The organism is Pseudomonas sp. TE6288, from assembly GCF_054062095.1.
Genome location: NZ_JBSSEW010000020.1, coordinates 1 through 56,170, shown reverse-complemented (window position 1 = coordinate 56,170; position 56,170 = coordinate 1). Strand labels below are relative to the sequence as shown.

Sequence of the window (56,170 nt, the reverse complement as noted above, 5' to 3'; positions counted from 1 at the left end):
AGGGCTAATCAAGCGCACGCGGGACAAACCTAGCAGCTCTGATCTAGTTCGCGCCGTGCTGGAGCTGAAGGCCAGCGGCATGTCGAAAACAGAGGTGAGTCGAGCGCTTGATTTACCGGAAGCGACTGTCAGTTGTTATAGGCTCAAGAACTGCCTGGCTAGAAAGGGATTTGTGGTCTTAGGCTCTGTATGAAAAGCCTTGATACTCGGTGATGCTGCGTTGGAAACAGCCTCGGAATGCTCATTTACAACCCGTAAAGTCGGGCGCGACTCCGACCGTTCCTCGGCTGTTTTCGCCTTGCCTGACCTTCGTCTCAAGACTTTTCATACAGACCCTAGCGGTTCATTTCCAGCACACTTCACAAGAAGCGATGGTGCTGGCTGACAACATTCGCCAGTGGATCGAAGTGGGAGTTCCACCGCGGGAAATCGCAGTATTGATGCCTCGTCAGGTAGACGACTATGGCTCGGCCCTGATGGCGGAGCTTGTCAGGCGGGGCATTACTTCAAGGAATGACAGCGAGCTGCAGGACTTGCCAAAAGAGCCTGCAGGCCGGCTGATGATCGACTACCTCACCTGCCTGTATGGCAAAGGCCAATCGGATGCCTGGGCGCGTCTGATGGACTTGTTCACCCCCTATGAGGAGGCCAGCGCATCCGCAGCAGGCGCAAGGCGCCCACCGAGAGACCGAGCTTAACGAAAAACGCTTGGCCGCGACACGCCGCTCAACGGCGGGTGATCAGGCCCTGGCGGGCGATGCGGGTGAGCTGGCCGATGACCTCGTCGGCATCCTGCGCCGCGGGGGCCTGGATCACGGCCAGGTCGAAGCGGTCGTTGCCATACTGATCGAGCTGGTCACAGCTGTCGGAGAACTGGATGAGGAAGGCACAGGCCTGGCCCTTGCGCCGGGAGAAGCCATCGAGATTGCGCAAAAGCGTGGGTTGATGCTGGCCGCCGAGCAGGATGCGCGGGGTACGGGAAGCCTGGTTCTTGGCCAGGGGGGTCAAACAGACACTGGTACGTGGGCAACTCATGGAGTCTCTCTCCGCCTCGCTGATCCCGCTGGGCAGCGGTGGGAGGCGTCACCGAACCAGCGCTTTAGCGGTATTTCGGATGACCCACCGGGGCCTCTCCTGCGCCCCGCAAGTAGCTGTTTAAATCGGCGCAATCGGTATGCTAGAGGGACACGCCGCAAGTTACAAGCTGCAAGTTGATCGCTTTGACCACTTGCAGCTTGAGGCTTGAAGCTTGCAGCTTTATTTCAGCGTGCGATCACATGGTCCAGCGACAGGCGGCCCGCGCCTTCGATCAGCACCGCCACGGTGCCGGCCAGCAGCGCCAGGGCGAACTCATAACCGTTGTTGGACATGAACAACCCGTTGCCGATATGCACCGAGAAGATCGCCACCACCAGGGTCACGCTGAGTGCCAGCGCAGCCGGGCGGGCCAAAAGGCCGACCACCAGCGCCAGGCCGCCAAAGAACTCGGCGCTACCGGACAGCAGCGCCATGAGGTAGCCCGGAGCCAGGCCGATGCTTTCCATCCACTGGCCGGTGCCTTCCAGGCCGTAGCCACCGAACAGGCCGAAGAGTTTCTGCGCGCCGTGGGCCATGAAGATGACACCGACCAGGATGCGCACGACGCTCAGGCCGTAGCCGGCGCGGGTGTTGAAAAGGGCTTTCAGGGAGTTGTTCATGAGGCGCTTCCTTGTTTGAGCGGGTGTGTGTTGGATGGGCGCCATCATAATCAAGTCATCGAATAATAAAATCGCAAAAAACGCGCAATTAATATCGAATAATTTGATTTGATCAGCGCTTGGCCACCCGCTCCAGGGAGGCACGCTCGCGGTTGAACGCGAGGTAGTACTTGTTGACGCTGTTGACGAAACTCACCGGCCCCATGCCCACCTGCTCCATGGCGATACGCTCGGTCTGGAAGAACCACTGGTTGCCATTGAGTCCCCGTCGCCGGGCTTCGGCGCGCATGGCCTGGACCCGCTCCGGCCCGAGGTTGTAGGCGGCCAGGATGAACGCCATGCGCTCGCGCTCGTTGAGCTGGGGGCTGGCGAAGAACTTGCGGCGGATCAGCGCCAGGTAGCGGGCACTGGCCTGGACATTGCCATCCACCGTGGCGGTGTTGCTCACGCCTACCCGCTGGGCCGCCGACGGCGTGATCTGCATCAGCCCGTGGGCACCGCCGGTGCCACGCGCCTTGGGATCGAGGGTGGACTCCTTGAACGCCAGGGCGGCCAGGTTGAGCCAGTCGAACTGCTGGTCGCCGCCATGTTTCTGCAGCACCGGGCGCAACGCGGCCAAGCGTTGGCGGTCCTGGCGAGCCAAGGGGTTATGCACCCGGTACTGGCGCCGGTAGATGCGCTCGAACGCCGCGTCCTGGTTGTCGGGCGCACGGTAGGTGGCCAGGAAGCGGTCCACCGCCGCACGCAACATCGGCGCATCCTTGCGCAGATACCAGCGCATGGCCTGGGGCGGAGCCAGCTGCAGCTTGCTGTCGACCCGCAGGCGCGGCATCACCCGCGCCCAGCGCTGGGCGATGGGACGCTCCACCACGGTCAGCGGGTAGATGCCCGCCTGGACCATCTCCAGCACATCCTCCACCGCCAGCGTCGGGTCGACCCACTCCACCTTGATCGGTGCCCGCTTGCGCAGCGCCAACTGCTGGTTGATCGCCTCGATCGCCGGCCCTGCGGCACTGGCGGTGGTCAGGGCGATGGTGCGCCCGGACAGCTGTTCGGCACGGTTGTAGCCGCGCTCGCCCTTGCGCCCGACCAGTTGCAAGGGAACCTGGTCGAGCACTGGCGCGCTGGCATCGACGCCGCGCACCACGCCAGGGTCGAGCAGTTCACCGGGCGCGGCAAGATCGCCCTCGCCGCGCTGCAGCGCACCAAGCAACTGTTCCTTGGCGCGGGGGATGATCTTCAGGGTGATTTCCTGGCCGTCGGCGACCCGGGCATTGAGGGCGTGCTCCAGGGCACGCAGGCGGTAGTACTCGATCCCGACCGGTTCACCCTTTACCTCGCCGGAGCTGTTGCGGCTCTGGTTGACCAACACCCGCAGCACCTTGCTCGAGCGGATCTGCGTCAGGTCACGGGCCTGGCTGGCAGGCACATGCTGCTGCGGCCCCGCCTCGCCGGCAGCGACCGGCCCGGCGGCCAGCAACCCGGACAGCAACAGGCTGGTGAAAAAGGTTCGCACCATGGCGGTAAGGGTCCGAGGGCGGTTGGCAGGCACCATGCGCTGTGATCGATCCGTGATAAATGACCGCAACAGACCACGGCAAACGTTTGAAGTTCTTGGCTTTTTCGCGATATCTGGGTTTTTGCTATGCTGGCCGCCCCGCGGCAAGAGGTAGCACCATGCAACTGATCGATATCGGCGTCAACCTGACCAACAGCAGTTTCCGCGACCAGCAGGCCGCTATCGTCGAGCGTGCCGTGGAAGCCGGCGTGGCACAGATGGTCCTCACCGGCACCAGCCTGGATGTCAGCGCCGAGGCGCTTGAACTGTGCCAGCGCCTGGACGAGCCCGGCCAGCGTCTGTTCGGTACTGCCGGCGTGCACCCCCACGATGCCAGCCACTGGAGCGCCGACAGCGAACGCCAACTGCGCGAACTGCTCGCTCAGCCACGGGTCGTGGCCGTGGGCGAATGCGGCCTGGACTTCAACCGCGACTTCTCCCCACGCCCCGCCCAGGAAAAGGCCCTGGAGGCGCAGCTGGCGCTGGCGGTCGAGCTGCGCCTGCCGGTGTTCCTCCACGAGCGCGAGGCAAGCGAACGCCTGCTGGCGATCCTCAAAGGCTACCGCGACCACCTGAGCGCGGCGGTGGTGCACTGCTTCACCGGTGAACGCCAGGCACTGTTCGCCTACCTCGACATGGACCTGCATATCGGCATCACCGGCTGGATCTGCGACGAGCGTCGTGGCACCCACCTGCACCCACTGGTCGGCAGCATCCCGCAAGGCCGCCTGATGCTGGAAAGCGACGCGCCCTACCTGCTGCCCCGAAGCCTCAGGCCCAAGCCGAAGAACGGTCGCAACGAGCCTGCGTTCCTTCCCGAAGTGCTGCGCGAGGTGGCACAGCACCGCGGCGAAGCGATGGAGCACACCGCCGCCCATACCAGCACCTGCGCCCGCGCGTTCTTCGGCCTGCCTGAGGTTTCTTGACGCATATCAACGAGGCTTCTGGCCTTGGCGGGCACAATGATGGCACCTTGCCAATAATGTTTCCGCCAACTCAGAGAAGACCTACCATGGGTGCCTGGCTTAGCAACGTTTCCCTCAAATACAAGTTCTGGGCCGTCAACGCAGTGGCCTTCGTCACCACGCTGATGCTGGTGCTCTACGCGGTGCACCTGGAGCAACAAGCCCGCGCCAGCGGCGCCCGGGCGCAAGCGCAGGCCCAGGCCGAACTGCTGGCAGCCTGGCCCGCCGGACAGGCACTGCCCACGCAGGCCAACCTGATCACCTGGCGCAACGGCCAGACGCCGCAATTTGCCGGCGAACCACTCGAGGCCCTGCGCGATGCCCAAGGCTGGGTCGATCTGCCCGGGGCCTGGATCCTCGGCGACAACCCGCTGCGCGGCGCCCAGGTATTGCGCCGGGGCGAGCAGCACATCGCCGTGCTTGCCCAGTCCCCCAGCCTGCGTCAGGTCTATTTCGACCGCTTCAGCAACTATGCCGTGTGCGTGCTGATCCTGATGCTGGCGATGCTGTGCGCCTCGCAGTTGCTGATCCGCTTCCTGCTCAGCCAGCTCAACACCCTCAAGGATGTGATGCTGCATGTGGAAAAGACTGGCGACCTCTCGGCCCGGGTGCCGCTGGCCTGCGGCGACGAGGTCGGGCAGATGGCCGGTGCCTTCAACGCCATGCAGACCACTTACCACCGCGTGGTCAGCACCGTCGCGCGCACCGCCGCGCAGCTGGATTCGGGGGCCGCGCGCCTGGCCGGCAGCATGGACGAGGTGCGCCACGGCATGATCGGCCAGCAGAGCGAGACCGACCAGGCGGCCACCGCAATCAACGAGATGACCGCCACGGTACACCATATCGCCCAGCACGCCGGCGCCACCCGCGACCTGTCGCAGACCGCCGACACCCTGGCCGGCAGCGGCCAGGCCGTGGTCAGCCGCGTGCAGGATTCGATTGCCGGGCTGTCCAGTGGTGTGCAGCAGACCGCCGAAATGATCCGCCAGTTGGCCGACGACAGCCAGAAGATCAATGGCGTGGTGGGGGTCATCCACAGCATCGCCGAACAGACCAACCTGCTTGCCCTCAACGCCGCCATCGAGGCCGCCCGGGCCGGCGACCTGGGCCGGGGCTTCGCCGTGGTCGCCGACGAGGTGCGCAACCTGGCCAAGCGCGTGCAGACCTCCACCGACGAGATCACCAGCATGGTCGCCGACCTGCAGGCCGGCACCCGCGACGCGGTGGATTTCATGCAGGAAAGCTCGTATAAGGCCGACGATTGCGTCAAGCAGGCGCGCGAAGCCGGCGAGGCCCTGGCCGAGATCACCAGCGCGGTGGCACAGATGCGCGAAAGCAACACCCAGATCGCCGTGGCCGCCGAGCAGCAGAGCCAAGTGGCCGAGGAAATGAACCGCGCCGTCGTCAGCATCCGCGACGTGACCGAAGAGACCGTGCAGCAGACCGTGGGCTCGGCCACCACCAGCAGCGAACTGGCGACCCTCGCCGGCGAACTGAACAAGGCCATCGGCCAGCTCAAGCTTTGACCAGCACTGGCTATGGTCACCATAGCCAGCCTCGATTGGCCCCCCTGCGGGGGCCGCACTAAGCTTTGGACAGACCCCTGAGGATCCGTCCATGAGCAAACGACTGCCCAACCTGCCCGCCTGGCAATGGCGCGGCTACCACCACAATCACCGCCACCCCACCAACCTGGTGCTGCATCTGATCGCAGTGCCGCTGTTCATCCTGGGCGCGCTGCTGGTGCTGTCGGGGCTGTTCGCGCTGGACCTGTCGCAGATCGCCGTGGGCGTCATTGCGTTGGCCGCCGGGTTGGGCCTGCAACGCCATGGGCACCGCCTGGAAGCCGAGCAGCCCGAGCCTTTCGCCAATCGCCAGGATGCCCTGCAGCGGCTGCTCACCGAGCAATTCATCACCTTCCCGCGCTTCGTGCTCAGCGGCGCCTGGTGGCGAGCGTGGCGCGAGCGGCACAAGCACGGGAAATGACAAGATCGAGCACACAGCGCCGCTGACGCGGCGCATCGCCGGCAAGCCCGCTCTCACAGGAATGGTGTATGACCCAGCGTTAACACGATCGGAGTGGGAGCCGGCTTGCCGGTGATGGGGCGCAAAGCGGCCCCTGTCCAGTGTCCTGCCAGACTCAGGCGAACACGGTCACCGTCTGCCGACTCAATGCCAACAGTTCCCCTTCAGCCGTCCACAACGCCGCGGCTGCATGCCCATAGCCATCACGGGCATACTCGGTCTCGACCACATAGCGGCACCAGTCGAGGGTCGATAGTTGCGGCGTGGGCTGCACGAATTCGATGGTCCAGGTCAGCGTGCTACCGGCGGCGGGCTGCTTGAGATATGGCAGCAGGCTGGGCGGCCAGGCATCGACCAGCGCCAGCAGGTGCGCCACCCCGACCGGCTCCTCGGCGACATCACGCAGGCGTACCCAACCGCCCATATGCCGTGAGTCATTGCCACTGAACGGCAGGCCGCCCACCGCCCAGCGAAACGCCACGTGCTGCATGAATTCCGGTGTAATGCCCTTGATGAAGGGCAGCTCCGGTGCCGCCTCCTGCAGCGGCTTCATCGGCATCGCGGCTGGCGCGTCGACCGCCACCACGGAAGGACGACCGGCACCGAAACTGCCCTGCACCAGGGTCACCACCTGGCCATCCTGCACGGCGCGTCCCAGCAAGGTGCTGACCGCCTTGCCCTCGCGCAGCACCTCAACCTCCAGGCTGATCGGCACATCCGGCGCCGCCGGGCCGACGAAGGTGATGGCCAGCGAACGCACCGGGCGGTTGTCGCCGAGCTTCTGGCGCATCGCTTCGTGCACCATCGCCGCCATCAGGCCGCCGAACACCGCGCGGCCCTGGGCCCAGCCAGCCGGCACGCTGACCGCCTCGGGGTGAGCGCGCGCGGCTGTCAGCAATTCTGTGAAGTTCATGTGCCAGGGCTCCTGCGCGAAAAGAACCGATAGTAACCAGCGATCACGCCAGCCACAGCCCGCATTTCGGTCATTTGCCGGGACTAACGGCGCGCCAGGGCTTTTTGCAATGCCTCGAGGGTCAGATCCGAGCGCCCCTCGGCAGCATGCAGCTCATGCTCCCAGGCCACCTTGCAGCCCGCCAGGTCGCTGTGCTCATGTACCTGCAGCAACCACTGCACGCGGTCATGCCAGTCGCCAAGATCGCCTTGCGCCTTTTTCAACAGCCGCTGCAGCCCCTTGCCGGCATGCTCGAGTTGGGGGTAGGCCTCGTCCCCATAGCGAACGCGCTTGATCAGCAGGCGCAGACGATGCCGATCATGGGCCGGGTCGTCCAGCGCCCTGGCCAGCTTGCGCCATTGCTTCTCGAGGCGCTTGTCGATGCGCCTGCGCATGCCTTGCGTCAAGCCTTCGCGGTCGGCAGCACGCAAAAACAGCGGAAAGGCGTCGAGGATTGCCAGCACCCGAGTAAGCTGGGCACTGGACGCGACGCCGGCAAAGGTCCGTGCCCTCCCCTCCTGGCGGCGCTCGCCGGCCTGCACATGACCGCGCCCGACCAGTTGCGCGGCCAGCACTTCACGGTCACGCAACGGTGTGGTGAGCGTGCCCAGTGCCCCCGCCGCTTCCTCCAACTGCTCGACACCCGGCAAGCCACGCAAAGGCCGCAACAAACTGCGCAGCCGCCGTAGGGTGGTGCGCAGGTCGTGCAGCGCCTCGCTGTCGGTATCGGCGGCGAGGCGCTCGCGACAGGCCAGCATTCCCACCTGCAGGGCCAGGACCCTGGAAACCACATGGTCGATCATGCTCGGCATGTGACGCTCCTCACTCAACGCCCGGCGCGGGACTCACGAATGTAGAAACGCGCTTTCTCGGCCTTGTGGGTACAACCTTCAAAGCCTTCGAACTGCTGCTGGGTCTTGGCACCGGTCAGCAGCGACAACGCCTTGGAATAGCTCACGGTGCCGGCAAAGCCTTCGGCCTTGGCCAGGTCAAGTTCCTTCCAGGCGGCATCGAGCTGGGTCGCGCAACTGTCACGGTAGGCCGTCTTGCCCGCGCAGCCGGCCAAGGCCAGGGCAATCAGAGGAAGGGTGATCCAGGCTTTCATCGGTAATACCTCGAGGGTGGAAACTGAAGTGGCCGTTCGACGGCAAAGCAAACAAAAAGTGCCCTGCTCAGCGTAGTCCAGCACGGACTACATTGAAGCACAGGCGGCATGGGTGCATTGTTGGACCATGGTTGCACAGGCACGGGGGGAAAAATCATGGGCAAACGCGTGGCGTTGGTGCTGGGCTCCGGCGGGGCCCGAGGGTACGCGCACATCGGTGTGATCGAGGAGATCGAACGCCGCGGCTACGAGATCGCGTGCATCGCCGGTTGCTCCATGGGCGCGGTGATCGGCGGCATCTACGCCGCCGGCAAGCTCGACGAGTACCGCAGCTGGATCGAGAGCCTGGACTACCTCGACGTGCTGCGCCTGGTCGATGTCAGCTTTCGCCTGGGCGCCATTCGTGGCGACAAGGTGTTCGGGCAGATCCGCAAGATCGTCGGTGAAATCAACATCGAGCAATTGCGCATTCCCTACACAGCGGTCGCCACCGACCTGACCAACCAGCAGGAAATATGGTTCCAGGAGGGCTGCTTGCACCAGGCCATGCGCGCCTCGGCGGCCATTCCCAGCCTGTTCACCCCGGTGGTGCAAGGTAATCGCATGCTGGTCGATGGCGGTATTCTCAATCCGTTGCCGATCGTCCCGGTGGTGTCCAGCCACTGCGACCTGATCATCGCCGTCAACCTCAACGCCACCAACCAGAAGCAGTATCAGTTGCCGGTGATCGAGCGCCCGGCGGCGTTCAAGATGCGTTTCGACGCCTTGATCAGCTCGCTGGGGTCGCGCCTGCCGTTCCGGCGCAAGCCGGCCGAACAGCTGATCCGCCTGGAGCAGGAGATCGTCGCCGAAGGGCTGGCCTCATCCAACCCCTGGCTGGGCGAGAGCGCCGAACCGCAGGGCCAGCAGCCGGCGGCGGCGCCACAGAGCGAAGGCGCGCCCAAGTCGGCCACTGGCTCGTTCATCGTCGACAACGTCGGCCCCGCGTCCTTGCTGGACCTGATCAACCAGAGTTTCGAAGTGATGCAGACGTCGTTGGCGCAGTACAAGATCGCCGGGTATCCGCCGGATGTACTGATCAACGTACCCAAGCGGGTGTGCCGGTTCTTCGAGTTCTACAAGGCGCCGGAGCTGATCGCCCTGGGGCGGGAGATCGCCCGGGACACGCTGGACAACCATGAGGGAATCCGGCGCCCCTGAAACAAGTCCGTGCACACCTGCCGCAGGTCGTCATGCAGGAGCGGGCTTGCCCCGCGATGAACCAAAGCCAGAAACGAAACAGGCCGCATAAGCGGCCTGTTTCGCGATCAGCACACGACTCAGTAGCGGGTGATGTCGGCACTGCCTTCAAGCAGCTTGCGATAGGCCGCGAAGTCCTGCGAACCGGCACGCGATGCGAGATAGCGACGGATCTGCGCCTTCTCGTCATCGGTGGCGGCAGCACCTTCGTTGACGCCCTTCAGTTGCAGGACCACCAGGCTGCCATCGCCCAGCACCACGCTGCCGTAGACTGGCTTGTCCTTGGCCGCTGGCTTGCCGAGGCGGAACACCGCCTGCAGCTCGGCCGGGTCGATGCCATCCTGGCCACGGGTGACCGCTTCATGGAGCTTCCAGCCCTGACCTTCGGCCTTGACCGAGCCATCCCGCAGGCCGGCGATCAGTTTGTCGGCCTTGGCCTTGAGTTCGGCAATCGCCTTCTCCTTGGCCAGGTGCTCGTTGATGTTCTTGGCCACGGCCTCCAACGGCAGCTGCTCGGGCTTGCGGTGCTCCTTGACGCGCACAACCACCACGGTTTCCGGGTCGAGTTCGATGGCGTTGCTGTTGGCGCCCTCTTCGAGCACCTGCTCGCTGAACGCGGCCTGGATCACCGCACGGTTGGCAGTGATGCCTTCACCACCCTCGCGACCGAAGGCGGCAGAGGTGTGTACCTTCAGGCCCAGGTCCTGGGCCGGCTGGGCCAGGTCGGAAGCTTCGAAGGCGGTGTCTTCGAGCTGCTTGGTGGCCTCGACGAAGCGCTGCTCCACCTGCTGGGTCTTCAGCTCGTGGGTCAGTTTGTCCTTCAGGCTGGCGAAGCTCGGTACGTCCGGCGCCTGCACGCCCAGCAGCTTGATCAGGTGGTAGCCGAACTCGGTGCGCACGGGTACCGATACCTGGTCCTTGTTCAGCTTGTACAGCGCGTCCTCGAAGGCCGGGTCGTACACGCCAGGGCCGGCGAAGCCGAGGTCCCCACCGGTGCTGGCCGAGCCTGGATCCTGGGAGAATTCCTTGGCCAGTTTGGCGAAGTCCTCGCCTTTGCCCAGGCGCTGCTGGATCTCTTCGATGCGGGCCTTGGCCTTGGCATCGTCGGTCTTGTCGTTGACCTCGATCAGAATGTGCGCGGCATGGCGCTGCTCGCCCAGATTGGCGATTTCCTTCTCGTACAGGGCCTTGAGCTCGCCCTCGTCGACCTTGACCTGATCGAAGAAGGCCGACTTCTTCAGCTCGAGGTAATCGATGACCACTTGATCCGGGGTCATGAATTCCTTGGCGTGCTGGTCGTAGTGCGCCTTGACCTCGTCATCGCTCACCTTGACCGCGGCCGGATCGGCCTTGAAGGTCTGCGAAGCGAAATCACGGGTCTGCTTCTCGAGGCGGGCGAAGGCTTCAACCTGCTTGTCGGTGACGAAGCTGCTGCCGGCAAGGCCGGTGCGCAGTTGGCCGATGAGCATTTCCTGGGCGAGCATCTCGCGGAACTGCATGCGCCCGTAGCCCATCTGGCGGATGACCGAATCGAAGCGCTCGGCGCTGAACTTGCCATCGACCTGGAATTCAGGCGTCTGCAGGATCAGCTGATCCAGCGCGGCCTCGGAAAAAGCGAACTTGGCATCTTCGGCACCCTGCAACAGCAGCTTGCGATCGATCAGCCCCTTGAGCGCGGCTTCGCGCAGCATCTTCTCGTCCAGCAGCGCAGGGTCGAAATCCTTGCCCAACTGTTGCATCAGCTGGCGGCGCTGCATGTCCACGGCCTGGCTCAGCTCGTTCTGGCTGATGGTCTGGCCGTTCACCTTGGCGGCGTCCTGGCTATGGCTGGCGGCCTGGAAAATGGCCTCGAAACCGGTCAACGCCATCAGTACGACGATGAGGCCGATGATGGTCTTGGCAATCCAACCTTGTGAATTGTCCCTGATATTCTGCAGCATGCGTCCCCCAGAAACGGCTGTACCACTGCGTCGACAACCGCGGAGCGTGGGTAGAATCCTGATAGAAGAAAGGCGCATCCAGTGGATGCGCCTTTTCGAAGCGAGCGTGCCAGCGGGAACGTTTGCGACCCGCCGTCACGCGGTCGGCCCTGGCGACGCCCGGGCCGGCTGAAAGACGACTTAGTTGACGGCGTCTTTCAGGCCCTTGCCAGCTTTGAAGCCAGGAACCTTGGCGGCAGCGATCTTGATCGCCTTGCCGGTTTGCGGGTTACGGCCGGTGCGCTCAGCGCGCTCCTTGACCGAGAAGGTGCCGAAGCCAACCAGGACAACATCGTCACCGGCTTTCAGGGCGCCTTGAACGGATTCGATCACTGCGTCCAGCGCACGGCCGGCTACAGCTTTCGGGATGTCAGCGGATGCGGCGATAGCGTCAATCAGTTCCGACTTGTTCACTCTAAGTCCCCTTATTTCTCTATTGAGTTTGTTTCTAAGTATGTAATGAAAAGCTTATGAAACGAGCGCTGGGTGGCCTGTTGACACTGGCGTGCCGCTTTATAGCAAGGGGCCGAAAATGCTGTCAACCAAAGCCCCCCAGCGAAATACGTACTAGTGCGTGCTGATTCTTTCCTTAGCATCGCCGTCGCGCTTCTCATCTTTCGCGACAATCTCCGGAGCCACATCTGGCAAGGGCTCCGGGGCGTATTGCAGCGCAATTTGGAGGACTTCGTCAATCCATTTGACCGGTTTGATCTGAAGATCCTGTTTGATGTTTTCCGGAATCTCCTTCAAGTCGCGAACATTCTCTTCCGGAATGATCACCGTCTTGATCCCGCCACGGTGTGCCGCCAGGAGTTTTTCCTTGAGCCCGCCAATGGCCAGGACCTGGCCACGCAAGGTGATCTCACCGGTCATCGCCACATCGGCGCGAACCGGGATCTGGGTCAGGGCCGACACCAGCGCGGTGCACATGCCGATACCGGCGCTAGGGCCATCCTTGGGCGTGGCACCTTCGGGCATGTGGATGTGAACGTCGCGCTTCTCGTGGAAGTCTGAAGCGATCCCCAGGCTTTGAGCGCGGCTGCGCACCACCGTCTGCGCGGCGGTGATCGACTCGACCATGACGTCGCCGAGCGAACCGGTCTTGATCAATTGCCCCTTGCCGGGAATAACCACCGCCTCGATGGTCAGCAGCTCACCACCCACCTGAGTCCAGGCCAGGCCCGTGACCTGGCCGATTTGATCCTGCTGCTCGGCCAGGCCGTAGCGGAACTTGCGCACGCCCAGCAACTGCTCGAGCTGCTCGCCGGTTACCTTGACCTTCACCTGCTTGGCACCGGTGTGCTCCTTGACCACTTTGCGGCACACCTTGGCGATCTGGCGCTCCAGGCCACGCACGCCGGCCTCGCGGGTGTAGTAGCGAATGATGTCGCGAATGGCCGAAACGTCGACCTCCAGCTCATCCTTCTTCAAACCGTTGGCCTTGACCTGCTTGGGCACCAGGTACTTGACCGCGATGTTGATCTTTTCGTCCTCGGTGTAGCCCGGCAGGCGGATGACTTCCATGCGATCAAGCAGCGCCGGCGGGATGTTCATCGAGTTCGAGGTGCACAGGAACATCACGTCCGAGAGGTCGTAGTCGACCTCCAGGTAGTGATCGTTGAAGTTGTGGTTCTGCTCGGGGTCGAGCACCTCCAGCAACGCCGAGGCCGGGTCACCGCGCATGTCGCTGCCCATCTTGTCGATCTCGTCGAGCAGGAACAGCGGGTTGCGTACACCGACCTTGGTCATTTTCTGAATCAGACGACCGGGCATCGAGCCGATGTAGGTACGACGGTGGCCACGGATCTCGGCCTCGTCACGCACGCCGCCCAACGCCATGCGCACGAACTTGCGATTGGTGGCGGCGGCGATCGACTCGGCCAGCGAGGTCTTGCCCACGCCAGGTGGCCCGACCAGGCACAGCACCGGGCCACGGATCTTCTTCACCCGCTTCTGCACGGCGAGGTACTCGAGGATGCGTTCCTTGACCTCTTCCAGACCGTAGTGGTCCGCGTCGAGGATCTCCTCGGCCTTGGTCAGGTCCAGGCGCACCTTGCTCTGGGCTTTCCATGGCACCTGCACCAGCCAGTCGAGGTACGAGCGCACCACGGTAGCTTCAGCCGACATCGGCGACATCTGCTTGAGCTTGTTCAGCTCGGCCTGGGCCTTGGCCAGGGCGTCCTTGGGCAAGCCTGCGGCGTCGATGCGCTTCTTCAGCTCCTCGACTTCGTTGTGGCCTTCGTCGCCATCGCCAAGCTCCTTCTGAATGGCCTTCATCTGCTCATTCAGGTAGTACTCGCGCTGGCTGCGCTCCATCTGCTTCTTCACGCGACCGCGAATGCGTTTCTCGACCTGCAGCAGGTCGATCTCGGCATCGAGCAGCGCCAGCACGTGTTCGACACGCGCCTGCAGGTCGACGATCTCGAGGATTTCCTGCTTCTGCTCGATCTTCAACGCCATGTGCGCGGCCATGGTATCGACCAGGCGCCCAGGCTCCTCGATGCTGTTGAGCGAGGACAACACTTCGGCCGGGACTTTCTTGCCCAGTTGCACGTATTGCTCGAACTGAGACAGCAGGGTGCGCACGAAGACCTCGGACTCGCGCTCGGCGGTCTCGACTTCGTCGATCAGGCTGACTTCGGCACGGATATGGCCATCGACTTCATTGAAGCGCTCGACAGCACCACGCTGCTCACCCTCGACCAGCACCTTGACGGTGCCATCGGGCAGCTTGAGCAGTTGCAGCACGGTGGCGACAGTGCCCACGCGATACAGGGCGTCTTCACCCGGATCGTCGTCGGCAGGATTCTTCTGGGCCAGCAGGAGGATCTGCTTCTCGCCCGTCATCGCGGCCTCGAGGGCCTCGATGGACTTCTCACGCCCCACGAACAGTGGGATGACCATGTGCGGATAGACGACTACGTCGCGCAATGGCAAAAGAGGCAAGTCGAGGGTGGTCTTCATGATTTCGCCTCTACAGCGGCCATGTGGCCGGAAACCGTTGGAAATGGTGCTTGGGGCTAATGTGGGGGCAGCCCTGGGAAATTACAAGCGCCCAGGCCATGAAATGCAAAAAGGGGCCAAAAAGGCCCCTTCCTGTTGCTACCCCGTTCCCGATCAGGCGTCGGGAGCGGCCTTGGCTTGCGGCTCGCTGTTCTCGTAGATCAGCAGCGGCTGCGAAGAGCCTTCGATAACGCTTTCGTCGATCACCACCTTGCTGACATCCTTCTGCGAAGGAATCTCGTACATGGTGTCGAGCAGCACGCCCTCGAGGATCGAACGCAGGCCACGGGCGCCGGTCTTGCGCTCCAGCGCCTTGCGGGCAACGGCCTTGAGCGCATCGCTGCGGAACTCGAGGTCGACGCTTTCCATCTCGAACAGCTTGGCGTATTGCTTGGTCAGCGCGTTCTTCGGCTCGGTAAGGATCTGCATCAGCGCAGCCTCATCCAGCTCGTCCAGCGTCGCCAGAACCGGCAGACGGCCGACGAACTCCGGAATCAGGCCGAACTTGACCAGATCGTCCGGCTCGACCTCACGCAGCGACTCGCCGACCTTCTTGCCCTCTTCCTTGCTGCGCACTTCGGCACTGAAGCCGATGCCGCCCTTGGTGGAGCGGTTCTGGATGACCTTTTCCAGGCCAGAGAACGCGCCACCGCAGATGAACAGGATGTTGCGGGTATCAACCTGCAGGAACTCCTGTTGCGGGTGCTTGCGACCGCCTTGCGGCGGCACCGAGGCAACGGTGCCCTCGATCAGCTTCAACAGCGCCTGCTGCACGCCCTCGCCCGAGACGTCACGGGTGATGGACGGGTTGTCCGACTTGCGCGAGATCTTGTCGATCTCGTCGATGTAGACAATGCCCATCTGGGCCTTTTCCACGTCGTAGTCGCACTTCTGCAGCAGTTTCTGAATGATGTTCTCGACGTCCTCACCGACATAACCGGCTTCGGTCAGGGTGGTGGCGTCGGCAATGGTGAACGGTACGTTCAGCAGGCGCGCGAGTGTCTCGGCCAGCAGCGTCTTGCCCGAGCCGGTCGGCCCGATCAGCAGGATGTTGCTCTTGCCCAGTTCGACTTCGTCGCCCTTCTTGTCACGCTGGTTCAGGCGCTTGTAGTGGTTGTACACCGCTACCGCCAGCACCTTTTTCGCGCGTTCCTGACCAATGACGTACTGGTCCAGGATACCGCTGATTTCTTTCGGCGAGGGTAGCTTGTGCGCGTTGCTCTCGGCCTGGGCTTCCTGCACCTCCTCACGGATGATGTCGTTGCACAGGTCGACGCACTCGTCGCAGATAAATACCGAGGGGCCGGCAATCAACTTGCGCACTTCGTGCTGGCTTTTGCCGCAGAAGGAGCAATAGAGCAATTTGCCGTTGTCCTCGCCGTTACGGGTGTCAGTCATTCGATCGATCCAATCCGGTAGGCTTGAAACACAAGATGAAGGCAATCGCTGGCTTTTTCAAGTCCGCGGGTAGGCGCAATCTGCACCCACCCGCTCTGGCGCATTGCTTCAGGATGCCAGTTGCCGCTTGTCGTAGACCGAGTCGATCAGGCCGTACTCGGCCGCGCGCGCAGCGCTCATGAAGTTGTCACGCTCGGTGTCGCGCTTGATGGTTTCCAGCGGCTGGCCGGTGTGATGGGCCAGCAGCTCGTTCAGGCGCGCCTTGATGTTGAGGATTTCCTGGGCGTGGATCTCGATATCGGTCGCCTGGCCCTGGAAGCCGCCCAGCGGCTGGTGAATCATCACCCGCGAGTTGGGCAGGCAGTGGCGCTTGCCGGCGGCACCAGCCGCGAGCAGGAAGGCGCCCATGCTGCAGGCCTGGCCGATACAGATGGTCGAGACGTCCGGCTTGATGAACTGCATGGTGTCGTAGATCGACATGCCAGCTGTCACGGAGCCGCCTGGGGAGTTGATGTAAAGATGGATATCCTTGTCCGGGTTTTCCGCCTCAAGGAACAGCAGTTGCGCCACTACCAGGTTGGCCATGTAGTCCTCTACAGGGCCGACCAGGAAGATCACGCGCTCCTTCAGGAGGCGCGAATAGATGTCGTAGGCGCGTTCGCCACGGGCGGACTGCTCGATAACCATCGGGACCAGGCCGCCCGCGGCCTGGATGTCAGAGCTCTGCTGAATATAAGAATTGCGGGACATGTCCTGCACTCACTCCCAAATAGTCATGGCTTGAATACGCACAAGCCAGCGCGAAGGCTGGCTTGTGGGGGTTTCCTACGAGAGTAGCCTGTTACTCAGCGTCGGCAGCTGCCTGGGCTGGCTTCACAGCTTCTTCGTACGAGACCGATTTGTCGGTCACAGTCGCTTTCTGCAGGACAGTATCTACAACTTGTTCTTCCAGTACAACCGAACGCACTTCGTTCAGTTGCTGGTCGTTCTTGTAGTACCAGGCGATGACCTGCTCAGGCTCCTGGTAGGCCGAGGCCATCTCTTCGATGACTTCGCGAACCTTGGTTTCGTCCGGCTTCAGGTCGAACTGCTTGACCACTTCGGCAACGATCAGGCCCAGGACCACGCGGCGCTTGGCCTGCTCTTCGAACATCTCGGCTGGCAGCTGCTCAGGCTTGATGTTGCCACCGAACTGCTGAACGGCCTGCACGCGCAGACGGTTGACTTCGTTTTCCAGCAGGGCTTTCGGCACGTCGACCGGGTTGGCGGCCAGCAGACCGTCCATGACCTGGTTCTTGACCTTGGTCTTGATGGCCTGGCGCAGTTCACGCTCCATGTTCTTGCGAACTTCGGCGCGGAAGCCTTCCAGGGTCGATTCCTTGATGCCGAACTGGGCGAAGAAGGCTTCGTTCAGTTCTGGCAGCACAGGAGCCGAAACGCTGTTGACGGTAATGGTGAACTCGGCGGCCTTGCCTGCCAGGTCCAGGTTCTGGTAGTCCTCTGGGAAGGTCACGTTGACCACGCGCTCTTCGCCAGCCTTGGCGCCAACCAGACCTTCTTCGAAGCCCGGGATCATGCGGCCGGAGCCCAGTACCAGCTGGGTGCCCTTGGCCGAACCACCGGCGAAGGCTTCACCGTCGATCTTGCCGACGAAGTCGATGTTGACCTGGTCGTCGTTCTGCGCGGCGCGCTCGACAGCCTCGAAGCGGGTGTTCTGCTTGCGCAGGACTTCCAGCATGTTGTCCAGGTCGGCGTCAGCCACTTCGGCGCTCAGGCGCTCGACAGCGATCGAGTCGAAACCGGCAACGGTGAACTCAGGGAAGACTTCGAAGATGGCGACGAACTCGAGGTCCTTGCCTTTTTCGAACGATTTTGGCTCGACGGCAGGAGCGCCGGCGGGGTTCAGCTTCTGCTCGACGATGGCTTCGTAGAAGGAAGCCTGGACCAGGTCACCGAAGGCTTCCTGACGGGCATCGGCCTCGAAACGCTGGCGGATCACGCTCATTGGCACCTTGCCCGGGCGGAAGCCCGCGATCTTGGCGCGCTTGGCAGTCTGCTGCAGACGCTTGTTGACTTCGTTCTCGACGCGCTCGGCCGGAACGGCGATGGTCATGCGGCGCTCGAGAGCGGAAGTGTTTTCAACAGAAACTTGCATGGATATTCCTCGTTGCACAGACGTTAGCCGGCGATAACCCGACTCCAGAATCAAGGGCAAACATTCTAGTGACTCGCGCACCAGAAGTCACCCCACCCGGATTGTCGGCGAAACACGCCGGTCGATTTCCCTGGAAGGCCCGCACGACGGGGCGTCGAGCCTATTCATATAACGACCGCGCGCCACCTCGAATGCCGCGCAGTTGTAAAACCTTGTCAAACAAACAACAGCCTGGGCGATCGCCAGTTTTATTGCGGCTCGATCTCGTTGAACTGGCAGTATTCTTCCCAAGCCAGGCCCAACGCCTCGGCCACCTCGCGGTGCACTTCCAGGCGCATGACCTGCAACTGCTCCGGCGACTCGGCGATCAACTGCAACGCGTACTCCCAAGGCTGGACGCCCTGCTCCTGGGCTGCATCCTCGAACGCCCATTCGATCTGCTGGGCCTGCTCACGGGCATCCAGCTCACGGATTTCTTCGAGCAACTGCGGATTTGCCTCGGCAAAACGCTGCAGCGCCAGGGCCTGGCGCGCCTCTTTTGCAATCATTTGCGCTACTCCTCTGCCAGTCTGTTCAGCCAGGCATTCAACCGGCTGAAATCTAACAGCTTTTATCGCCTGACCACCAGTAGCCACAGGCACCGGATGGCAGAAACAAAAAAGGCGCCCGATCATTCGATCCGGGCGCCTTCTGAAAATATGGGGTGGACGATGGGAATCGAACCCACGACAACCGGAATCACAATCCGGCGCTCTACCAACTGAGCTACGCCCACCATAATGCAGTGTTGCGGTACAGCCTTACAGAAACATGGTGCGGACGAAGAGACTCGAACTCTTACAGCTTGCGCCGCTGGAACCTAAATCCAGTGTGTCTACCAATTTCACCACGTCCGCATGAAACGCTTAGAACAAGGGCGCCGGATCATTCAATCGAGGCGCCCCTGAAAAATCTGGGGTGGACGATGGGAATCGAACCCACGACAACCGGAATCACAATCCGGCGCTCTACCAACTGAGCTACGCCCACCATAACGCGTTACTGCTTACTTGCCCGAGCCTAAATGGCGCACCCGGCAGGACTCGAACCTGCGACCATCCGCTTAGAAGGCGGATGCTCTATCCAGCTGAGCTACGGGCGCTTAAGCTTCCAGCCAAACCGAACAAGCGAACCACTTGCCCTGCTCGACTTTGCCAACCCGTGCCAGGCAGTGCCCGACAAGTGCGGCGAATCTTATAGGCGACCCTGAGGGGCGTCAACACCTTTCGCAAAAAAATTTAAATTATTGAAGGGGTTAGGGGATTTGCCCGACCACCCGCCTTTGCCCTTGGGCCATGTCGTGCGAGAATGTGCCCTTCTTATATATGTTCCCTTCTCGATGGTTAATCACGCGTCTATGACTGCACACCTTATCGATGGCAAGGCGATCGCCGCCAACCTGCGCCAGCAGATCGCCCAACGTGTCGCCGAGCGCCGCCAGCAGGGCCTGCGCACGCCAGGCCTGGCGGTGATCCTGGTCGGCAGCGACCCGGCCTCCCAAGTCTATGTCTCGCACAAGCGCAAGGACTGTGAAGAGGTCGGCTTCATTTCCCAGGCGTTCGACCTGCCCAGCGATACCACGCAGCAAGCCCTGGCCGATCTGATCGACCGGCTCAACGACGACCCGGCAGTCGACGGCATTCTCCTGCAACTGCCGCTGCCGGAGCATCTGGACGCCTCGCTGCTGCTCGAGCGCATCCGCCCGGACAAGGACGTGGACGGTTTCCACCCCTACAACATCGGCCGCCTGGCCCAGCGCATCCCGCTGCTGCGTCCGTGCACCCCGAAAGGCATCATGACCCTGCTGCACAGCACCGGACAGGATCTGTACGGCATGAACGCGGTGATCGTCGGCGCATCCAACATCGTCGGCCGACCGATGGCCATGGAGCTGCTGCTGGCCGGCTGCACCGTCACCGTCTGCCACCGTTTCACCAAGGACCTGCCCGGCCATGTCGGCCGTGCCGACCTGGTGGTGGTGGCTGCCGGCAAGCCGGGGCTGGTCAAGGGTGAGTGGGTCAAGGAAGGCGCCATCGTCATCGATGTCGGCATCAACCGCCAGGAAGACGGCAAGCTGGTCGGCGACGTGGTCTACGAGACCGCCCTGCCCCGCGCCGGCTGGATCACCCCGGTGCCGGGCGGCGTGGGTCCGATGACCCGGGCATGCCTGCTGGAGAACACCCTGTATGCGGCTGAAGAGCTGCACAAGTAATACGGTGTTCCGGCAATAAAGAAAACGGCGCCCTTCGAGGCGCCGTTTTCAGTTGTACAGTTCATCCTTGTGGGAGCGGCGACCTTTTTCTGTGACACCAGCCGATTCCGCTGCCAAACAATCCATTTCAGCTGGACCCGCTGCCCGCCCCGCCCGCTTCAGCCGGGATCTCACCGCAAACCATCACACAATGGTCACACAGCCCACCTGTGGATGCGTGCCCAATGCAAACAACAAATACCGTCCTCATGATTCGCCCGGCGCGGTTCGCCTTCAACCCCGACACCGCCGCCAACAACCGCTTCCAGCAAGCGCCGCTGGACCCTGAGACCGCCAGCGCAAAGGCCCTGGAAGAGTTCGACGGCTACGTCGACAGCCTGCGCCAGCACGGCGTCGACGTACTGGTGGTGCAGGACACCCCAGAGCCCCATACCCCTGACTCGATCTTCCCCAACAACTGCTGGAGCAGCCATGCCGACGGCAGCCTGGTGCTCTACCCGATGGAGGGCAAGAACCGCCGCCTGGAACGCAGCAAGGGCGTACTGGGCGTGCTGAGCGAGCGCTTCGCCATCCAGCGCACCGTCGACCTGAGCCCGCTGGAACAGCAGAATCTGTTCCTCGAAGGCACCGGCAGCATGGTCCTGGACCGCGAGCACCGCATCAGCTACGCCTGTCACTCCGGGCGCACCCACGAACGCGCCCTGCGCCAGTTCGCCGAGCACCTGGACTACCGCCTGTGCCTGTTCCACGCGGTGGACCGCCAGCAGGCGCCGATCTACCACAGCAACGTGATGATGAATGTCGGCCGCCAGCTCGCCGTGGCCTGCCTCGATGCCCTGCCCCACCCAGACGAACGCCGCGCACTGGAACATTCGCTGCGCGACACCGACAAGCAGGTGCTGGCGCTGAACTTCGATCAGCTGGAGAACTTCGCCGGCAACATGCTCGAGGTCCACGACCGCGACGGCCGCTCGCTGCTGGTGATGTCGCGCAGCGCCTGGCGCTCGCTCGATGCGCAGCAGCGCCGCCAGGTCGAACGCCACAGCCATCCGCTGGTGGTGAACATCGACCATATCGAACGTATAGGCGGCGGCAGCGCCCGCTGCATGCTCGCCGAAATCCACCTGCCCTCGCGCCACTGACCCGTCAAGGAGAACCATCATGACCCGCTACATCGACGTAAATGACCTCGCCCGCCTGGTCAACCGCAAGGGCCTGCCCACCTGCCTGGCCGAGGTGGCCGAGTACATCCGCCAGGACTACCTGCGCTGGCACGACTTCGAGAAATGCGCGCGCCTGGCCAACCACTCGCCGGACGGGGTGATCGAACTGATGCCGGTGTCCGACGCGAACCTGTACGCCTTCAAGTACGTCAACGGCCACCCGAAGAACACCCACAACGGCCTGCTCACCGTGATGGCCTTCGGCGCCCTGGGCGATGTCGATACCGGCGCGCCAGTGCTGCTCAGCGAGATGACCCTGACCACCGCCATCCGTACCGCCGCCACCTCGGCCCTGGCCGCCCGCTACCTGGCGCGTCCGGACAGCAAGCGCATGGCGCTGGTCGGCAACGGCTCGCAAAGCGAGTTCCAGGCCATCGCCTTCCACACCCTGCTGGGCATCGAGGAGATCCGCCTGTTCGACATTGACCGCAAGGCTTCGGAGAAACTGGCAGCCAACCTGGCCGGCTACCCGCAACTGAAGCTGACCATCGCCGGCAGCGTGGCCGAGGCGGTACGCGGCGCCGATATCGTCACCACGGTCACCGCCGACAAGGCCTACGCCACCATTCTCACCCCGGAGCTGATCGAGCCGGGCATGCACCTCAATGCCGTGGGCGGCGACTGCCCGGGCAAGACCGAACTGCACCGCGACATCGTCGAGCGTGCCCGAGTGATCGTCGAGTACGAACCGCAGAGCCGGATCGAGGGCGAGATCCAGCAGATGCCGGCCGACTCGCCGACCACCGAGTTCTGGCAGGTGGTCGAGGGCAGCGCCGCAGGCCGCGAGAACGCCGGGCAGGTCACGTTGTTCGACTCGGTCGGCTTCGCCCTGGAGGACTACTCGGCGCTGCGCTATGTGCTCGACGTGGCCCGCACCCTGGACATCGGGCATGACATTGCGCTGGTGCCTGAACTCGAGAACCCGAAGGACCTGTTTGCCTTGCTGCAGCCAAAAGGGCGTGAGCGCAAGGCCAGTGCTGCCTGACCGAACACGCGGGGCCGCCTGGCGGCCCCATTGACCGAAACGGCTGTCGCACATCCATAAATCTTTGTCGTAACAGCCGTTTCGGCTGCAAGTAGCCCACTAACAACCGAATCCGGCCTCCCACGCGCTGGCAAACGACACAAAAAACCTGTCTATCTCGCGCATCCTGAGCGCGACCCATGAGTCACGGACGGACCTACGCGCATCAACCGCCCTACTACCAATAACAACACCCAGGGACCCAAGACCATGTTCTCCATGCGAAAACGCCTCGGCGTGCTGCTGTTCTCGTTGTGTGCCACCAGCGTTGCCCAGGCCAAGGAGTGGACCGAGATCCGCTTCGGCGTCTTCCCCGAATACCCACCTTTCGAATCCGTTGCCGCCGATGGCAGCCTGCAAGGCTTCGACATCGACCTGGGCAACGCCATCTGCGCCAAGCTGCAGGTCAAGTGCACCTGGGTGCACAACGAGTTCGACGGCATGATCCCAGCTCTGCGCGCCCGCAAATTCGACGCCATCATGTCCTCCATGGCCGTCACTCCGGCACGCCTGAAGCAGATCGACTTCACCAGCCGCCTGTTCCTCAGCCCCACCTCGGTGATCGTGCGCAAGTCAGCCGACTTCGGCGACACCACCGAATCGCTCAAGGGCAAGCAGGTCGGCGTGCTCCAGGGTTCGCTGCAGGAAGCCTACGCCCGCACCGTGCTGGCGCCTCAGGGCGCGCAGGTCAAGGCCTACCAGAGCCAGGACCAGAACTACGCCGACCTGATCAATGGCCGCCTCGACGCCACCGTCACCGACAAGCTCGAAGCCCAGCTCAACTTCCTCTCCAAGCCCGAAGGCGCCGACTTCAGGAGCGGCCCGGCGATCAAGGACCCGACCTTGCCGCTGGACATCGCCATGGGCCTGCGCAAGAGCGATCCCGAACTCAAGGCCCTGCTCGACAAGGGCATCGCCATGATCCATGCCGACGGCACCTACGCCGAGATCCAGAAGAAATACGTCGGCGACGTGGACATCTACAACGAGTGACCTACAGCGCCGATCGCGGGGCAAACCCGCTCCCACGGGCTCGCCTCTGCTTGGGAGCAGGCTTGCCCCGCGACGGCCTACCCGCGAGATCCCTGTCATGAACGACTTCCTCTCCCACGGCCTGCAAGGCTTTGGCCCGCTGCTGGCCCAGGGCACCTGGATGACCCTCAAGCTGGCCCTGCTGTCACTGGCGCTCAGCCTCGCACTGGGCCTGATCGGCGCCAGCGCCAAGCTGTCGCGATCAAGGCTGCTGCGCCTCCCGGCCACCCTCTACACCACGCTGATCCGCAGCGTTCCCGACCTCGTGCTGATCCTGCTGATCTTCTACAGCATGCAAATCTGGCTCAACGACCTGACCGAGATGCTGGGCTGGGACTATGTCGAAATCGACCCGTTCAGCGCCGGGGTAGTCACCTTGGGCTTCATCTACGGCGCCTACTTCACCGAGAACTTCCGCGGCGCCATCCTCAGCGTACCCGCCGGACAGCTGGAGGCCGCCACCGCCTATGGCCTGAGCAGGACGCAGCGGTTTCGGCTGGTGCTGTTCCCGCAGCTGATGCGCTTCGCCCTGCCAGGGCTGGGCAACAACTGGCTGGTGTTGCTCAAGTCCACCGCACTGGTGTCGATCATCGGCCTGGCCGACCTGGTCAAGGCCGCGCAGAACGCCGGCAAGACCACCAATGACATGCTGTTTTTCCTGTGCCTGGCGGGCCTGGTCTACCTGGTCATCACCACCTTGTCCAACCGCCTGCTCAAGCACCTCGAGCGGCGCTACAACACCGGCATCAAGGAGCTGGCACGATGATCGAACTCCTTCAGGAATACGGCCTGGCCTATCTCTACAACGATGGCACCGGCCTCTCGGGCCTGGCCATGACTCTCTGGCTGTTCCTGGCCAGCATGGTGCTGGGCTTCGCCTTGTCGCTGCCACTGGCCTTGGCGCGCACCTCGCATCATGCCTGGCTGCGCCTGCCGGTGCAGCTGTACACCTTCGTGTTCCGCGGCACGCCGCTCTATATCCAGCTGCTGATCTGCTACACCGGGCTCTACAGCCTGCAGGTGGTGCGCGACCACGCCCTGCTCGACCAGTTTTTCCGCAACGCGCTCAACTGCACCTTGCTAGCGTTCGTGCTCAACACCTGCGCCTACACCGTGGAAATCTTCGCCGGCGCCATCCGCAATCTGCCCGCTGGCGAGCTGGAGGCGGCCCAGGCCTATGGCCTGCGTGGCTGGAAGCTCAACCTGTTCCTGGTGCTGCCCGCCGCCCTGCGCCGCTCGCTGCCGGCTTACAGCAACGAACTGATCCTGATGTTGCATGCCACCTCGCTGGCCTTCACCGCCACCGTCGCCGACATCCTCAAGGTGGCCCGCGACGCCAACGCCGCAACCTTCCTGACCTTCCAGGCCTTCGGCGTGGCCGCCTTGCTGTACATGCTGCTGTCCTTCGCCCTGGTCGGCCTGTTCCGCGTGGCCGAACGGCGCTGGATGCGCTTCCTTGACCCTGCCCGAGGCTGAAAACATGACTGCTACCGCACTGCCACTTTCCACCTTCGCCCAGGCCCCGAAGGCACACGCCCATGCCGGCGCGATCAAGCTCAGCGTCGAGGGGCTGCACAAGCACTACGGCGAGCACCAGGTGCTCAAGGGCGTCTCGCTGCAGGCGCGCAAGGGCGATGTGATCAGCCTGATCGGCGCCAGCGGCTCGGGCAAGAGCACCTTCCTGCGCTGCATCAACTTTCTCGAGCAGCCCAACGCCGGCAGCATCACCCTCGACGGCCAGACCCTGGAGATCCACCCCGGCACCCGCACCCCGCCGCCGGCCCAACTGCAGAACCTGCGCACACGCCTGGCCATGGTGTTCCAGCACTTCAACCTGTGGAGCCACCTGACCGTGCTTGAGAACATCTGCCTGACGCCGCGCAAGGTGCTGGGGATCAGTGCCGGTGAAGCCGAGGCGCGGGCGCGCAAGTACCTGGACAAGGTCGGCCTGCCGGCCCGCGCCGCCGAGCAGTATCCGGCGTTTCTCTCCGGCGGCCAGCAACAGCGCGTGGCCATCGCCCGGGCGCTGGCCATGGAGCCGGAAATCATCCTGTTCGACGAGCCCACCTCGGCACTCGACCCGGAATTGGTCGGCGAAGTGCTCAAGGTGATACAGACGCTCGCCGAGGAAGGACGTACCATGCTCATGGTCACTCATGAAATGGGGTTTGCCCGCCAGGTATCGAGCCAGGTGCTGTTCCTGCACCAGGGCCTGGTCGAGGAAAGCGGCAGCGCCGAGATCCTCGACCGGCCACAGAGCGAGCGCCTGCGGCAGTTCCTCTCCAACCGCCTCAAGTGAAGTCAAGCCGTATATGGATAGCAAGGCCATCAGCTCCACCGCGGCACCGCTGGATCGCATCGACGAAGCGATCATCGACGTGCTGCGCCACCACGGAAGGATCACCTACGAAAAGCTCTCCACCCTCGTGCACCTGACCCCCAGGCCCTGCCTGGAGCGTGTGCGCAAGCTGGAGCGGCGCGGAGTGATCCGCGGATATGGAGCAATCATCGACCTGCAGCAGGTCTCCCCGGGGTTGTCGCTGCTGGTGCTGGTGGCCTTGTCCAACCAGAGCGGGCGCTCGGCGCAGCGGGCCTTCGAAGCCACCGTGCGCGCCTGCCCGCAGGTCTACGAGTGCCAGCTGATCAGCGGGCACTTCGACTACAGCCTGCGCATGCGCTGCCGCGACATGGAGCATTACCGGGTGCTGACCGAGACCTGGATGAACGACGACGAGCTGCATATCGACAAACTGGTGGCGCATCCGGAACTGGCGGCGGTGAAGAGCACGGCGCCGCAGGCTTGAGCCAAGGTAGCGCTTGTGGCGCAAGATAGTGGCTTAGTAACATTACTGGATCCAATGACCACGCCTCGCGGATGAATCCGCGGGGCGTTTCCACATTTCCAGGGATGTACAGCCGTGGCCAGCAATCAATCCAACGATTCGCGTATTCGTTTTCCCATCGAGCAGAAGGAGCAGGCGGCGCAGCGGGAGCACAGTACGTTGCTGGCGCGGGATATTTACAAGGACCTGGCGGACCTGCTCGAGGATGGCCTCAGGAGCCAACCTGACCGGGACGATCTGGACCAACACCGTTCGCACAATGCGATTCTGATCGATGGCAAGCGCGGCACAGGCAAAAGCTCGGTACTGGTCAACCTCAACCTGTATCTCGAGAACGAAAGAACTGACCTCGCCAAAGCCATTCATGTGCTCAAGCCTGTGGACCCGACGCTGTTGGAGGACACCGACGATCTGTTCCTGAACGTGATCGTCGCCGCGATCATCCGGGACAAGTCGGTCGCCGAAGCGCTCAGCCGTGCAGACCACAAGGCCGAGGAGTTCCACCACCAGTTGCAGGTACTCGGCAATACCCTGGAGCAGCTGCAGTCCCAGCGCAACAAGTACGGCCTGGACAAGGTCAGGGCCTTCATGGGCAGCCATGATCTGAACAAGCAGGTTCATGAGCTTTTCAAGAAATCGCTTGAGTTGATCGGCAAGAAGCTCCTGGTCCTGCCGATCGACGATGTCGACACTTCCCTCAATCGAGCCTTCGAAAACCTTGAGGTGGTAAGGCGCTACCTGACCTCACCTTACGTCCAGCCCATCATCAGTGGTGACCTGGCGCTCTACCATGAAGTGACCTGGCGCGACTTCTATAGCAAGCTGACGCAGAACAGCAAGATCAAGACCCGAGATGCACTGGAAACCGCCAGGAGCCTGGCGACCGAGTATCAACGCAAGATCATGCCCCTGCAGCTTCGCAGGGACATGCCCACGGCGGCAAACTACCTGGCGAACGAGGAAATCCTGCTCTGCAAGGACACCGAGGAGTATTTCTCCCTGCCCGTGTTCTGGCGCTGGATCGACGCCCTGCTCAATGAACGGCTGAACACTCCCACTGAACGACGCCTTTCGATCAAGCTGGAGACCGTCCGCGAGCTCACGCAGCTGATTTTCGCGTTCAGGCAGAACATTCCCGATCTCAGCGGCCTGCTCAAGCGCTGGGGCCCGTCCATTACCAATGAGTGGACGCTGCACCGCGCGATGATCATGCCAATGGGCATGATCCCGGCGCTGAACGAATTTTCCCGGGATTACCATCGCGCACAACGCCTCGAGGAAAAGACGCAGCGCGAAACGGCTAGTAATCATGCCTACCAGAATTTCTTCAATGCCAAGCATGAGGCAGACCCACTCTCGGTGATTGAGTGGCGACACTGCATCACCGAGGCAAAAAAAGTCTTGCTCAACTATCTGCATCATGAGCATGCCTCTTCTGCCGCCAGCCTGGCACTTGAGGCGGATGCTCACATTCTGAACCTCCGGGCGACGCCGACGGCCCGGTTGTCGACTTTGTTCAAGGCCACGTTGTTCCAACCGACCCAGTTGTCGAAGGAGAGCGCCCTGTCATTCCCGGCCCCCCTCGTACGCTCCAACCTGGATGAATGGAAAAAACACGCGCCAAAAGACTTGCAGGGAATCGTCAGCCTGGATGAGCGCCATCCCTACGCACTGGCCGAGGTAGGGCATGCCATAAAGCGCTACGACACATCGGATCTGCCGCTTGAGGCTCAATTCCTTGCTGAACTCATGCTACACCGGAGCTTCTTCAGCGAAAGCCGAAAAACCAACATGATTTTCACCGGCCGACTCTTCGAGCTTGTGATTGCCAGCCTGGTAAGGAACCTGGAGCCGAATGACCTGAGCGAGCTGGTCAACCGAGCACCGTTCTATTCTGTCCCCGCCTTGAACGACGACGACCTTGATCCTCAAGACCTTACCCCCGAGGACAGTGCGCCAGATACATACATCGACCCCCTGATCATCTCTATGGCAAAAAACATCAATGACTGGCGCACAGAGCACAGGATCGATGAACAGACAGTTTCTGGCTGGCTGATCTTCAACGTCATGAACAGTTACTTTGCAAAGTCTTGGGAGTTCAACAAACCGCTGAAACCCAACCAGAACCCCGCCGACCCCAGCTTGCGAATGCTGAGCATGACCGCTCGCCGGGCCTACCGGACGCTGTGGAATGCCTTTGCCAGCCTGGAAAAAGGTGAAGTATTCGGCATGCCCTCAATCGTCACGAGCTTCAGCATGGGCGACAAAGACAGGTTCGAGCAGGGTCTGGCATATCGACAAAACATCCTGCCGTTCCTCCGTCGCCATGGCGAGCAGTCATTTGGAGGTGAGACCCGTGCTTTCACCAGTGCGCTAGCTAACCATCCGCTCTTCAAGATGATCGAAAATCTTCAGAAACATGCAGATCAATTCGAAGACTCCGAATTCGGGGACGAGTGGCTGTATCAACCCACTACCCGCTCTGTCACGGAGATCATAAAGCGTCACTTCGAGGTTGATTCAATCAGTGACGCCTATTCAGTCGAGGTCACCCAAGAGGATATCGAGGCCATTCGTGATTTCTGCATCACCCAAAAGATCCCCAAGGACGTCATCGAAGGCAACCCACATTTCCAGTATCTGATCGGCGAAGCAGGCAAGTAAGCTCACCATGCTCACGCCATCCCTGCTCGAACTCACCACCGGCGCATTCTTCTCATGCCCGGTCTTCGCCGCACGCCTGAAAAGCGACCTCCTGACCAAGGACCTCGGCCTGCGCATCCGTGAATCCAAGGCGGTCATAGAAGAGTACCGAAGCTGTATCCGCAACGCCGTGGATCAGCGTTACCCTGGGCGCTTCAGGCTCAACGACCTTGCCCGGGCAGCGGAAGAGCTCTGCCCGCTTGACCTCTTCCGCACCCCGCAGCAGAAAGCCCTGGACACCTTGTTCCAGACGTTCTTCCTGTGCAACGGCGACCATATCCACTACCGCCCCGAGTGCCTGACGGACTACGCCCACCTGTGCGCCATGGTCGATCCGACCGTCATCGTCGCCTGGCACCTGGCGCAACGTTTCAGGCAGAACCCGCACCTGTCGGCAGCCGATGCCCAGCGTATCGTGCTGGCCCAGCAACCACTGTTCAGTCCGCCTTCGATCGCCAACAAAGCCTTCGCTGAAGGCCATGTGCACCTGGGCGGTGCGCATTTCGAAGGCATCATCCTGATGAACCAGATCACCCACCAGCCGGGCCTGGAAGCCTTCGCACCGCTGCACCGCCTGTGCCACGGCCTGCTCGGTGAATGGCCGGGGCGTCTGGGTAACGGCACGCCGGACAAGATCCTCAAGCTGTACCAGCGCACCCTGGGCAAGGCGCACCTGACCGACGGGCCGCTGATCCTCAGCTGGCCGGGCTTCAGCACCCTGCAGCCGCACACCGATGACCGCCGCCACCCGAGCTGGATGAAACTGCAGCTGGCCCAGGCCATAAACGCGGGCGACCTGAGCAAAGCCTGGCTGTGGCTGCTGATCTGGCTGTGGACGCAATACCAGGATGCCGAAGCGCCTCCGGTGCTGCGCATGGGCATCTTCTACCTGGTTCTGGCGCTGATGGCTGAACGGCGCAAGCTTTTGATGGACGGCCAGGGTTTGACGCGCTTCACGGCGGTTTATGGCGGGTTCAGCAAAGCCTCCAGGCACAATCCGCAAGAACACCTGCTGACCTACGGACGCGCCTGCGCGCGCCAGTTGTTCCAGAACCCCGAGGATTGCGCGGAACTGAAAATTACCGAAAGCGTCTTCACCAGCGACTTCATGGCCGGCTGGGTCAGCGCCCTCGAACAGCACAACGGCCAGCCGCCGATTGCCCCTCTCAAGCCCGTCAGCGCCCATCAGGCCAAGCACTTCCGCTCACGCATGGAGCGCTGGCACCTGTGCGTACACTTCCTGCGCCGTGAAGAGCACCTGCACAAGCGCGGCAAGATCTGGTCCGATGGCGAGAAGCTCTACCGCAAGCTGCGCGAGCACTCTGGCTGGTCGGCGCCGGCGTTTCTGCACGGCAAGGTCAGCGAGCACTTTCGTTTCGACCCGAGCGCCTGGGTACGCGGCCTGGATGTCGCAGGCGACGAGAACAAGACCCGTAACGAGCTCTATGCGCCGATGCTGCGCTGGCTGCGTGCCGGCCTGCAGCCGGCCGGCCATGGCGATGGCTTCCAGGGCGGCCTGCACCTGAGCATTCACACCGGCGAGGACTATGCCCACCCACTGTCGGGCATGCGCCATATCGACGAGACCGTGCACTTTTGCGAGATGCGCCACGGTGACCGCATCGGCCATGCGCTGGCGGTCGGCGGGTCGCCGCTGCAGTGGTGCCAGAACCAGGGCGACATGCTGCTGCCGGTGGACGAGCACCTGGACAACCTGGTGTGGCTCTGGCACCACGCCACGCAACTGGCAGCCTGCGTCCCCCTGGCGAATCAGATCCTGCCGCGGCTGGAACGCCGTATCGCCCAGTTCGTGCCCCATGTCGCCTGGACCAGCCCTCATTACCTCAATGCGTTCTATCCTCGGCAGGAGCTCGGCAAAGGCCAGGCGCAATCCCAGCCCGAGGAGTCGCGGCGCTACATCAACCCGCACACCCTGCATGAAGCCTGGCGTCTGCGCCGTAACTGTTTCCACATGCTGGAGCAGTATCGCCCTAACGAACCCCTCGACGACAAGATGCGCGCCGCCTTGCCCGACCGGGATATTCTGGGCACGGTCAACTTCCTTAGGCTCAACGGTCAGCATAACGACCCAGGCGCCGCGCTGTTGTTCTGGCGCCGCGCCACCCTGCAGACCCACGCCGATTACACACCGCGCATGGTGCATGTGCGCATCCAGCGCCACGCCCTGGTCGAAACCCCGCCGATGCCAGGCGAGCAAGGCCTGCTGCTGGACTACGAGACCCCGGAGGAGCTGGAATTCATGGAGGCGCTGCAGGACCACCTGATCGAATCGTGCGACCAGCGCGGAATCATCTTCGAGACCAATCCCAGTTCGAATGTATACATCGCCCGGATCGGCAAGCACGCCGATCACCCGATCTTCCGCTGGAACCCTCCGGACGAGAGCACGCTGGAGCGCGGTGCGATACACAATCGTTTCGGGCTGCGACGCGGCCCGATCCGGGTCACGATCAACACCGATGATCCTGGCGTGATTCCGACGACCCTGCGCACCGAGTATGCGCTGCTCCAGGAAGCGGCCAAGTCGATGGGCATATCCAGGACCCGAACCGAGGAATGGTTGGAGCGACTGCGGATCTATGCCAATGACCAGTTCCAGCGCAACCATCGGCCGGTGTTCAGGGACCGGTGACATCGCGCAGGGAACAAAGACGCAAGCATCACCAGCGTGGGAACGGGCTTGCCCCGCGATGAGGCCCGGCACAGGCCTCTCCTGTGATCGCGGTGCAGGCCCGCTCCAACAGGTTTTCCCACCAGCAGGCCCTCAGCGCCACGCCTGTGGCTGCCGATAGTCAAGCACCCACTGCTCCACCGCCTCCACCGACATCGGCCGGGCGATGCCATAGCCCTGGGCCAGCTCGCAGCCCAGCTCCATCAGCAGCCGCCCGTGCTCGACACTCTCAACGCCCTCGGCCACCACCTCCCGGCCAAACGCCCGCGCAAGCCCGATCACCGCACCGGTCAGGGCCAGGTCGTCATGGTCATGCAGGATGTCGCGCACGAAGGACTTGTCGATCTTGATGGTCTGCGCCGGTAAGCGCTTGAGGTAGCTCAGCGAGGAATAGCCGGTACCGAAGTCATCCAGGGAGAAACGCACGCCCAGTGCTCGGCAGGCATCCAGGCAGCGGCCGACTCGCGGCAGGTTGTCGATTGCCACCGACTCGACGATCTCCAGGTCCAGGCGCCCTGGCGACACTCCGGGATGGCGCGCCAGCAACCGCTCCAGCCGTTGGGCGAAGTCGCCGCGCTGCAACTGGCGGGCGGCGATGTTGACGCTCAGTGACCAATCGCGCCCGGACAGCTGCCACTGCTGCAGCTGGGTCAACGCCTGGTCGATGACCCATTCGCCCAGCTCGACGATCAGGTCGGTCTGCTCCACGAAGGGCAGGAACTCCCCCGGCGGCACCGGCCCCTTGGAGGGGTGCATCCAGCGCAGCAACGCCTCGAAACCGATCACCTGACCGCTGCGCATGTTCACCTTCGGCTGGTAGTACAGGCACAGCTCACCCTGGCGCAGGGCCTGGCGCACCCGTGCCACCGTCTGGTGGGTGGCCTTGAGCTCAAGCTCCTGGGACACGTCGAACAGGTGGTAGCGGTTGCGCCCGCGCTGCTTGGCCACGTACATCGCCTGGTCGGCGTGGCGCACCAGGGTGTCGGCATCCTCGTCGTCCTGCGGGAACAGGGTGACGCCGATGCTCGCGCTCAGGCTCAACGGGTGCTCGCGAACCGTGTAAGGCGCAGCCAGCGCCTGGAGGATGCGTCGTAACGCGGCGTCGAGCTGCTGCGGGCCTTCGATATGCCGCAGGATCAGCACGAACTCGTCCCCCGACAGCCGCGCCACCGCATCACCGCCACGCAGGATGTTCTGCAGGCGCTGGGCGACCTCCACCAGCAGCAGGTCGCCAGTGGCATGGCCATAGCCATCGTTGACCGCCTTGAAGCCATCGAGGTCGAGCATGCAGACAGCCAGGGGGATGCTTTCGCGCCGGGAGAACGCCAGGGCCTGGTTGAGCAGGTCGGACAGATAGGCACGGTTGGGCAGGCCGGTCAGCACGTCGTGCCCCACACGCCACTGCAGGGTGTGCAGCAACTGGCGCTTCTCGGTGACGTCGAAGCGGATCGACACGTACTTGCGCACCTTACCGGTGTGCGGGTCAATCAGCGGCACCATGGTGCTGTCCACCCAGTACAGCGAGCCGTCCTTGGCACGGTTGCAGATCTCGCCCTTCCACACCCGGCCAGCGGCCAGGGCGCGCCACATCTCGAGGAAGAAGGTCGGTTCGTGCAGCCCGGAATTGAGGATGCGGTGGTTGGCCCCCAGCAGTTCCTCGCGGCTGTAGCCGGAAATGCTGCAGAACTGCTGGTTGACGTAGGTGATGCAACCGCGCAGGTCGGTTTCGGAAAAGATCGCGGCCGCATCGACGGCCGCGCGGTAATTGTCGTCCATAAGCATCGCAACCTAGCGGTTGAAGCGCTCCACCAAGGCACGCAACCCAGCGCACACCTGCTCGAGCTCCGCGCCACGCACGGCAGCGGCATTGGCGCGGCGCGCGCTCTGCTGGACCGTGCCAGCCACCCCGTTGATCTGCCGCGAGACATCCTCGGCGACACTGGATTGCTCGTGCGAGGCTGCGGCCATCTGCTGGCTCATATCGCTGATGCGCTGCACGGCGTGGCGGATGCCTTGCAAAGCTTCCTGGGTCAGGGCGACCTGGGTCACACCCTGTTGCGCACCCTCGATACCCTCGCTGGCGATGCTCACCGCCTGCTCGGCGCCACCGCGCAAACTGTCGATGATCGACTGGATATGCAGCGTGGATTGGCGGGTCTTGTCGGCCAGGGCACGTACTTCATCGGCGACCACCGCAAAGCCGCGGCCCTGCTCGCCGGCACGGGCGGCTTCGATGGCGGCGTTGAGCGCCAGCAGGTTGGTCTGCTCGGCGATGGCACGGATCATCCCGGCCGCCTCGGCGATGGCACCGGTCTGACCGGCGAGGTCGTTGACCGCCTGGTTGATCTGCCCGACCGTGCCGGCCAGGCTCTGGATCGCCGCCCCCGTGGCGTCGGCCACCTGGCTGCCCTGCCCGGCCAGCAGGTGCGCGGTCTGCGCCTGCTCGGCGGTGAGTTGCACGTGGCCCGCGACTTCGCCGATCGAGGCGGCCATCTGAGTCATGGCGGTGGCGGTCAGGTCGGTCTCGGCGCGCTGTTCGAGTAACGCCGATTCGGTGCTGCGCGATAGCCGCCCGGCATCCTGGGCGGCGCCGGCCATCTGCGCGGCGAGGTCGCTCAGGCGAGTCAGCGCGGTCTTCAGGCGCGCCTCCTCGCTGATCAGGATCAGCTCCAGCTGCCCGGCAGCGCCCGGCAGATCACTGTAGGTCAAGGCCGCGACCGGGTCGCTGAAGGTGCTGTCCGCCACCTGGACGATACGCCGCAAGTGGCGCCTCATGCGGCTTTGCGCCCACAGGCCGACGCCAGCGAACAGCGCCAGGGTCAAGCCTTGGGCAGGCAGGTCGGGCAGCAGCTGGTTGCCGGCGATGGCCGCGGCTCCGGCCAGCAGTGGCAGCGCCATGGCCCGGCCCAGCAAGGCCAGGCGCCGGGCCGGCGACAGCGCCGCCTTGCTCTCGCGCAACCGGGCATACACAGCTTCGGCACGGGCCACCTGCTCACGGGTCGGGCGCACGCGCACCGACTCGTAGCCGATCACCTGGCCATTCTCGAGCATCGGTGTGACGTAGGCGTTGACCCAATAGAAGTTGCCGTTACGGCAGCGGTTCTTGACGATACCCATCCAGCTGCGGCCGGCCTTGAGGTACTGCCACATCAGCTCGAACACCGCCTCGGGCATGTCTGGATGGCGTACCAGGTTGTGCGGGCTGCCGATCAGCTCGTCCTGGCTGAAGCCGCTGATGGCCGCGAACTCGGCGTTGCAGTAGGTGATCAGGCTGGCCGTATCGGTGGCCGAAATGAGCCGCTGGTGCTCGGGAAAGCTTTGCTCGACCGGATTGACCGGCAGGTTCTGACGCACGATGAGACTCCATTCATACACGGCCCGACACGCGGCCTGACAGGAGGCCAGGGGTGCCGGAACCGTTCATCCTGGATCAGTTCCAATGTCCGACAACGCTTGCACACGGGCCGGTGGATGACCGGATCGCCCTGGACGACTACTTGAATGACTGATCAATCAAAGCAACGAATTCTACGAATTCCATCACATTTTGCAAATAAAGGTGATGGATCATGGCGTTGCGCTATATCGACATATATCGTTAAGTGCTTGATTCTAAATGGGAATTAAGCGATGACGAGACCAGGTCTAGGTCCTGCCCTGCGCCGCTACCGCAAACTGGCAGGCTTCACTCAGGCACAACTGGGCGAGCGAACCGGCTTTGACCCCAAGACCATCAGCCGCTTCGAAACCGGCACCTACACCCCCAGCATCGAGTCGTTGGTGAGCTTTGCCGAGGCGCTGGGGGTCAAGCCAAAAGCGTTTTTCACCGACCCCGATGACGTCGAAGAACAACGCGCCTACCTCTTCGGCGTCATCCACAACGCCCCCCCCAAGGACCTCGGCAAGCTGATCGCCGCCGTCGATCAGGTGCTCGCCAAACTGTGAAATCCCCCGCGCACCACGCTAGAGCAGACTGCCTGTCAGTGCACCACAACTGGTCAGACCGGTAAGGCCAAAAACCCTTGCATTGTCGGAAAAATCGGCGTTTTATAGCCCTCGCAGTGAACAAACCGGTAAGACCACAATAATTAAGTCCTGCACTCTTTCGCTCCGTGTGGCTTGGGGGGCAAGGACACCGACCAGAGACTCCTCCCATGCTCAAATGGTGTTCGCGTTCGATTTTCCTCCAGGTTGTGCTCGGCCTCGCCCTCGGCGTGATCTGCGGCCTGAGCTTCCCCGACCTGTCCCTACAACTCAAACCCCTGGGTGACGGCTTCATCAAGCTGATCAAGATGCTCATCGGCCTGATCGTGTTCTGCGTGGTGGTCAGCGGCATTTCCGGCGCCGGCGACCTGAAGAAGGTCGGGCGCATCGGCCTGAAGTCGGTGATCTACTTCGAGGTGCTGACCACCCTGGCCTTGGTCATCGGCCTGGTGTTCGCCTTCTCCACCGGCATCGGCAGCGGCGCCAACATCCACCTCGACCAGCTGTCCAGCGCGGATGCCGGCGCCCTGGCCGACCGTGGCGCGCATATCCACAGCACCACCACCTTCCTCATGGACCTGATCCCCACTTCGGTGGTGGGCGCCTTCGCCGACAACAACATCCTCCAGGTGCTGCTGTTCTCGGTATTGTTCGGCAGCGCGCTGAACCTGGTCGGTGAGTCGGCCTCGGGCATTTCGCGGCTGATCAATGAGCTCAGCCATGTAATCTTCCGCATCATGGGCATGATCGTGCGCCTGGCCCCCATCGGCGTGTTCGGCGCCATCGCCTTCACCACCAGCAAATACGGCCTGAGCTCGCTGCAGCACCTGGGTGGCCTGGTGGCACTGTTCTACCTGACCTGCGCCGGCTTCGTGCTGATCATCCTCGGCACGGTAATGCGTCTGTCCGGGCTCAAGCTGCTGCCGTTCATCAAATACCTGCGCGAAGAACTGTCCATCGTCCTCGGCACTGCGTCCTCTGACGCCGTGCTGCCCCAGGTGATGCGCAAGCTCGAGCACCTCGGCATCGGCAGCTCCACCGTCGGCCTGGTGATCCCCACGGGCTACTCGTTCAACCTCGATGGTTTCTCGATCTACCTGACCCTGGCCATCGTGTTCATCGCCAACGCCACCGGCACGCCGCTGGCCATGACCGACCTGCTGACCATTCTTCTGGTGTCGCTGGTGACTTCCAAAGGCGCCCACGGCATCCCAGGTTCGGCCCTGGTGATCCTCGCCGCCACCCTGACCGCGGTCCCGGCGATCCCGGTGGTCGGCCTGGTGCTGGTGCTGGCAGTCGACTGGTTCATGGGTATCGGCCGGGCGCTGACCAACCTGATCGGCAACTGCGTCGCCACCGTGGCCATCGCCCGCTGGGAGAAGGACATCGACCTGGAACGCGCCAACAATGTGCTGGCCAACAAACCCGGCTTCGCCCCGGCCACCCGCAAGCAGGGCCAACCCCATCAACAGGAATTCTAAGCCCAAGGCCGCCGGCGCCCCGCGCCGGCCCGCCAAGGGCCAAGATGCAGCGTCAACCAAGGAGCGAACCGTGATCAGCTCTTCGACCGTAGTCAATTCAGTGGTGGAGAAACTCCGCCAGGCCCTGGCCCGTGGCCAGTGGCGCAGCGGTGACATGCTGCCCGGCCAGCGCGAGCTGGCCGAACAGCTGGGCATCAGCCGGCCCAGCCTGCGCGAGGCGGTGATCGTGCTGGAAACCCTGGGCCTGGTGCGCTCGATGCCGGGCAAGGGCGTGCTGGTGCTCGATGCCGACGCCAGCCAGGCGCAAGAGCCGGACACCATCGCCGAGGCCAGCCTGGCCGACGTGCTCGAGCTGCGCTACACCCTTGAGCCTTTCATTGCCGGCCTGGTGGCGCAATCGGCCGGCAGCCAGGACATCGGCCAGTTGCGCCTGACCCTGATGGACATGCGCGAAGCCCTCGACGTCGGCGACAGCGAGGCTGGCATCAATGCCTACATCGCCTTCCACGAGGCGCTGTTCGCGCTGACCACCAACCCGATCTTCCAGAGCGTCGTGCAGCAGACCGGCAACGCCCTCAAGCAGAGCGCCGACATGCTGCGCAACTCGCCCGAGCACCTGGCCGCGCGCCTGAGCGAGAACGAGGCGGTGGTGCGCGCCATCCGCGAGCGCAACAGCGCCAAGGCCAGCCAGCAGATGCGCCAGCACATCCTCGCCGAAGGCCAGCGCATGGGCATCGCCCTGAACATCCCGGACGACCAACCAGGCAACTGATCAAAGAAGGAGAGCGACAATGACCGCCTGTGCCCAAGCCGCCCCCCGCCTGCCTGCCCTGCTCGGTGCCGGCGAGACCCGCCTGTCGGCGGAACAAATCTACCCCCGCCTGTTCGATGCCATCCTCGAACAACGCCTGCCACCCGGCAGCGCCCTGCCCGAGCAGGCGCTGGGCAATGCTTTCGGCGTCAGCCGCACAGTGATCCGCCGGGTGCTCGGGCGCCTGTCCGACCAGCAGGTGGTAGTGCAGCGCCCCAGCCACACCGCGCACCTGGCCGCTCCCGACCCTGAGCAGGCGCGCCAGGTGCTCAGCGCCCGGCGCCTGGCCGAGACCACGCTGATCGGCCTGGCCACCCAGCGCGCGCGCCCGGCACAGATCCGCCAACTACGCCAACTGGTCGAACGCGAACGCCAGCACCATGAACGCGGCGAACGCTGCACGGCCATTCGCCTGGGCGGCGAGTTCCACATGAAGCTGGCGCAGATGGCCGCCAACGCGCCGCTGGCGCGTTTCCTCAATGGCCTGGTACCCATGACTTCGCTGATCATCGCCCGCTACGAAGCGCCCTGCTGCGAGCACTGCGCCTGGCAGGAACATGCGGCGATCATCGACGCGGTGGAAAACGGCGACGGCCAGGCAGCGCTGGGCCTGATGCATGAACATCTGGACCGCCTCGAGGCCAAACTCGATCTGGATCAGGCCGGCTGAATCAAGCGAACGCCACGGCCTCGACGCCGGGCAGGATCTGCACTTCGTCCCCCAGCGACCACTCCGCCGCCCGGGCTGCCAGGGCGGCGGGCACACCCGGCGAGCCGCCAGGGCCGGGGGGCACGTCGTAGGTGGCGTGGGCATCGTGGGGCAGCAACACTTCGAAGCCCCTTTGCAGCGCGGCACGGGCAGTGGCAGCCAGGCACATTTCCGAGAGCACGCCACACAGGGCCAGGCGCCGGGCCCCGAGGTCGTTGAGCAGGGTTTGCAAAGCGGTTTCGAGAAAGCCATCGTCCTCGGTCTTGAACAGCACGTGCTCGCCCCGTGCAGGCGGAAAATACAGCTGCCAGCCGGCACTGTGCGGGGCAGCCGGGCTGCCCGGCGCACCGTCGTTCTGCAGGAAGATCACCGGCACCCCGGCCTGGCGGGCGCGGCCAAGCAAACGGGCGATGCTCTGCTGCAAGGCCAGGTGGCCAGGCACCGCATCGGCGCCCTCCATGAAAGCGCACTGCACATCCACCAGCAGCAAGGCGTCGGCCTTGGCAACATTCATCAGCGGCTCTCCCGTTCGCGGACGCAATGCCGAGCATAGCGCAATGCCGTACCCTAAAACCGATTACCAAAATGCCTGGGAGGGCCTATGAACTTCACTATCGCGCCAGTCGGCGCGCAACACTACGATCGGCTGGCCGATCTGTGGGAAGCCTCGGTGCGGGCGACCCACGACTTCCTGCCCGCGGGCTACATCGAGCGCCTGCGCCCGCTGGTGCGCGAGCAGTACCTGGGTTTTGTCCAGCTGCGTGCCTGGGCGGACGGCGCCGGCCATATACAGGGGTTTGCCGGGGTGCATGATGGCAAGCTGGAAATGCTCTTCGTCGACCCGGCCTGCCGTGGCCAAGGCATCGGCAAAGCCTTGCTGGCCCACGTGGTCGATGAGCTGGGCGTACGAGAAGTCGATGTCAACGAACAGAACCCACAGGCCGTGGGGTTCTACCTCAAGCAGGGCTTCGTCCAGGTCGGACGCAGCGAGGTGGATGGACAAGGCGATCCGTTCCCGTTGCTGCACCTGAAACGGGTGGGCTGACGCGCTCGCCGTGGAAGCGGGCTTGCCCCGCGATGAGACCCTCAAGACAAACCTATACTTCGGTTAATCACCCAGCCTCTCGCCAAGGGGGCAATCCGCGTGAAATCGATCCTCGCGATGGTTCCACTCTGCCTCTTGCTGGCCCTCGCCGGCTGCGCCGGCAAACGCCCACCCGCCCCGCCCCCGCCGCAGAACCTGCCACCGGCCGTCTGGCAGCGCATCGACCAGGACATCATCGAGGCCTCGGTCGCCGCTGCGGGCTCGGCCAACGACTACGCCCGGCGTTCCATGCGCGTGTGGAAGGAGCAAGTGCAGCAACGCACCGAGAACGACTTCATCCCCTGGTTCACCGGTTACTGGACCCAGCAGTGGCTCACACTCAAGGTCGCCTGGTACAAGATGAACAGCGGCAATGGCCAGGAGCCAGCTGAAAAGCGCCTGGGCCTTTATCTGCAGGAACAGTACCGCGAACGGGTCATCGACCCGGTGGCCGAACAGATCAACCCCGAGGGCATTCGCGACCGCGCCAGCGAACTGTACCTGCAACTGCTCGGCCAGCAACTGCCGACCATCATCCAGCGCTACAACGCCCCGCCCGAGCAGTTCAGCCAGCGCCTCAACCGCATCCCGATCATCGCCCTGGGCCCGCCGGATGCACGCAATGCCTCGCTTTACCAACTGCTGCGGGCCAAGTCGCTGGACCAACAGCTGGCCTGGCAGTCCCTGCGCCAGCACCTGCACCAACAGGCCGCCAAGGCCCCCGGGCAGACCGAGGCAGGATTGTCGTCGGTGGCCACCCAGGCCAGCGAGAAACTTGGCGCCACACTGGCGCCACGCGGTGCCGCCAGTGCCATCGCGGCGGCCGTGGGCAAGGCGGCAGGGGCGTTGATCTCGGTGGCGGCAACCGGCTACGGCATCATCACCCACGACCGTGAACAGCCGCAGATGGTCGAGCAACTGCGGGTGATCCTCAATGTGGCGCTGAACCAGGAATGGCAGGAGCTGATGGAGAATCGCCAGAGCGGCGCCATGGCCGGGGTGTATTACCTGTCGGGGCAGGTGGAGGACAGCTTGCTCGGGAGCCGGTCACAGGAACCGTTGCTGATTCGCCTGCCGCCATGACCCCGCGCAGGTGGCACGTTCAGGCAGTCGCCAGGGCCGAAGTCGGCAGCCCGAAGATGCGGTCGAACGCCCAGTTGTAGACGAAGGTGTAGCACGGCACCAGGATGATGAATGCCAGATCCACCATCAACGCCTCCAGAAGGGTCATGTTAAGCCACCAGGCGATCAGCGGGATCAGGTACACCACCAGGGTCAGCTGGAAGCCGATGGCATGCGCCACCCGCCGCCCGAGGCTGCGCCCGCGGGTGGCCTGGTGGCTCTCCCACCACTCGAACAGGCTGTTGTAGATGAGGTTCCAGGCCATGGCGATGGTGGTGATCATCACTGCCAGGGGGCCGGTGTGCGAAGCCTGGGTGTCGGATAGGTAGGCCAGGCCCAGGGTCGACATGCACAGGCCAATCAGTTCATAGAAGGTCACGTAGACCAGTTTGCGTTTGAGTCCTTGCACGGGATTACCTTGTTGCGGATATGACGAAGGCGCGCAGAATGCATCAACAGGCTTGACAGAAAAAGTCGGCAGCTTTCAGATTTGCTGAAAGGAGACTGCCATGAACTTTTCCAGCGATACCATCCTGCTGTTCCTCGCCGTACTCGACCGCGGCTCGTTCTCGGCTGCCGCGCGAGCGCTAGGGCGCGTACCCTCGGCGGTGAGCATGGCCATTGGCAACCTCGAGGCCGAGCTTGGCTACCCGCTGTTCGAGCGTGGGTCGCGGGAGGCACGCCCGACCGCCCAGGCCCAGGCCCTGGAGCCCCATGCCCGGCTGATCGCCGAACAACTGGGGCTGTTGGAAGTGCATGCGCTGGAGCTGTCGCGTGGGCTGGAAAGCAGCCTGGCCATCGCCGTGGTGCCGGATATCGACCAGCGCCCGTTGCTCGGGGCCATCACCCGCCTGGGCGAGCGCTACCCGCTGCTGGACATCGAACTGCTCGCCGCCCCGCAGGAAGAGGCCCTGCAACTGCTCGACAGTGGCCGGGTGCGCCTGTGCCTGGCCTTCGCCGGGCTGCAGGTGGACCCGCGACGCAGCTTCCAGCACATCGCCCTGGAATCGCTGGTGGCCACCCTGTCGCCACGCCACCCCGCACTGTGCGAAGGACGCATCCGCAACCTTGAAGACCTGGTTAACCTGCGCCAGATCCTGGTGTGCAGCCGCGACCTGCCATTGAGCGATCCCCGCTCGCTGATCGGCACCTCGCACTGGCGCACCGACAGCCTGGACCTGGCCCTGCAGATGGTCGAGGCCGGCCTGGGCTGGGGCGACCTGCCGCTGGCCCGGGTGGCGCCGCTGCTTGCGGACGGACGCCTGGTCCGCCTGCAATTTCAGAATACCCGCAACGAATTGCAACTGCCGGTGAACGCCTTCTGGCTCAAACAGCAACCCCTCGGCCAGGCGGCCAGGACGTTGGTGAGCCTGTTGGCTTCGAAATGATTTGTCACCTTGGCAGGCCGATTCGGCCAACTACTGCGACATTTAGTCTTTCAACATTTTTCAGAATCGGCCGATAGCGTTGCAACAGGCTCCGCCACTCGTGCCACAAGCACGCGGCGCCCTCCTTTCACTGGCTCAAGGTCTCGAAACATGAACCTGAAATTCCGCCACAAGATCCTGCTCAGTGCCTGCGCCGTCGTTGTACTGGCCTTCGCCCTGTTCACCCTCTACAACGACTACCTGCAACGCAACACCATTCGCCAGAACATCGAGTCTTCGGTGCGCCAGGCCGGCGCGCAGACCGCCAGCAGCGTGCAGAACTGGATGAGCGGGCGCATCCTGGTCCTGGAAAACCTGGCCCAGGACATCGCCCAGCAAGGTGCCGGCAGCAACGTGCCGGGCCTGGTCGACCAGCCGTCGTACACCAGCAACTTCCAGTTCACCTATTTTGGCCAGAACACCGGCCTGTTCACCCAGCGCCCCGATGCCAAGATGCCTGACGGCTACGACCCGCGTCAGCGCCCCTGGTACACCCAGGCCGTGGCCGCCAACCAGACGATGCTGACCCCGCCCTACATGGCCGCAGTGGGTGGCCTGGTGGTGACCATCGCCATGCCGGTCAAGGCCAAGTCCAGCGGCGAGCTGATCGGCGTGGTCGGCGGCGACCTGAGCCTGAACACCCTGGTCGACATCATCAACGCCGTGGACTTCGGCGGCCTTGGCCACGCCTTCCTGGTCGACCGCAATGGCCAGGTGATCGTCAGCCCGGACAAAGACCGGGTGATGAAGAACCTCAAGGACATCTACCCAGGCTCGCCGCTGCGTGTCGAATCCGGCATCCAGGAAGTCAGCCTCGATGGCAAGGACCGCATCATCTCCTTCGCTCCGGTGGACGGCCTGCCATCGGCGCAGTGGTACATCGGCCTGTCGATCGATAAAGAAAAAGCCTACGCCCCGCTGAGCCAGTTCCGTACCTCGGCCATCATCGCCATGCTCATCGCCGTGGCCGTCATCGCCGGCCTGCTCGGCCTGCTGATCCCGGTACTGATGCGCCCGCTGACCACCATGGGCCGCGCCATGCAGGACATCGCCGAAGGCGAAGGCGACCTGACCCGCCGCCTGACCGTCGAGCAGAAGGACGAGTTCGGCGAGCTGGCCACCTCGTTCAACCGTTTCGTCGAGCGTATCCACGCCTCGATCAGCGAAGTGTCCTCGGCCACCCGCCTGGTGCATGACCTGTCGGAAAAGGTCGTGGTCGCCTCAAATGCCTCGCTCACCGGTTCCGAAGAGCAGAGCATGCGCACCAACAGTGTCGCCGCGGCGATCAACGAACTGGGCGCCGCCACCCAGGAAATCGCCCGCAACGCCGCCGACGCCTCGCAGCACGCCAGCGGCGCCAGCGAACAGGCCAACGGTGGCCGCCAGGTGGTCGAAGAGGCGATCAGCGCCATGACCGCCCTGTCCGAGCGCATCAGCGAGTCCTGCGAGCAGATTGAGACCCTCAACGCCAGCACCGACGAAATCGGCAAGATCCTCGACGTGATCAAGGGCATCTCCCAGCAGACCAACCTGCTGGCGCTCAACGCCGCCATCGAGGCCGCCCGTGCCGGTGAAGCCGGGCGTGGTTTCGCCGTGGTTGCCGACGAAGTGCGCAACCTGGCCCACCGCACCCAGGAATCGGCAGAAGAGATCCACCGCATGATCACCAGCCTGCAGGTCGGCTCGCGTGAGGCGGTGCACACCATGAACACCAGCCAGGTCTCCAGCGAAGAGACCGTTCAGGTGGCCAACGAGGCCGGTGAGCGCCTGGCCAGTGTCACCCAGCGTATCGGCGAGATCGACGGCATGAACCAATCGGTGGCCACCGCCACCGAAGAGCAGACCGCCGTGGTCGAGAGCCTGAACCTGGACATCACCCAGATCAACGCGCTGAACCAGCAAGGGGTGGAGAACCTCAACGACACCCTGCGCCACTGCGACGCCCTGAGCCAGCAGGCCGGGCGCCTGAAGCAACTGGTGGGCAGCTTCCGCATCTGACCTGCCGCCCGCTCCTGTATGTGTTGCAGGAGCGGGCTCCCTCCGCGATCACGGCCTTCGATCACATCGGCGAATGCGCAGGCATTCTTCAGCTACTCCTTACTCGCCGACGAACGCCTGCACCTCGATCTCCACATCGACCCCCAATGCCAGCGCCGATGCCACCGTCGAACGTACCGGTAGCGCTGCGCCAAAGAACTCTTTGTAGACCTCGTTGAAGCCGGCGAAATGGCTCATGTCCGACAGCCAGACCGTGCATTTCACTACCTGGTCGAAACGCGCCCCACTCACTGCCAGGCTCTCGGCGATTCGTTCGCAGGCCGCTCGGGTCTGTGTCTGGATATCACCGCGTACCACTTCGCCACTGGCGCTCATCGGCACCTGGCCGGACAGGAACAGGAAGCCCCCGGCCTTCACTGCACGGGAAAAAGGAAACGGCAGGCTGCTGGGAAAACGCTGGATGTCATTGCTCATGGAACGCTCCTTTCATGGTTGGCTGAATCGTGCCCGGGACAGTCGAGCGGGCCAGCTCCCGGTAAACCCACTCTGGTTAACCGTGGATATTCAGGAGCGTACCGCCACAGCGTGGTTATAACCTAATAACGAACAAGTCTATTTGGCTATAAAAAAATCTATATGCTGGCACTCATCCGATCACGGGCAAGCTGGGCGTCGAGTAGCGTATGGATGTAGGTTCTTTCGGTTTCACCCTTGCGGGCCTGGTCGTGGGCTTCATCGTCGGCATGACCGGCGTCGGCGGCGGTTCGCTGATGACCCCGATCCTGCTGTGGTTCGGCATCAACCCGGCCACCGCCGTGGGCACCGACCTGCTCTATGCCGCCATCACCAAAGCCAGCGGCGTCTGGGTGCATGGCCGCAACAAGAACATCGACTGGAAGATCACCGGCTGGTTGAGCCTGGGCAGCGTCCCGGCCGCCGCGCTGACCCTGTGGTTCCTCAGCACCCTGCACACCGACACCTCGGCGCTCAACGCCATCATCAAGCAGGGCCTGGCGGTGGTGCTGATCCTCACCGCCCTGGCGATCCTGTTCAAGTCGCGCCTGCAGGCCTTCGCCAGCAAGCATGCCGGCGACCACTACCACCTCAGCGACCGTACCCTGAACATCCTCACCGTGATCACCGGCGTGGTGCTGGGCGTGATGGTCACCCTCACCTCCATCGGCGCTGGCGCGCTGGGCACCGTGGCGCTGTTCCTGCTCTACCCGTTCCTGGTCACCCGCCGCCTGGTCGGCACCGAGATCGCCCACGCCGTGCCGCTGACCCTGGTGGCCGGCCTGGGTCATGCCGGTATGGGCAACATGGACTGGTCGCTGCTGGGCTACCTGCTGCTGGGCTCACTGCCGGGGATCTACCTGGGCAGCCACCTGACCGGGCGCATCTCCGACCGCGTGCTGCGGCCTTGCCTGGCAACCATGCTGTTGCTGATCGGCTACAAGCTGGCGTTCTGAACCTCGTGCCTGACCGATAGAAGGCGCTTTGAGCTATTCCTGCACACGCCATAGCACCGGCCAGAACTGCGGTTTCACATACCCGCAGCGATCAAGCCGCGCCACACGCTCGGGGCGCATGCGCTCACCGTCGTAACGCCACTGCTGGATCAGCCCGCAACCACGCTCTACCTGGCTTTTGTCAGTGGCAAACAATTGGCCGCTCTGCGCATCGAACGCTACATGGCCACTCAGACGCGGCGCCAGCAACGGCGTCGGCACCTCGAAGGCCATTTCGCTGATCTGGTAGGGCGCGGCGCGGGACACTCGATACAGGTAATTGGCGCAGAACTCGCCACTGCACCCCACGTTGAGAATGACCAGGACATTGGCTGCGTCCAGCGGGTGCACCTCGTAATGGCTGTTGCTCATGCCTGGCACATCGCCTTCGACATTCGCCTGGCCTTTTACCACCCGGCCGATTTCATGGGCCTGCTCGTCGCTCATGCGCGGCGCGGCGATGAACTGTGGCAACACCACGGTATCGGGAGCGCCAGGCACATCAGCAGCGGGCGCATCTCCCACTTTTACCAGGGCATCGGCATGCCCCACCCGGCCCTGCACGGCATCAATGGCCAACAGCGCGCCACTGAGCCCCTGCAAGGACGCGACCAGCTCGCCATCCTCGGTCAACGAACTCAGGCGTGTACCGTCGCGCAACCGACGTATGAGCGCCAGCGCCTCATCGTCTTCCAGCAGCAGGTCGAAATCATATTCAAGCTGGATGCGCTGCCAGTTGGCCGACAGTGCCTGCCCATCGAGCAGCACCTGCTCCGCAAACGCCGGGCCCACGCGCAGGGTCAGCTCGAGCGCACCCTGTGGCCCCGCCTCGCGCCTTATGATGGTCTGCAGCCCAGCCATCAGGTCGTCGTCGATGGCCATTACCGCCGTGCAGGCACGGGTGTTGTCGCAGCCAACCGCCCAGTCCTTGATCTGCCGGTACATCGGCACCGCTTCGAGCGGTGCCTGGGCGCTCTCGGCCTGCACGACCGATGGCGTCATGAGCGTCAGCAGCAATGCCACGCGCGGGTGTTTCATCCATTGCCATGGCGTTATCCCTGAAGTCCGCTTCACACGTTCAACCTTCACTGCGCCAGAGCACCGGCCAACTGTCGGTGCCCACTTCGGCACAGCGGTCCATCCGTGACAGCCTGAGCAAGCGCATGCGCATGCCATCGTAGCGCCAGCTTTCCTCGACCCCGCAACTGCCGGGATAGTCGTCCTTGGCATAGCTGTGAAGCTCGCCTTTGCCAGGGTAGAACTCGATGGCGTCGCGCATCCGGCTGATCACCACCGCGCTCGATGGCGCCTCGAACTCCAGCGGCCCAAGGGTGTAAGGCGCTTCACGCGACACCTTGTACAGCGCGTAGAGGCAATGGAAGTCGTTGCAGTTGTAGCTGAGCAATGCCAGCGCATGCTGGTCGTCCAGGGCATGCAGCTCAAGCTTGGGAGCGACATCGTATTCGTTCTTCAACTGGTCCTCGGCGGCGGCCTTGGCCATCACCACTTGGGTGATGCCCGCTTGCTCCTGCGCGCCAAGGGCCGTACCTGCCACAAAGGCCGGCACCTGGGGTTTGGCCGGAGTTGGCAACTGCGCATCGGCAACGCTGTCGCCGGGGCGTATCAGCGCACTGTAGTGGCCGATTCGGCCCTGCACCGCATCCATCAGCAGCAAGGCGGCGCTCAGCCCCTGCAGCGAACTCACCCGCTCCCCTGGCCGGGTGTCGTCCACCAGGCGCTGGCCATTGCGCAATCGCCGCAACACGGCATAGGCATCGGCGCCCTCCAGTTCCAGGGTGGTCTCGACACCGCGGGTCATGCGCCAGGGGGCGACCAGCAGCTGGCCGTCGAGCATGGGCTCGCCCGACCAGTCGGTGCTCCCCACCAGGGTAAGGTGCAGGTTGCCCCAGGCGCCCGCCTCACGCTGCACCAGCATGCCCACTCGCATCCGCTCCGGGTGATCGGCCAGGACCGCGGTGCAGAAACGCGTGTTGTCGCAGCCTACAATCCAGTCCTTGATCTCCCGGTATACCGGTACCGGCTCTGGTTCCGCCGCGGCGGCCAGGCCCGGTAGCAACGCCAGCCCCAGGGCCAGCCAGTTCCATGTTGTTGCGCGCATCGTGCTGCATTCCTGTCTTGGCGGTGAAAGCCTCGTTCCAGAGGCGGCGCAATGATTCCACAGTTCAAGGGCCAGGTGCGTAAAATCGGCACTGGTGATTGCGTCGCCTGATCTGGCAGTATCGAATGCCATAACGCCAGAGCCGCCGTCATGTCCGCTACCGTCAGCCCGTTGCTGCTTGCCCTGCGCGAAGGTACCCGCGCCTGCCACCAGAGGCTGGAAGCGCGGCTGCCTTTCTTCAGCGAGGGCTTCGACCGCGCGGCCTACGCCGACCTGCTCGGGGCCTACCATGGCTTCCATGCGCCGCTTGATTTGCTGCTGGGCGTCTACCAGAGCGCCGAACGCCACAAGACGCCAATTCTGTCACGCGACTTGGACGCCCTGGCCATCGACATCGAAGCGCTGCCCCGGTGCCACGCCCTGCCTCGCATCGATGACGAAGCCAGCGCGCTTGGGGTGATGTATGTACTGGAAGGCTCCACGCTCGGTGGCCAAGTGCTCAAGCGGGCCATGGCCGAACGCCTGGGTATCGACGCCGACAACGGCGGTGCGTTCCTCGACGTCTACGGCCCGCTGACCGGCGCACGCTGGCGCAGCTTCCTCGAGCGGCTGGCTGCCGCCCCCCCTGAGCCCACCGCCCAGGCCCGGACGGTAGAAGCCGCTGTCGACACTTTCACCTGCTTCGAACAGTGGCTCGAAGAACGACAGGTGCTGGCCTGCTGAACTCCCTCACCGACGGCACTGGTGCAACAGCGACGTTACCAGTGGCGTCATCCCGATGGCCACCACGCACAAGCCACCGCACAACAATGCAAATCCCAGTGCCCGCAACGGGTGCAAGGTATTGAAGAACGCCAGCACCAGCAGCACCAGCAACAGCGCCAGCCAGTAGCGAACTGCCGCCCTTGGAATGGCCACCATCAACAGGTTGAAGAGTACGAAGGCGTAAAACACCAGCATCGTCGCCAAGCCGACGCTGACACCTCGCGCCATCGGCTGGCCGACATGCTGCCGGTAGAGATCGAAGCCAAGGCTCAAGATAAAGGGAAAAGCCACACACACCAGTGCGTGCAGCAGGAAGCGGGAAAGCAGCGGCAACATTCGTCCTTGATCCTGGAGTCGGCCAAAGGTTGCGCATGGCCGTGAGTGAGGAAAGCAGATGCTAATGCCCTGAATAGACGCCAGCAAGCCGCAGCCCCATTGGTCGGCAAACACTCGTGACAAAGACCTGCTTTTCCGACTTTGCGGCACGCAGCAGAATCCCTACGTCTGTGTTTCATGAAATCCTGCAGGATCGCCCCCACAGCAAAGGCGCTGGACAACCTGATAGCGAGCCCCAACATGAACGTCATTGCCTGTGACCTGCACCACCTGGACGCCACCGCGGACCTCTTCAACCAGTACCGGATGTTCTACCAGGAGGCGGATGACCTCCCCGCTTCCCGTGCTTTCCTCAAGGCCAACCTCGAAACCGGCAACTCACGGATCTACCTGCTGCTGGACGACGAGGGTCAGGCCATCGCCTTTGCCCAGCTGTACCCGGCCACCTGCTCGCTGGCGATGAAGCGCTTCTACTGGCTGTATGACCTGTTCGTCGTCCCCCACGCCCGCAGGGGCGGTCATGCCCGTTACCTGATGCAGCAACTGATCGGGATCTTCCAGGCCGAGGGCGCGCAGCGGTTAAGCCTGGACACCGCCAGGAGCAACCTTGCCGCCCAGGCGCTGTATGAATCGCTGGGGTATGAGGCCGAGCAGGAATTCGTGACCTATCACAAGGTGCTCGATCACTGAAGGTAGCCATGGGAGCTTTCGATATCCGCTTTCGCTCAGCGCGAGGGAGGCAGCTATACGCGGGTGTGCAAGACCGTGGAGTAGGAACCCGGCTGGCCCGAAGGCCTCCCACGTATAGCCGCCATTGAGCGACTTGGACCACATCCTCGGGCTTGCACACCCGGTCGTTGAATTGGCAACGACAGGGCGAGATTAGGGAATGCGGCTGGCCAGAACAACAGCTGAAAGGCCGCAAAAGCATGCTTGGGAAACGTCCTACATGAAATAGGGAAAGTCTTAGTAATCGTCCTGAATCAACAGCTCAGACCTCTTCGTGGGGCAAACCCGCTCCTACGCATCTTTGCTACTTGCCCGCCAAGTCAGGACAATTTCTGAATTTCCTGTACACGAAATATCTACTAAAGGTTTATATTCCGCCCGCCGAAACAGAAAAAGTAGCAAGTGGCCACCACCCTAGCGAAGCGGCCATGTACACCCTTCACACTCACGGATGGGCGTCACGATGAAAATAAAAAACAAACTGATCCTGGCCTTCGTACTGGTGGCCTTCATCCCGGTCGCCCTGGTTGGCGGCATCTCGGTGCTGAACATCCGCAGCGAGGCGGTCGATCAGTTCCTCGACAGCAGCACCCGGGAAATTCGCCAGATCGACGGCAACATGCGCCAGTTCTTTGATGGCACGCTGCAGAACGTCGATCAGATGGCCAAGGATCCTGTATACACCTCGGTCACCTCGCTCAAGGACTACACCGGCGCCGATGCCGCCAGCCAGCCGATGCCCGAGGCTGCGCAACGGGTCATCGACGCCTTCGCCCGCTACGGCACCACTCACCCGGCAGCGGCGATCCTTTCAATCGGCCTGGAAGACGGCAGCTACGCCAAATGGCCGGATGACCCACAGCTGGCCAAGTACGACCCGCGCACCCGCCCCTGGTACAAGGCCGCCATGGCCAGCCCGGACAAGACGGTGCGCACCGCCGCGTACTACTACGACAAGGACGACGTGGCCCTGGTCGGCACCGCCCGTGCGCTGCTCGACGTGGCCGGCAAGGCCAAGGGCGTGTTCGTGGTCAGCGTGTCGCTGAAGAACCTCACCGAACTGGTCAAGAGCATCAAGCTGGGCGACAGCGGCTACGTGATGCTGATCGAGGACGGCACCGTGCTGGTCGACCCGCGCAACGCCGGGCACAGCTTCAAGCAGCTCAAGGACCTCGGCGCGCCGTACGCGGCGTTGGCCGCCACCGAACAAGGCGCCACCGAGGTGGTGATCGATGGCGTGCGCTACATGGCCAATGTGTGGACCTCCCCAGGCCTGGGCTGGCGCTTCGTCGGGCTGATCGAGTACAACGAGGTCATGGCCGCGGCCACTCGCATGACCTATGTCACGGCGGTGATCGTGGTGCTGCTGGCGCTGATCTTCGCCGGGGTGGCGGCAGCGTTCTCGCGGGTGATCGTCAAGCCCATCGGCCAGGTGAGCACCGGCCTGCAGTCGATCGCCGAAGGTGAAGGCGACCTGCGCCGCGACCTGCAGGTCCAGGGCAAGGATGAAACCGCCGAGCTGGCCGGCTGGTTCAACAAGTTCCTCGCCGCCATCCGTCAGCTGATCCAGCGCATCGGCGCGGCCTCCACCAATCTGCACGAAGCCTCGCGCAGCAACAGCGAGATGGCCGGCAACATGAACGAGGCCGCCGGTCGCCAGCGAGAAGCAGTGGAGCTGGTGTCCACCGCGTTCAACGAGATGGTCGCCACCGCCAACGAGGTGGCGCGCTCGTGCAGCAGCGCCGCAGATGCCGCCGAACATGGGCACCGGCGGGTGGCCGAGGGCAAGCAGCAAATCGAGGCGACCACCGATAACGTCAATCGCCTGGGCCGGCGCCTGAGCGAGTCGTCCCAGGCCATGGTCGAGCTGGAAGAAGGCAGCCGCAGCATTAACCAGATCCTCGGCACCATCCGCGCCATCGCCGAGCAGACCAACCTGCTGGCGCTCAACGCCGCGATCGAGGCCGCCCGGGCCGGCGATCAGGGGCGTGGTTTCGCGGTGGTGGCCGACGAGGTACGGGCACTGGCCAAGCGCACCGCCGATTCCACCGGCGAGATCGACCAATTGCTCAATACCCTCGGCGGCAAGACCCATGAGGTCTCGCAAAAGATGGAAAGCTGCCTGGACCTGTCGCGGGCCAGCGTGACGTCAATCGAAAGCGCGCGTGACAGTTTCGAGGGTATCCAGCTGTCGGTGAACGAGATCCGCGACCAGAACCTGCAGATCTCGGCGGCCGCCGAGGAGCAGCACAGCGTCGCCGAGGAGATCAACCGACACATCCAGCAGATCTACGACGAGGCGCGACTGGTGGAGGGGCTGGCCAGCTCTGCGCAGGCCGACTCTGGCAGGCTGGCGCAGTTGTCGGATGAGCTGAACGGGTTGGTGGGGCGCTTCAAGTCGTAAGGCATCCAGCAGTTGGGGCCGCCAGGCGGCCCTTTTGCCGCGGTTCGTCGCCACGACAAGCCGACTCCCCACAGGCGATGCTGCACCGCGATGGCATCACCCCGCCCTGGGCAAGTCTGCCAACACGCCTTCGATCTCCCCTAGCACCGCCGGATCATCCAGCGTCGATGGCGCCGTGTAGGCCTGCCCATCGGCGATCTTGCGCAGCACCGCCCGCAGGATCTTGCCGGAGCGGGTCTTGGGCAGGCGCTTGACCAGGCGCACGCGGTTGAAGCAGGCCAGTGCGCCGATCTGTTCGCGCACATCCGCCACCAACTCGCCCTGCAGTTGCGCCTCGCCAATGCCCTGCCCGTCCTTGAGCACCACCAGCGCCAATGGCACCTGGCCTTTGATCTCGTCGTGCACACCAATCACCGCGCACTCGGCCACCGCCGGATGACGCGCCACCAGGTCCTCCATTTCCCCGGTCGACAAGCGATGCCCCGAGACATTGATCACGTCATCGGTGCGCCCCATGATGTAGACGAAGCCGTCTTCATCCAGGTAGCCGCCGTCGCCGGTGTGGTAGTAACCGGGGTAGCTCTGCAGGTAGGCCTGCAGGTAGCGTTGGTGATCGCCCCAGAGCGTCTGGCTGCAACCCGGTGGCAATGGCAGGGCGATCACGATAGCGCCCTGTTGATTGGGCCCCAACGGCTTGCCTTCGTCATCCAGCACCTGCACGTGGTACCCCGGCACCGCCCGGTTGCTCGAGCCCGGCCGCGCCGCGCTGCCTTCGAGCCCGACACAGGGCGCAGTCACCGGCCAGCCGGTCTCGGTCTGCCACCAATGGTCGTGCACCGGCTTGCTGCTGACCCGCTCGAGCCATTCATGGGTACTGGAGTCGAGTTTCTCCCCGGCCAGGAACAGCTGGCGCAACGAATCGAGATTGTGACGGCGGATCAGCGCGCCTTCCGGATCTTCCTTGCGGATGGCGCGCATGGCGGTGGGCGCGCAGAACAAGCCATTGACCTGATATTGTTCCACCACCCGCCAGTAGGCCGAGGCGTCCGGCGTGCGGATCGGCTTGCCCTCGTAGAACACCGTGGTGCACCCGCTCATCAGTGGCCCGTACACGATCAGCGAATGGCCCACCACCCAGCCGACGTCCGAGATCCCCCACCATACGTCCCCAGCCCGCATGCCGTAGACATGACGCATGGCATAACACAACGCCACTGCGTTGCCGCCATTTTCGCGGACGATACCCTTGGGTTTACCGGTGGTGCCGGAGGTGTACATGATGTACAGCGGATCGCCGGCGTCCAGCTCAACGGGGGCGACCGGCGCGGCCCCGAGCAAGGCCTGCTGCCAGTCCAGGTCACGCCCGGGCTGCAGTTCGGCGCTCGCCTGCGGGCGCTGCAACACCAGCACATGCCGCGGTTGGTGGCGAGCCAGCTGCAGGGCGCGATCGACCAGCGGCTTGTACTCGATCACGCGGTCGAACTCCAGGCCGCAGGAAGCCGTCAGCAGCAGGGCCGGCCGGGCATCGTCGATGCGCAGGGCCAGCTCGTTCGCGGCGAAGCCGCCGAATACTACGGAATGCACCGCACCAATGCGGGCGCAGGCGAGCATGGCCATGGCGGCCTGGGGCACCATCGGCATGTAGATGATCACGCCATCGCCCTTGCGCACACCCAACGAACGCAACAGACCCGCCAAGCAAGCCACTTCATCACGCAGCTGGTGATAGGTGAACGTCTGTTGCACGCCAGTCACTGGCGAGTCGTAGATCAGCGCCAGTTGTTCACCGCGCCCCTGCTCGATCTGATGGTCAAGGGCCAGGTAGCAACTGTTGAGGCGGCCATCGGCGAACCAACGGTGGGTACCATCGGCGTTCTGCTGCAAGGTTACGGTCGGCTTGCGCTGCCAGGCGAGCTGCTCGGCCTGGGCCTGCCAGAAGCTGGCGGGGTCGGAGATGGAATGGGCGTAACTGTGCTGATAGGTCATTGGTTCGCAACCCGGTACTTGTTGTTATTGAAGGGCGAACCCTGAGTATGGACCGAGGCCGGCGGCCCGCCATCGGACTTAAGTCGCAACCCATATGCAGATTTGCCGCACCCGAGCGCCTACAATGGCCAGCCACGTCTAGCGAACAGTCCCATGCATACCCTCGAAGACCTGCGCGCCGGTCGCCTGCACGGCATCACGCGACTTAATCTCTGCCAGAACCTGACCCATTTTCCCCAGGAGATCTTCGCACTTGGCGACAGCCTCGAAGTGCTCGACCTGAGCGGCAACAGGCTGAGCGAACTGCCCGAGGACCTGCACCGCCTCAACCGGCTCAAGGTGCTGTTCTGCTCCAACAATCAGTTCACCCACCTGCCCCACGCCATTGGCAGCTGCCAGGCCCTGGAAACCGTAGGCTTCAGAAGCAACCGCATCAGCCGGGCAGATGCCCAGGCCCTGCCACCGTCGCTACGCTCACTGGTGCTCACCGACAACGTATTGGAGCAGCTGCCCGAAGCACTGGGGGACTGCGCACACCTGCAAAAGCTCATGCTTGCCGGCAATCGCCTCACCGATCTGCCGGCAAGCCTGGCGCGCTGCCACCGCCTGGAACTGCTGCGCATCGCCAGCAACCGCCTGGGCGCCCTACCCGACTGGTTGCTGCTCATGCCACGCCTGGCCTGGCTGGCCTATGCGGACAACCCATTGCCCTATGGCTTTGTTGCACCTGCCACCGATGGCCATTGCCCCGCCCTGCACTGGCACGACATCCAACTGGAAGAAGAGCTCGGCCGTGGTGCCTCAGGGGTGATTCACCGCGCCCACTGGCGCGGCCAGGAAGCACCGGTTGCGGTCAAGCTGTACAAGGGCGCGATCACCAGCGACGGTTCGCCACTGGCGGAGATGAGCGCCTGTATCGCCGCCGGCCACCATCCACAGCTGGTGCGCCTGGCTGGGCGCATTGACGATCACCCAGATCAACTGCCCGCCCTGGTGATGCAACTGATCGACGCGCACTGGTCGAACCTGGGCGGCCCGCCTAGCCTCGACAGCTGCACCCGCGACCGCTATCCAGCCGACCGCCAGTTGACCAAGCCGGCTCTGCGTCGCCTTGTCAGCGGTATTGCCTCGGTCTGTGCCCACCTGCATGGGCGTGGCTTGAGCCATGGTGATCTGTATGCCCACAACATCCTGTTCGACGATAATGGCCAGTGCCTGCTGGGCGACTTCGGTGCCGCCTCGTTCCACCCTCAGGGGCAAAGCCTTGCGGCATCGGCACTCGAACGACTGGAAACGAGGGCGTTTGGCATTCTTGTCGAGGAATTGCTGGCGTGTTGCGACGAGCAGGACACATCACTGAAGCAACTTGCTGAGCGCTGCCAGCAGGCCGACGTATTGGCCCGTCCTGCCTTCAATGAGTTGGTGGCGCTGCTTGGCGAGCGCCACTGACGCGGTGATGAAGCCTGGCCTGAACATTCGTGGGAGCGGCGTTCCGATACGCCCGCTCCCACGCCAGATTTCTTTACCACGGAAGAAAAGACAAAACCCCTACCTGCTCGCGCAGATAGGGGTTTTGCGAAATGAATCTTGACGATGACCTACTCTCACATGGGGAAACCCCACACTACCATCGGCGATGCATCGTTTCACTGCTGAGTTCGGGATGGGATCAGGTGGTTCCAATGCTCTATGGTCGTCAAGAAATTCGGTTGCCAGTACGTCCTTGCAGACATGCCAGCCAATTCGGATATGCGATATGTGTGGTTCGTCGCGAACTTTCGGTTCGTTTCGTCTTCACCACCACAATTTGGCCTCAGCGCAAATTGCTTGGGTGTTATATGGTCAAGCCTCACGGGCAAT

The 56,170-nt window shown here is 63.4% G+C and carries 50 protein-coding genes, 4 tRNA genes, 1 rRNA gene and 1 pseudogene; 28 read left to right on the top strand and 28 right to left on the bottom strand.

What is annotated here, in order from left to right; genetic code table 11:
• Positions 1 to 212: 212 nt before the first annotated feature.
• A complete protein-coding gene (locus tag ACVWY1_RS20720) occupies positions 213 to 698 on the top strand; it encodes a hypothetical protein (RefSeq protein WP_457378693.1) in 486 nt (161 codons plus the stop codon).
• 28 nt (positions 699 to 726) lie between these two features.
• On the opposite strand, the gene ACVWY1_RS20715 is transcribed toward ACVWY1_RS20720, so the two are convergent.
• The 3 genes from ACVWY1_RS20715 to ACVWY1_RS20705 all read right to left on the bottom strand — a co-directional run bounded on the left by ACVWY1_RS20715 (position 727) and on the right by ACVWY1_RS20705 (position 3,216).
• On the bottom strand, positions 727 to 1,035 hold the full coding sequence (locus tag ACVWY1_RS20715; protein WP_046854898.1) for a hypothetical protein: 309 nt from the start codon (positions 1,033 to 1,035) through the stop codon (positions 727 to 729).
• Positions 1,036 to 1,262: 227 nt separating this feature from the next.
• The gene (locus tag ACVWY1_RS20710) at positions 1,263 to 1,697 is read right to left on the bottom strand and encodes a DoxX family protein (protein WP_102683246.1); all 435 of its coding nucleotides are present in this window, start codon (positions 1,695 to 1,697) and stop codon (positions 1,263 to 1,265) included.
• A gap of 112 nt (positions 1,698 to 1,809) precedes the next feature.
• Positions 1,810 to 3,216, bottom strand: coding sequence for an MltF family protein (locus tag ACVWY1_RS20705; protein WP_102683284.1), 1,407 nt, complete (start codon positions 3,214 to 3,216; stop codon positions 1,810 to 1,812).
• 158 nt (positions 3,217 to 3,374) lie between these two features.
• Here ACVWY1_RS20705 and ACVWY1_RS20700 point away from each other — a divergent pair, with 158 nt between their 5' ends.
• From ACVWY1_RS20700 to ACVWY1_RS20690, 3 genes are all read left to right on the top strand, one after another.
• The gene (locus tag ACVWY1_RS20700; protein WP_139669897.1) at positions 3,375 to 4,181 is read left to right on the top strand and encodes a TatD family hydrolase; all 807 of its coding nucleotides are present in this window, start codon (positions 3,375 to 3,377) and stop codon (positions 4,179 to 4,181) included.
• 86 nt (positions 4,182 to 4,267) lie between these two features.
• Positions 4,268 to 5,746, top strand: a complete 1,479-nt coding sequence (locus tag ACVWY1_RS20695) for a methyl-accepting chemotaxis protein (protein WP_139669895.1) — start codon at positions 4,268 to 4,270, stop codon at positions 5,744 to 5,746.
• Positions 5,747 to 5,837: 91 nt separating this feature from the next.
• Positions 5,838 to 6,206 (top strand): Mpo1-like protein, encoded by a 369-nt coding sequence (locus ACVWY1_RS20690; RefSeq protein WP_139669893.1) that lies wholly within the window; start codon positions 5,838 to 5,840, stop codon positions 6,204 to 6,206.
• A 154-nt stretch (positions 6,207 to 6,360) separates the two neighbouring features.
• On the opposite strand, the gene ACVWY1_RS20685 is transcribed toward ACVWY1_RS20690, so the two are convergent.
• The 3 genes from ACVWY1_RS20685 to ACVWY1_RS20675 form a co-directional block, all read right to left on the bottom strand.
• Entirely contained in the window at positions 6,361 to 7,158 is a 798-nt protein-coding gene (locus ACVWY1_RS20685) for an acyl-CoA thioesterase (RefSeq protein ID WP_277504984.1), read from the bottom strand.
• An 83-nt stretch (positions 7,159 to 7,241) separates the two neighbouring features.
• The gene (locus tag ACVWY1_RS20680; protein WP_277504985.1) at positions 7,242 to 8,009 is read right to left on the bottom strand and encodes a CHAD domain-containing protein; all 768 of its coding nucleotides are present in this window, start codon (positions 8,007 to 8,009) and stop codon (positions 7,242 to 7,244) included.
• 14 nt (positions 8,010 to 8,023) lie between these two features.
• Positions 8,024 to 8,302 (bottom strand): hypothetical protein, encoded by a 279-nt coding sequence (locus ACVWY1_RS20675; RefSeq protein WP_102683240.1) that lies wholly within the window; start codon positions 8,300 to 8,302, stop codon positions 8,024 to 8,026.
• A gap of 156 nt (positions 8,303 to 8,458) precedes the next feature.
• Between ACVWY1_RS20675 and ACVWY1_RS20670 the strand changes: the two genes are divergently transcribed.
• On the top strand, positions 8,459 to 9,502 hold the full coding sequence (locus tag ACVWY1_RS20670) for a patatin-like phospholipase family protein (RefSeq protein WP_102683239.1): 1,044 nt from the start codon (positions 8,459 to 8,461) through the stop codon (positions 9,500 to 9,502).
• Between the two features lie 119 nt (positions 9,503 to 9,621).
• Here ACVWY1_RS20670 and ACVWY1_RS20665 read toward each other — a convergent pair whose 3' ends face one another.
• From ACVWY1_RS20665 to ACVWY1_RS20615, 11 genes are all read right to left on the bottom strand, one after another.
• Positions 9,622 to 11,481: a SurA N-terminal domain-containing protein gene (locus ACVWY1_RS20665; RefSeq protein ID WP_457378692.1), complete on the bottom strand. Its 1,860-nt coding sequence runs from the start codon at positions 11,479 to 11,481 to the stop codon at positions 9,622 to 9,624.
• A 180-nt stretch (positions 11,482 to 11,661) separates the two neighbouring features.
• Positions 11,662 to 11,934, bottom strand: coding sequence for an HU family DNA-binding protein (locus ACVWY1_RS20660; protein ID WP_023629739.1), 273 nt, complete (start codon positions 11,932 to 11,934; stop codon positions 11,662 to 11,664).
• A gap of 153 nt (positions 11,935 to 12,087) precedes the next feature.
• Positions 12,088 to 14,484: an endopeptidase La gene (gene lon / locus ACVWY1_RS20655; protein ID WP_457378691.1), complete on the bottom strand. Its 2,397-nt coding sequence runs from the start codon at positions 14,482 to 14,484 to the stop codon at positions 12,088 to 12,090.
• A 153-nt stretch (positions 14,485 to 14,637) separates the two neighbouring features.
• Positions 14,638 to 15,921, bottom strand: a complete 1,284-nt coding sequence (gene clpX, locus ACVWY1_RS20650) for an ATP-dependent Clp protease ATP-binding subunit ClpX (RefSeq protein WP_031314790.1) — start codon at positions 15,919 to 15,921, stop codon at positions 14,638 to 14,640.
• 108 nt (positions 15,922 to 16,029) lie between these two features.
• Positions 16,030 to 16,671, bottom strand: coding sequence for an ATP-dependent Clp endopeptidase proteolytic subunit ClpP (gene clpP / locus ACVWY1_RS20645; RefSeq protein WP_023629742.1), 642 nt, complete (start codon positions 16,669 to 16,671; stop codon positions 16,030 to 16,032).
• A 91-nt stretch (positions 16,672 to 16,762) separates the two neighbouring features.
• Positions 16,763 to 18,076 carry a trigger factor gene (gene tig, locus ACVWY1_RS20640; RefSeq protein WP_277504990.1) on the bottom strand — a complete coding sequence of 438 codons (1,314 nt, stop codon included), beginning with the start codon at positions 18,074 to 18,076 and terminating at the stop codon, positions 16,763 to 16,765.
• Positions 18,077 to 18,324: 248 nt separating this feature from the next.
• Positions 18,325 to 18,624, bottom strand: coding sequence for a DUF6388 family protein (locus tag ACVWY1_RS20635; protein ID WP_277504992.1), 300 nt, complete (start codon positions 18,622 to 18,624; stop codon positions 18,325 to 18,327).
• A gap of 151 nt (positions 18,625 to 18,775) precedes the next feature.
• A tRNA-His gene (locus ACVWY1_RS20630) sits at positions 18,776 to 18,851 on the bottom strand.
• 36 nt (positions 18,852 to 18,887) lie between these two features.
• Positions 18,888 to 18,972, bottom strand: a tRNA-Leu gene (locus tag ACVWY1_RS20625).
• A 57-nt stretch (positions 18,973 to 19,029) separates the two neighbouring features.
• Positions 19,030 to 19,105 (bottom strand) — tRNA-His (locus ACVWY1_RS20620).
• Positions 19,106 to 19,140: 35 nt separating this feature from the next.
• Positions 19,141 to 19,217: transfer RNA gene (locus tag ACVWY1_RS20615), tRNA-Arg, on the bottom strand.
• A 255-nt stretch (positions 19,218 to 19,472) separates the two neighbouring features.
• Between ACVWY1_RS20615 and folD the strand changes: the two genes are divergently transcribed.
• From folD to rdrB, 10 genes are all read left to right on the top strand, one after another.
• Complete coding sequence (folD, locus tag ACVWY1_RS20610; RefSeq protein WP_023629744.1) at positions 19,473 to 20,327, top strand: bifunctional methylenetetrahydrofolate dehydrogenase/methenyltetrahydrofolate cyclohydrolase FolD; 855 nt, start codon at positions 19,473 to 19,475, stop codon at positions 20,325 to 20,327.
• Positions 20,328 to 20,551: 224 nt separating this feature from the next.
• On the top strand, positions 20,552 to 21,469 hold the full coding sequence (gene ctlX / locus ACVWY1_RS20605) for a citrulline utilization hydrolase CtlX (protein WP_102683234.1): 918 nt from the start codon (positions 20,552 to 20,554) through the stop codon (positions 21,467 to 21,469).
• Between the two features lie 19 nt (positions 21,470 to 21,488).
• Positions 21,489 to 22,535 (top strand): ornithine cyclodeaminase, encoded by a 1,047-nt coding sequence (locus ACVWY1_RS20600; protein WP_457378690.1) that lies wholly within the window; start codon positions 21,489 to 21,491, stop codon positions 22,533 to 22,535.
• Positions 22,536 to 22,784: 249 nt separating this feature from the next.
• Positions 22,785 to 23,567 carry an ABC transporter substrate-binding protein gene (locus ACVWY1_RS20595; protein WP_102683232.1) on the top strand — a complete coding sequence of 261 codons (783 nt, stop codon included), beginning with the start codon at positions 22,785 to 22,787 and terminating at the stop codon, positions 23,565 to 23,567.
• A 97-nt stretch (positions 23,568 to 23,664) separates the two neighbouring features.
• Positions 23,665 to 24,372 carry an ABC transporter permease gene (locus tag ACVWY1_RS20590; RefSeq protein WP_111533021.1) on the top strand — a complete coding sequence of 236 codons (708 nt, stop codon included), beginning with the start codon at positions 23,665 to 23,667 and terminating at the stop codon, positions 24,370 to 24,372.
• Complete coding sequence (locus ACVWY1_RS20585) at positions 24,369 to 25,082, top strand: ABC transporter permease (RefSeq protein WP_102683230.1); 714 nt, start codon at positions 24,369 to 24,371, stop codon at positions 25,080 to 25,082. The genes ACVWY1_RS20590 and ACVWY1_RS20585 overlap by 4 nt, the downstream gene beginning before the upstream one ends.
• 4 nt (positions 25,083 to 25,086) lie before the next feature.
• A complete protein-coding gene (locus ACVWY1_RS20580) occupies positions 25,087 to 25,905 on the top strand; it encodes an ABC transporter ATP-binding protein (RefSeq protein WP_457378689.1) in 819 nt (272 codons plus the stop codon).
• Between the two features lie 13 nt (positions 25,906 to 25,918).
• Positions 25,919 to 26,410, top strand: coding sequence for an Lrp/AsnC family transcriptional regulator (locus ACVWY1_RS20575; RefSeq protein ID WP_277504999.1), 492 nt, complete (start codon positions 25,919 to 25,921; stop codon positions 26,408 to 26,410).
• 114 nt (positions 26,411 to 26,524) lie between these two features.
• Positions 26,525 to 29,116, top strand: a complete 2,592-nt coding sequence (gene rdrA / locus ACVWY1_RS20570) for an antiviral RADAR system adenosine triphosphatase RdrA (protein ID WP_277505000.1) — start codon at positions 26,525 to 26,527, stop codon at positions 29,114 to 29,116.
• A gap of 7 nt (positions 29,117 to 29,123) precedes the next feature.
• The gene (gene rdrB / locus ACVWY1_RS20565; protein WP_457378688.1) at positions 29,124 to 31,808 is read left to right on the top strand and encodes an antiviral RADAR system adenosine deaminase RdrB; all 2,685 of its coding nucleotides are present in this window, start codon (positions 29,124 to 29,126) and stop codon (positions 31,806 to 31,808) included.
• A gap of 132 nt (positions 31,809 to 31,940) precedes the next feature.
• Here rdrB and ACVWY1_RS20560 read toward each other — a convergent pair whose 3' ends face one another.
• From ACVWY1_RS20560 to ACVWY1_RS20550, 3 genes and pseudogenes are all read right to left on the bottom strand, one after another.
• Entirely contained in the window at positions 31,941 to 33,623 is a 1,683-nt protein-coding gene (locus ACVWY1_RS20560; RefSeq protein ID WP_139669872.1) for a putative bifunctional diguanylate cyclase/phosphodiesterase, read from the bottom strand.
• A gap of 12 nt (positions 33,624 to 33,635) precedes the next feature.
• Entirely contained in the window at positions 33,636 to 34,745 is a 1,110-nt protein-coding gene (locus tag ACVWY1_RS20555; RefSeq protein ID WP_371926904.1) for a methyl-accepting chemotaxis protein, read from the bottom strand.
• Between the two features lie 174 nt (positions 34,746 to 34,919).
• A pseudogene (locus ACVWY1_RS20550) lies at positions 34,920 to 35,201 on the bottom strand (PAS domain-containing protein); the annotation flags it as partial.
• A 276-nt stretch (positions 35,202 to 35,477) separates the two neighbouring features.
• On the opposite strand from ACVWY1_RS20550, the gene ACVWY1_RS20545 reads away from it, so the two are divergent.
• From ACVWY1_RS20545 to ACVWY1_RS20530, 4 genes are all read left to right on the top strand, one after another.
• Positions 35,478 to 35,792, top strand: coding sequence for a helix-turn-helix domain-containing protein (locus tag ACVWY1_RS20545; RefSeq protein WP_277505002.1), 315 nt, complete (start codon positions 35,478 to 35,480; stop codon positions 35,790 to 35,792).
• Between the two features lie 209 nt (positions 35,793 to 36,001).
• Entirely contained in the window at positions 36,002 to 37,312 is a 1,311-nt protein-coding gene (locus ACVWY1_RS20540; RefSeq protein WP_023631150.1) for a C4-dicarboxylate transporter DctA, read from the top strand.
• Positions 37,313 to 37,382: 70 nt separating this feature from the next.
• Positions 37,383 to 38,084, top strand: coding sequence for a FadR/GntR family transcriptional regulator (locus ACVWY1_RS20535; RefSeq protein WP_102683223.1), 702 nt, complete (start codon positions 37,383 to 37,385; stop codon positions 38,082 to 38,084).
• 19 nt (positions 38,085 to 38,103) lie between these two features.
• Positions 38,104 to 38,793, top strand: a complete 690-nt coding sequence (locus ACVWY1_RS20530) for a GntR family transcriptional regulator (protein WP_094011277.1) — start codon at positions 38,104 to 38,106, stop codon at positions 38,791 to 38,793.
• 1 nt (position 38,794) lies between these two features.
• Here the strand turns inward: ACVWY1_RS20530 and ACVWY1_RS20525 are convergent, their stop codons facing one another.
• Complete coding sequence (locus ACVWY1_RS20525; RefSeq protein WP_277505006.1) at positions 38,795 to 39,346, bottom strand: isochorismatase family protein; 552 nt, start codon at positions 39,344 to 39,346, stop codon at positions 38,795 to 38,797.
• Between the two features lie 87 nt (positions 39,347 to 39,433).
• Here ACVWY1_RS20525 and ACVWY1_RS20520 point away from each other — a divergent pair, with 87 nt between their 5' ends.
• A complete protein-coding gene (locus ACVWY1_RS20520; protein WP_277505009.1) occupies positions 39,434 to 39,877 on the top strand; it encodes a GNAT family N-acetyltransferase in 444 nt (147 codons plus the stop codon).
• Positions 39,878 to 39,994: 117 nt separating this feature from the next.
• The gene (locus ACVWY1_RS20515; RefSeq protein ID WP_046854870.1) at positions 39,995 to 40,999 is read left to right on the top strand and encodes a hypothetical protein; all 1,005 of its coding nucleotides are present in this window, start codon (positions 39,995 to 39,997) and stop codon (positions 40,997 to 40,999) included.
• A 19-nt stretch (positions 41,000 to 41,018) separates the two neighbouring features.
• On the opposite strand, the gene ACVWY1_RS20510 is transcribed toward ACVWY1_RS20515, so the two are convergent.
• On the bottom strand, positions 41,019 to 41,447 hold the full coding sequence (locus tag ACVWY1_RS20510) for a PACE efflux transporter (RefSeq protein ID WP_102685364.1): 429 nt from the start codon (positions 41,445 to 41,447) through the stop codon (positions 41,019 to 41,021).
• A gap of 100 nt (positions 41,448 to 41,547) precedes the next feature.
• Between ACVWY1_RS20510 and ACVWY1_RS20505 the strand changes: the two genes are divergently transcribed.
• Positions 41,548 to 42,426, top strand: coding sequence for a LysR family transcriptional regulator (locus tag ACVWY1_RS20505; RefSeq protein WP_110704597.1), 879 nt, complete (start codon positions 41,548 to 41,550; stop codon positions 42,424 to 42,426).
• Positions 42,427 to 42,576: 150 nt separating this feature from the next.
• Positions 42,577 to 44,463, top strand: coding sequence for a methyl-accepting chemotaxis protein McpA (gene mcpA, locus ACVWY1_RS20500; RefSeq protein ID WP_046854867.1), 1,887 nt, complete (start codon positions 42,577 to 42,579; stop codon positions 44,461 to 44,463).
• A gap of 99 nt (positions 44,464 to 44,562) precedes the next feature.
• On the opposite strand, the gene ACVWY1_RS20495 is transcribed toward mcpA, so the two are convergent.
• Complete coding sequence (locus tag ACVWY1_RS20495) at positions 44,563 to 44,937, bottom strand: RidA family protein (RefSeq protein WP_139669857.1); 375 nt, start codon at positions 44,935 to 44,937, stop codon at positions 44,563 to 44,565.
• A gap of 209 nt (positions 44,938 to 45,146) precedes the next feature.
• Here ACVWY1_RS20495 and ACVWY1_RS20490 point away from each other — a divergent pair, with 209 nt between their 5' ends.
• Entirely contained in the window at positions 45,147 to 45,932 is a 786-nt protein-coding gene (locus tag ACVWY1_RS20490) for a sulfite exporter TauE/SafE family protein (RefSeq protein ID WP_214500356.1), read from the top strand.
• Between the two features lie 33 nt (positions 45,933 to 45,965).
• Here the strand turns inward: ACVWY1_RS20490 and ACVWY1_RS20485 are convergent, their stop codons facing one another.
• Together ACVWY1_RS20485 and ACVWY1_RS20480 are read right to left on the bottom strand one after the other, a co-directional pair.
• On the bottom strand, positions 45,966 to 47,009 hold the full coding sequence (locus ACVWY1_RS20485) for a DUF1176 domain-containing protein (protein ID WP_277505020.1): 1,044 nt from the start codon (positions 47,007 to 47,009) through the stop codon (positions 45,966 to 45,968).
• Between the two features lie 40 nt (positions 47,010 to 47,049).
• Positions 47,050 to 48,090 (bottom strand): DUF1176 domain-containing protein, encoded by a 1,041-nt coding sequence (locus tag ACVWY1_RS20480; RefSeq protein WP_277505022.1) that lies wholly within the window; start codon positions 48,088 to 48,090, stop codon positions 47,050 to 47,052.
• Between the two features lie 150 nt (positions 48,091 to 48,240).
• Between ACVWY1_RS20480 and ACVWY1_RS20475 the strand changes: the two genes are divergently transcribed.
• A complete protein-coding gene (locus ACVWY1_RS20475) occupies positions 48,241 to 48,813 on the top strand; it encodes a biliverdin-producing heme oxygenase (RefSeq protein ID WP_111533015.1) in 573 nt (190 codons plus the stop codon).
• Positions 48,814 to 48,819: 6 nt separating this feature from the next.
• On the opposite strand, the gene ACVWY1_RS20470 is transcribed toward ACVWY1_RS20475, so the two are convergent.
• The gene (locus ACVWY1_RS20470; protein WP_110704584.1) at positions 48,820 to 49,191 is read right to left on the bottom strand and encodes a hypothetical protein; all 372 of its coding nucleotides are present in this window, start codon (positions 49,189 to 49,191) and stop codon (positions 48,820 to 48,822) included.
• A gap of 240 nt (positions 49,192 to 49,431) precedes the next feature.
• Between ACVWY1_RS20470 and ACVWY1_RS20465 the strand changes: the two genes are divergently transcribed.
• Both ACVWY1_RS20465 and ACVWY1_RS20460 read left to right on the top strand, forming a co-directional pair.
• Positions 49,432 to 49,881 carry a GNAT family N-acetyltransferase gene (locus tag ACVWY1_RS20465; protein WP_110704582.1) on the top strand — a complete coding sequence of 150 codons (450 nt, stop codon included), beginning with the start codon at positions 49,432 to 49,434 and terminating at the stop codon, positions 49,879 to 49,881.
• A 502-nt stretch (positions 49,882 to 50,383) separates the two neighbouring features.
• On the top strand, positions 50,384 to 52,324 hold the full coding sequence (locus ACVWY1_RS20460; RefSeq protein ID WP_214500358.1) for a methyl-accepting chemotaxis protein: 1,941 nt from the start codon (positions 50,384 to 50,386) through the stop codon (positions 52,322 to 52,324).
• Between the two features lie 96 nt (positions 52,325 to 52,420).
• Here the strand turns inward: ACVWY1_RS20460 and ACVWY1_RS20455 are convergent, their stop codons facing one another.
• Positions 52,421 to 54,310 carry a propionyl-CoA synthetase gene (locus ACVWY1_RS20455; protein ID WP_102685355.1) on the bottom strand — a complete coding sequence of 630 codons (1,890 nt, stop codon included), beginning with the start codon at positions 54,308 to 54,310 and terminating at the stop codon, positions 52,421 to 52,423.
• Positions 54,311 to 54,463: 153 nt separating this feature from the next.
• Here ACVWY1_RS20455 and ACVWY1_RS20450 point away from each other — a divergent pair, with 153 nt between their 5' ends.
• Entirely contained in the window at positions 54,464 to 55,759 is a 1,296-nt protein-coding gene (locus ACVWY1_RS20450) for a leucine-rich repeat-containing protein kinase family protein (protein WP_277505025.1), read from the top strand.
• A 136-nt stretch (positions 55,760 to 55,895) separates the two neighbouring features.
• Here ACVWY1_RS20450 and rrf read toward each other — a convergent pair.
• Positions 55,896 to 56,011: ribosomal RNA gene (gene rrf, locus ACVWY1_RS20445) — 5S ribosomal RNA — on the bottom strand.
• Between the last annotated feature and the right edge of the window lie 159 nt (positions 56,012 to 56,170).

Coding starts and splice junctions, on each gene's coding strand:
- ACVWY1_RS20635 (WP_277504992.1), bottom strand. CDS start 18,624: ATGATTGCAAAAGAGGCGCGCCAGGCCCTGGCGCTGCAGCGTTTTGCC.
- ACVWY1_RS20485 (WP_277505020.1), bottom strand. CDS start 47,009: ATGAAACACCCGCGCGTGGCATTGCTGCTGACGCTCATGACGCCATCG.
- ACVWY1_RS20460 (WP_214500358.1), top strand. CDS start 50,384: ATGAAAATAAAAAACAAACTGATCCTGGCCTTCGTACTGGTGGCCTTC.
- tig (WP_277504990.1), bottom strand. CDS start 18,076: ATGCAAGTTTCTGTTGAAAACACTTCCGCTCTCGAGCGCCGCATGACC.
- mcpA (WP_046854867.1), top strand. CDS start 42,577: ATGAACCTGAAATTCCGCCACAAGATCCTGCTCAGTGCCTGCGCCGTC.
- ACVWY1_RS20495 (WP_139669857.1), bottom strand. CDS start 44,937: ATGAGCAATGACATCCAGCGTTTTCCCAGCAGCCTGCCGTTTCCTTTT.
- ACVWY1_RS20670 (WP_102683239.1), top strand. CDS start 8,459: ATGGGCAAACGCGTGGCGTTGGTGCTGGGCTCCGGCGGGGCCCGAGGG.
- ACVWY1_RS20540 (WP_023631150.1), top strand. CDS start 36,002: ATGCTCAAATGGTGTTCGCGTTCGATTTTCCTCCAGGTTGTGCTCGGC.
- ACVWY1_RS20515 (WP_046854870.1), top strand. CDS start 39,995: ATGGTTCCACTCTGCCTCTTGCTGGCCCTCGCCGGCTGCGCCGGCAAA.
- ACVWY1_RS20525 (WP_277505006.1), bottom strand. CDS start 39,346: ATGAATGTTGCCAAGGCCGACGCCTTGCTGCTGGTGGATGTGCAGTGC.
- lon (WP_457378691.1), bottom strand. CDS start 14,484: ATGAAGACCACCCTCGACTTGCCTCTTTTGCCATTGCGCGACGTAGTC.
- ACVWY1_RS20455 (WP_102685355.1), bottom strand. CDS start 54,310: ATGACCTATCAGCACAGTTACGCCCATTCCATCTCCGACCCCGCCAGC.
- ACVWY1_RS20545 (WP_277505002.1), top strand. CDS start 35,478: ATGACGAGACCAGGTCTAGGTCCTGCCCTGCGCCGCTACCGCAAACTG.
- ACVWY1_RS20465 (WP_110704582.1), top strand. CDS start 49,432: ATGAACGTCATTGCCTGTGACCTGCACCACCTGGACGCCACCGCGGAC.
- ACVWY1_RS20585 (WP_102683230.1), top strand. CDS start 24,369: ATGATCGAACTCCTTCAGGAATACGGCCTGGCCTATCTCTACAACGAT.
- ACVWY1_RS20600 (WP_457378690.1), top strand. CDS start 21,489: ATGACCCGCTACATCGACGTAAATGACCTCGCCCGCCTGGTCAACCGC.
- clpX (WP_031314790.1), bottom strand. CDS start 15,921: ATGACTGACACCCGTAACGGCGAGGACAACGGCAAATTGCTCTATTGC.
- ACVWY1_RS20695 (WP_139669895.1), top strand. CDS start 4,268: ATGGGTGCCTGGCTTAGCAACGTTTCCCTCAAATACAAGTTCTGGGCC.
- ACVWY1_RS20675 (WP_102683240.1), bottom strand. CDS start 8,302: ATGAAAGCCTGGATCACCCTTCCTCTGATTGCCCTGGCCTTGGCCGGC.
- ACVWY1_RS20520 (WP_277505009.1), top strand. CDS start 39,434: ATGAACTTCACTATCGCGCCAGTCGGCGCGCAACACTACGATCGGCTG.
- ACVWY1_RS20450 (WP_277505025.1), top strand. CDS start 54,464: ATGCATACCCTCGAAGACCTGCGCGCCGGTCGCCTGCACGGCATCACG.
- ACVWY1_RS20490 (WP_214500356.1), top strand. CDS start 45,147: ATGGATGTAGGTTCTTTCGGTTTCACCCTTGCGGGCCTGGTCGTGGGC.
- ACVWY1_RS20665 (WP_457378692.1), bottom strand. CDS start 11,481: ATGCTGCAGAATATCAGGGACAATTCACAAGGTTGGATTGCCAAGACC.
- ACVWY1_RS20475 (WP_111533015.1), top strand. CDS start 48,241: ATGTCCGCTACCGTCAGCCCGTTGCTGCTTGCCCTGCGCGAAGGTACC.
- folD (WP_023629744.1), top strand. CDS start 19,473: ATGACTGCACACCTTATCGATGGCAAGGCGATCGCCGCCAACCTGCGC.
- ACVWY1_RS20710 (WP_102683246.1), bottom strand. CDS start 1,697: ATGAACAACTCCCTGAAAGCCCTTTTCAACACCCGCGCCGGCTACGGC.
- ACVWY1_RS20690 (WP_139669893.1), top strand. CDS start 5,838: ATGAGCAAACGACTGCCCAACCTGCCCGCCTGGCAATGGCGCGGCTAC.
- ACVWY1_RS20555 (WP_371926904.1), bottom strand. CDS start 34,745: ATGGCGCTGCCACTGCTGGCCGGAGCCGCGGCCATCGCCGGCAACCAG.
- ACVWY1_RS20480 (WP_277505022.1), bottom strand. CDS start 48,090: ATGCGCGCAACAACATGGAACTGGCTGGCCCTGGGGCTGGCGTTGCTA.
- ctlX (WP_102683234.1), top strand. CDS start 20,552: ATGCAAACAACAAATACCGTCCTCATGATTCGCCCGGCGCGGTTCGCC.
- ACVWY1_RS20575 (WP_277504999.1), top strand. CDS start 25,919: ATGGATAGCAAGGCCATCAGCTCCACCGCGGCACCGCTGGATCGCATC.
- rdrB (WP_457378688.1), top strand. CDS start 29,124: ATGCTCACGCCATCCCTGCTCGAACTCACCACCGGCGCATTCTTCTCA.
- ACVWY1_RS20595 (WP_102683232.1), top strand. CDS start 22,785: ATGTTCTCCATGCGAAAACGCCTCGGCGTGCTGCTGTTCTCGTTGTGT.
- ACVWY1_RS20470 (WP_110704584.1), bottom strand. CDS start 49,191: ATGTTGCCGCTGCTTTCCCGCTTCCTGCTGCACGCACTGGTGTGTGTG.
- ACVWY1_RS20580 (WP_457378689.1), top strand. CDS start 25,087: ATGACTGCTACCGCACTGCCACTTTCCACCTTCGCCCAGGCCCCGAAG.
- ACVWY1_RS20720 (WP_457378693.1), top strand. CDS start 213: ATGCTGCGTTGGAAACAGCCTCGGAATGCTCATTTACAACCCGTAAAG.
- ACVWY1_RS20505 (WP_110704597.1), top strand. CDS start 41,548: ATGAACTTTTCCAGCGATACCATCCTGCTGTTCCTCGCCGTACTCGAC.
- ACVWY1_RS20560 (WP_139669872.1), bottom strand. CDS start 33,623: ATGGACGACAATTACCGCGCGGCCGTCGATGCGGCCGCGATCTTTTCC.
- ACVWY1_RS20530 (WP_094011277.1), top strand. CDS start 38,104: ATGACCGCCTGTGCCCAAGCCGCCCCCCGCCTGCCTGCCCTGCTCGGT.
- ACVWY1_RS20590 (WP_111533021.1), top strand. CDS start 23,665: ATGAACGACTTCCTCTCCCACGGCCTGCAAGGCTTTGGCCCGCTGCTG.
- clpP (WP_023629742.1), bottom strand. CDS start 16,671: ATGTCCCGCAATTCTTATATTCAGCAGAGCTCTGACATCCAGGCCGCG.
- ACVWY1_RS20705 (WP_102683284.1), bottom strand. CDS start 3,216: ATGGTGCGAACCTTTTTCACCAGCCTGTTGCTGTCCGGGTTGCTGGCC.
- ACVWY1_RS20700 (WP_139669897.1), top strand. CDS start 3,375: ATGCAACTGATCGATATCGGCGTCAACCTGACCAACAGCAGTTTCCGC.
- ACVWY1_RS20680 (WP_277504985.1), bottom strand. CDS start 8,009: ATGCCGAGCATGATCGACCATGTGGTTTCCAGGGTCCTGGCCCTGCAG.
- ACVWY1_RS20715 (WP_046854898.1), bottom strand. CDS start 1,035: ATGAGTTGCCCACGTACCAGTGTCTGTTTGACCCCCCTGGCCAAGAAC.
- ACVWY1_RS20685 (WP_277504984.1), bottom strand. CDS start 7,158: ATGAACTTCACAGAATTGCTGACAGCCGCGCGCGCTCACCCCGAGGCG.